Source organism: Burkholderia sp. ZZQ-2, from assembly GCF_050768715.1.
GTDB lineage: Bacteria > Pseudomonadota > Gammaproteobacteria > Burkholderiales > Burkholderiaceae > Burkholderia > Burkholderia cepacia.
Window position 1 is genome coordinate 1 of record NZ_LDVA01000361.1, and the last position, 57104, is coordinate 57104.

Genomic DNA, 57104 nt, shown 5'->3' on the forward strand with positions numbered 1-57104 from the left:
GGTCGAGCCGGCCTTCGCGCCGGCCAGCTGGCCGCGCAGCGACGCGACTTCACGTGTCAGCGTCTCGACGGTGGCTTCGAGCCGCGCGACGCGATCGGCGAGCGGAACCGGCGACTGGGCGGGCGGCGCCTGCATCGCGAACGTGTCGGGTGCCGCGCCTTTGCCCTTGCGCTTGCGCTGTTGCAGCGTGTGATCGAGACAGAACCCGATCGCGGCGCCGAGCACGGCGCCGTTGACGGCGGAGAAATCCCCGATCAGTGCGGCAATCCCGCCCACGACGAAGCCGATTGCGGTAAAAGCCCAGTTCATCTCGCCTTGCTCCCTCTCTCGTATCGTTATCGGCCTGCGATCGGACGTATGCCGGTCGAGGCGGTGTCGGCATGGCCGGCAGGCGAACCGGCATGCACGGCTGAAGGCGGCCGCCGCATGGCGGCCTGCGTCGCAATCAGCCTGTTGGCGGGGAATGTATCACAGCGGCTGTCGGGGATTTTCCGGGTCGGCGCGGTATCGCGGCGTGCGCCTTCCGGTGTCGTCACGCGGCTTTTTGCACGGTCATGCTTTTTATCGGTGAATGCCGCGCGTGCATTTGTCAGGCTAGTTGGCCGCGGGATCGGACGTGGAATTGTCGTAAAGCGACGCGCGTCCGATGCGAATTCGCGCATAAAACGAGGCGATATGCGCCACGCTGCTGCGCACAAGTCCGGCGCGTGATGCCCGCCGTTGCTGGCCGTGCGGGTATTGCGCCGCCGCAATCGCGTGCCGCCGCGCGCCGTGGCCCGCCCGGCGGGGCTGGAGGCCGTGTCGTATTTGCGCAAGCGTTTGTCGTAATTCGTCGGCAGGTCGGGGTTTTTTCTGGCAACTATGTAGGCACGCTATGACACACGTGAGTCCCCGCTACACGAGGAGAAGGTTTCGATGGATGCCCCCAAGGTCGTGGTCGAAGGTCTGTGCAAGGTGTTTGGTAGTAACCCGCAGCAGGCGCTCGACATGCTCGCCGCCGGCGCGACGAAGGATGACGTGCTGAAGCGCACCGGCCAGGTCGTCGGCGTGCACAACGTCTCCTTCGATGTGCAGGAAGGCGAAATTTTCGTGCTGATGGGCCTGTCCGGCTCCGGCAAATCCACGCTGATCCGCCTCGTGAACCGGCTGGTCGATCCGAGCGCCGGCAAGGTGATGATCGACGGGCTCGACGTCGCGTCGGCGCGCCGCTCGGCGCTGACCGCGCTGCGCCGCAAGGACATGAGCATGGTGTTCCAGTCGTTCGCGCTGATGCCGCATCGCTCCGTGGTGTCGAACGCCGCGTTCGGCCTGGAAGTCGCGGGCGTCGGCAAGAAGGAACGCGAGCGCCGCGCGATGGAAGTGCTCGAGCAGGTCGGCCTTGCGCCGTTCTCGCACAAGCTGCCGTCCGAGCTGTCGGGCGGCATGCAGCAGCGCGTGGGCCTCGCCCGTGCGCTGGCCGTGAACCCGTCGCTGATGATCATGGACGAGGCGTTCTCCGCGCTCGATCCGCTCAAGCGCCGCGAAATGCAGGATGTGCTGCTGCAACTGCAGAAGGAACAGCGCCGCACGATCATGTTCGTGTCGCACGATCTGGAAGAAGCGCTGCGCATCGGCAACCGCATCGCGATCATGGAAGGCGGCCGGCTCGTGCAGGTCGGCACGCCGCAGGACATCATCGCGAACCCGGCCGACGACTACGTGCGCGCGTTCTTCGACGGCATCGACACCAGCCGCTACCTCACGGCCGGCGACCTGATGCAGACGGGCGCCGTGCCGATCGTGTCGAAGTGCGATGCCGCGAACGTCGCGGCCACGCTGAACGGCAGTGCCGACTATGCGTTCGTGCTCGACGCGCAACGCAAGATCCGCGGCTTCGTCACGCGCGATGCGATCGGTCAGGACACGCCGTCCGTGAGCCCGATCGAAAGCATCCGGCGCGATGCGTCGCTCGAACATGTCGTCGCGCGCGTGGTCGCGAGCCCGAATGCACTGCCTGTCGTCGACGACGACGGCTGCTACTGCGGTTCGGTCGATCGCGCGCTCATCCTGAAGGCCATCACGCGTTCGCGAGGCTCCCATGTCTGAAATGATTCCGCTCGGTACCTGGGTCGACCAGTCCGTTCACTACCTGCTCGACCATGACGCCAAGACGTTCGACGCGATCGGTCAAGCGATCGAGGGGCTCGCGGCGTTCGTCGAGCATGGCCTGCAGGCGATCCCGATGTGGCTGATGATGGCGATCTTCATCGGCGTCGGGCTGTGGCGGGTGGGCTGGCGCTTCGCGCTGTTCACCACCGCGTCGCTGCTGCTGATCTTCGCGACGGGCTTCTGGGACCAGACCGTCATCACGCTCGGCCTCACGCTGTCGTCGACGATCATCAGCCTCGTGCTCGGCATCCCGCTCGGCATCTGGGCCGCGAAGAGCAAGTGGGTCGCCGCGATCGTGCGCCCGATCCTCGATCTGATGCAGACGATGCCCGCGTTCGTCTACCTGATTCCGGCCGCGATGCTGTTCGGTCTCGGCCGCGTGCCGGGGATCCTGTCGACGGTGATCTTCGCGATGCCGCCGGCGGTGCGCCTGACGAGCCTCGGTATCCGGCACGTGAACCGCGAGATCGTCGAAGCCGGCCAGGCCTTCGGCTGCACGCCGTGGCAGCTGCTGTACAAGGTGCAGTTCCCGAATGCGCTGCCGTCGATCATGCAGGGCGTGAACCAGACGATCATGATGGCGCTGTCGATGGTGATCATCGCGTCGATGGTCGGCGCGGGCGGCCTCGGCAACGACGTGCTCGCCAGTATCCAGCGCCTCGACATCGGTCTCGGTTTCGAAAGCGGCCTGTCGGTCGTGCTGCTCGCGATCATTCTCGACCGCATCACCGAAAGCTTCGGCCGCGCGCCGGGCACCGTGAAGGCGCCGCTGTTCTCGGGCCTCAAGCAGCTGTTTCGCGTGAAGGCCTCACCCGCACAGGCCTGACCTCCGGCGGCCGGAAGCACCGGCCGCTTACCTTGACGATAGAAAACGACTTCCGCGGCCTTGGCCGCGGGGGTGGCCCCCTGCAACCTCCTCGCCAGGAGACCGATGTGACGTCTGCCGTCGCTGTCGCGCCCGCCGCCTGCGTTTCACCGGTTTCGTCCCTCGCCCATTTCGGCTTCCTGACGCTGCCGAACTTCTCGATGATCGCGTTCTCGAGCGCCGTCGAAGTGCTTCGGATGGCGAATTACGTCGGGCGGGCCGATCACTACCAGTGGTCGATCTACTCGCTCGACGGCAGCCCGGTGCATGCCAGCAACGGCATCGCGGTACGGCCGACGCAGGCGCTCGACTACACGAAGCTGCCCGACGTGATGATCGTGTGCGGCGGCATCCGCATCCGCGACGTGGTCGACGAAGAGGCGCGCGATACGCTCGCGGCGCTTGCCGAACGCGGGCTGCCGCTCGGCGGCATCTGCACGGGCGCGTATGCGCTGATGTCGAGCGGGCTGCTCGACGGCTATCGCTGCACCGTGCACTGGGAGAACCTGTCGTCGCTGCATGCCGAGTTCCCGCAGGTCGGGTTCGCCGACGAACTGTTCGTCGTCGACCGCGACCGGCTGACCTGCACTGGCGGCACCGCGCCGCTCGACCTGATGCTGAACCTCGTCGGCATGCGGTTCGGCCAGCAGCTGGCCGCGCAGGTATCCGAGCAGTTCATCCTGGAGCGCATCCGCAGCTCGACCGATACGCAGCCGATTCCGGTCGATGCGCGCGTCGGCTTCTCGCGCGCGGAGCTGATCGAGGTCGTGCGGCTGATGGAGGCGAACATCGAGGAGCCGCTGTCGCTCGAGGAACTCGCTCGGCTCGTGCGGCTGTCGCAGCGGCACCTGCAGCGGATGTTCAAGGTGTATTTGAACGTGTCGCCGACCCACTATTACCTGACGCTGCGCCTGAAGCGCGCGCGCGACCTGCTGCGCACGACCGACGCGTCGATCGCGCGCGTGACGACGGTCTGCGGGTTTCATTCGCCGTGCCATTTCAGCAAGGCCTACCGCGCGCAGTTCGGCCATGCGCCGAGCTACGAGCGCCGGCTGCCGGGGCGCTGACTGTCGAGAATCATCCAGTCCGCGACGTCGCCGGGATCGCGGCGCGCGGCTTCAATAAACGATCCCGCATTCAAGCAAACGACATCACTTTGAGGAGAAGCAAGATGAAGCGCCTATTGATCGCAGCGGTGTGCGGGATCGGGATAACCGCGCCGATGTCGGCCGTTTATGCGGCCGATCCGCCCGTGTGCAAGAACGTGCGCTTCGCGGATGTCGGCTGGTCCGACATCGCGGCGACCACGGGCCTCGCCACGACGATGCTGCAGGGGCTCGGCTACAACCCGACGAAGACGATCGCGTCGGTGCCGATCACGTTCGCGGGGATCAAGAGCAAGCAGATCGACGTGTTCCTCGGCTACTGGTCGCCGACGATGGACCCGATCATCCAGCCGTTCACGAAGGCCGGCACGATCAAGGTGCTCTCCACGCCCAACCTGACCGGCGCGAAATACACGCTCGCGGTGCCCGACTACGTCTATCAGGGCGGCCTGAAGTCGTTCGCGGACATCCAGAAATATGCGGACAAGCTGAACGGCAAGATCTACGGGATCGAGCCGGGCAACGACGGCAACCTGCTGATCAAGAAGATGATCGACGGCAACCAGTTCGGCCTCGGCAAGTTCAAGATGGTCGAGTCGAGCGAGGCCGGGATGCTGGTCGAGGTGAATCGCGCGATCCGCGACAAGCAGTGGATCGTGTTCCTCGGCTGGGAGCCGCATCCGATGAACGTGCAGATGAAGATCGACTACCTGAGCGGCGGCGACGACGTGTTCGGCCCGAACTACGGCGAAGCGAAGGTGCTGACGGCGACGCCGCCCGACTACGCGCAGCGCTGCCCGAACGTCGCGAAGTTCGTGTCGAACCTGCAGTTCACGACGACGATCGAGAACCACGTGATGGTGCCGATCATGAACAAGGTAGAGCCGAACAAGGCGGCCGCCGAGTGGCTGAAGGCGAACCCGCAGGCGCTCGACAAGTGGCTCGCGGGCGTGACGACGCTCGACGGCAAGCCGGGCCTGCCGGCGGTGAAGGCGTATCTCGGCGTGCATTGAGCGACGCGGCCGGGCGTTCGCCCGGCCCGCAAGCGGCTTGACGGATTCGCGCCCCCCGTCCCGGAAAGATTCCGGGAGCCGGGGGGCGTCGGCATGCCTGTCCGGCGTGAGCAGGCATCAGGCCACGACATGCATGAGCCACGCGTTGATGCGTCGAATCACGTCGCTCCAGTCGCCTTCGCGGGTTTGCCGCACGGCGGTCGCATGCGCGATCCAGGGGCTCGCGGTACCCTCGACGCCCCAGCGCCAGTCGCCACAGACGTGGGTCGGTACGCAAGTCCGCATCCCCATCATGGCCGCCAGGTTGGCGACACCCGAATCGACCGCGACCACGGCATCCAGTTGGGCCATGCATGCAGCCGTGTCGCCGAAATCCCGAATCCCGGGCTGGTAGTGACTAACATTGCCGGCCGGCGTGCCCGCCAGTGCCGCGGCAGCGGGGTGATGCAGATTCACGAAATGCATGCTTTCCGCAATGGCGGGGTGTGCCACGATCGCGTCGATCGCATCGAGCGGCAGGCTGCGGCGGCTGGCCCAGCACCTGACGACGGCGCCTTTTTCGGGCCAATGTCGTTGGACGCAATCCCAGAACAGTCCGATCAGCTTCCTGCCCGGATGTTGCTCGCGCACTTGCGCGGCCCATTCGGCAGCGATCCGCTGCTTGTGCGGCGGCGTCTTGATGTAGGGCGCGAACCAACGTTCCGGCAGGCGTGTCCGCCGGGCTTTCAGCATCGGCAAATGAAGCAGCGAGGCATGCAGGTCCGGCGCGAAACTGTCGACGCGTGCCTGCAGTTCATCGGGCAACGGCGCATGAAACTGCACCGGATTGGGGGCGGCGACGACCTCGCACCGCGGCAGTGACGCCTGCATGAGCGCGTGGCTCTGCGGATGGCAGGTGAGCATGACGTGCGCGCCTTCGTCCAGCCAGTCGGCCACGCAGGCCGAGAGGAGAAAGTTGTCGCCGAAACCGTGTTCATGCGTGATCAGGACACGCCTGCCGCGCACATCCGATTCGCCGTCCCATGTCGGGAGGTCGACCGGGCGGTAATTGGCGGACAGTCGCGGAACGTCGTCACGCATTCGCCAATAGGCGAAGCCGCGCGGATCGCCAGCCTTGAGCATCGCTTCTCCCATCGCGAATCCGATCGATGCGCTCATCTCGGCAGGGCCGGTTGCCGCCATCCGGAAGGCTTCGTCGAGCAACGCGATGGCCTGCGCGAGATCGCCGGCCATCATCAGGCTCATGCCCAGTCGCAAGCGGTGGAGTTCGGGCCGGCTGTGCCGCGACGGATCGCGTTTCCACGCTTCGGCGGCTTCGACGTAGCGGCCCAGCAGGTAGAGCGCATCGGCACGCCGTGTCATGGAGACGGCGTCATGCGGGTCGAGCGCCAGCGCCAGGTCGGCCCAGGGGAGCATTTCCTCCTCTCGCCGGAGGGCCGTCAACAGTTCGCAGATCCGATGCAGGATCGCGGGATCATGCGAATCGCCGGCGTATTGCGTCTGCGCGGCATGCAGTTGCTGTTCGAGGTCGACCATGAGTGCGGTTCCGGCCGGCGCGCTCACCGTGCGGGGCGGGCGCAACGGGATCCGGCGCGAGCAGGGGGCCGGAGGCGGGCATCACGATGCCGGCACTTCGTCGGGGCGTCGATGCCGGCCGTGTCGTCGCAGGGGCTACACACGGAATGCGCCGTCGAAGATGACGGTGTCGTCGAACAGGATCTTTCCGGACGAAAACACCAGATCCAGATGATGGCTGCCGCGTTCACCGCCGCCGAGGCCAAGGTGCAACCCGGGATGGCGTTCTTCGAAACTTGCATTGCGTCCATGCAGCCTGACGTTCAGGTTCGTCCCGATCCCGAACTCCTCGACGATCCTGTTTCCCGCGCATTTGTCGAGATACAACCTGAAATCGTCCTCGAGCTGTCGATTGGCCGATTCGACGCTGACCACCTGGCTCCGCTCGATCCCGATCTTCAATATCGGGTCGATGACACCGTACTTGATGGCAAAGGGCACCGTGCTCAGGAAGGTGCCGCCGAACAAGACGCTTCCGGTCAGGTCGAGTACGCGGGTCGCCACTTCGCCGGGCATCAGGTCGTAGTGGTTGCGGCCATCGAGGCTTTTCCATGTCTGATCCAGCGTTCCGTGCAGCGAACCGCCGAAGCCGTCGTGAAATTGCACGCGTCGAGCGCGTTGTGCCGCCGCAATGATGCGTTCGTTGCGGGCGGCAATGTCGTCGATGCTCTCGGAAAAAGCCTCCTTGAAGAATTCGCCGTATTCCCGCAGCAATACCGACTTCTTCCAGTGCTCGGCCATTTTCGGCTTGAGGGGCGGGATGAACGACGGCCCATGCGGGTTGATGTCGGAACGTATGGACGAGTCGTACATGAAGATGAACATGTCACACCGGTCGATTTCCTTTATTACCTGTTCGTGATTTTCCGTGTCAAGCTCGACGTAGGTGAACGAATATTCGAGTTTTTTCGGGCAGTGCCGGATAATCGATTGCGCGGTATTTCTCTGGCTTTGATCCGAGCCGACCAGGATGTTGGCGCCGGCTGAATGTTTCTGCACCATGGCTGGATGACCGCGGACACACGAAAAGAAATTTTCGACACTTTTTTCCATGATTATCTCCGGGGTATCCAGTTTCTGGATCAAAAAAATGGCGGGTCATTGCGATCCGCCATCGTTCGGGCTGCCTGCTTAGGCCCACAGAGCCGTTGCGAATGGAATGACTGCGCTGTCCTTCATCATCTCGACCCAGTCTTCATGCTGATCTTCCTGCATCCATTCGATCAGCGGGAGATCCTGCTTTTCCTGATTTTCGTTCATGATGATTTCCTTGTTTAGGAATTAAACTGCGAACATCGCAAATCGCCCCCGAAAATTCGAGGGCGGATTTAGCGATTGAGTGAGCGCATGGGGTTGCGCCGATTATATGGGGTGGGTGCGAATGATTACTTTCCGTTAATCGTCAGACAACATTAGCATTCGAATTTGCGGAGGGACAATGTAACGTAAACCCTAGGGTTGTTTTGATTTTGTGAATGCTGGTGGCGGTGGTGTTTGAATGTCGAAAAAATGAAACGGGGGTGTGTTTTGAAACGGGAATAAACGCACCGATTGATGTCGATTTCGATTGCTTGATTACCGGGCGCTCGTTTCATTCCCCCTTCGTCGCCGCGGGCACGTCGAATATGCGATCGAACGCCCACTGGAAGGCGAACGCGTAACAGAAGAAGAACGCAAACAGCCCGATGTCGACGACGAATGCGTCGAACCACGAGATGTCGAGCCACCACGACACGACGGGCACCAGGATGAAGATGAGCCCGCCTTCGAATCCGGTGGCATGCAGGATCCGCCGCCCGAGCGTGCGTGCCGGCTGCCGGCGCGACGCTTCCCAGCGCTCGAACAGCGCGTTGAAGATCATGTTCCACAGCATCGCGATCGCCGACATCGTCGCCGACAGCGCGCCCGAATAGACGAGGCCCTGCTTGAAGAGCGCCGCGATCACGGGCGAGATGCAGGAAATCGCGATCGCTTCGTAGAGCACCGCCTGCGTGATCCTGCGCGATAGGCCTTGCACGTTGTTTCTCCGGTTCGACGTCATTCGCCGCGGCACCCTGCCGTGACGTCCCGCAAGGCTATTCGCGTTGCACGCCCGCTTCAATTCACCTAATCTCACCCCGATTCAATCGAATTCAACCCGGCCCGATCCGGCCCGCGAGGCCCCGTGTTCTCGAAACTTCCCCTGACCGCATTGCGTGTATTCGAAGCGTCGGCGCGGCTTGGCGCATTCAAGGCTGCCGCGGACGAGCTGTCCGTGACGCCGGCCGCCGTGTCGCACCAGATCAAGTCGCTCGAAAGCCGGCTCGGCGTGCTGCTGTTCGAGCGCGGCGCGAGCGGCGTGCGGCTCACGGAGGAGGGCGAGCAACTGTTTCGCGCGAGTCACGATGCATTGCTGGCGCTGAGCCGCGGGCTCGATGCGGTGCGGCCGGAAGCGACCGGCGAGCGCACGCTCGTGCTGACGACCACGCCCGCATTCGCCGCGATGTGGCTGATTCCACGTCTCGGGCGGTTTCGTCGCATCGATCCGCAACTGCACATCAAGGTCGAAACCGGCAACACGCTCGCCGATCTCGAACGCGACGCGCGGATCGATCTCGCGATTCGCGCAACGTCGCGCACGTTTCCGGCGCTGCACGAGATTGCGCTGATCGACGAGTATTTCGGCGCCTATGCGGCCGCCGGGTTCGACGCGCACCGCACGGACGAGCGGCTCGACCTGATCGAGACCGTGTGGGATACGCCGTTGCCGGTGTCGGTCGACTGGGCGTCGTGGTGTCGTGCGGCCGGCCGCGACGCGTGGCTCGAACGCGCGGTGTTTCGCCATTACGACGACGAGCATTACGCGTTGCAGGCCGTGCTGCACGGGCAGGGCATCGCGCTGCTCAGCTCGGTGCTGGCTGCCGAGCATGTCGCGCACGGAGCACTGACGCCGATCGAGCCGTCGGTGCGGCTCGACGGCGCGCGTTTCGTCGCGCTGTGCCGGCCCGGGCGGGAGCGCGAGCCGCAGGTCAGGTCGTTTCTCGACTGGCTCGAAGCGGAGATCGCGCAGACGCGGGCGGCAGTGGCGCGGATGGGGGCGGGCGTCGAGCGCTAAAGCGGGGCGGCGCGGGCCGTGTGCGAACGGTGCGCCCGTACACCGTCACCCGAACCTGACGCAATAAACCGGCGGCAAATGCGCGGACACCAACTGCCAGTGTTCCCCACCGTCAACGGACGTCCACAACCCGCCGGTCGTCGACGCCATCGCGAGGCGCGTGCCCGAATCGTCCACCGCGAGCCCGTGCCGATACACGAGGTCGTACGCGGGTGCGGGCGGCAGCCCGTTCGTGAATGACTCGAAACTGCGCCCGCCGTCGCGCGTGCGCGTGACGACGAACCGGCCGTCCACCGGAATCCGGCACGCGTCCTTCACGGCCGGCACGAACCACGCGGTGTCTGGCTCGTGCGGATGCACGGCCACCGCGAAACCGAAGCTCGACGGCTGTGCCTCGATCCTCCGCCAGTGTTCGGCGCCGTCGGTCGAGCGGAAGATCGCGCAGTGATGCTGCGTCCACAGCACGTCCGGGTTGGCCGCGCACTGCACGACGCGGTGCGGGTCCTGCGCGTTGGGTTCGCCGCGCCGCTCGGGCGGCATGTAGTCGGCTTCCATGCCGTCGGCCGTCACACGCCAGGTCGCGCCGCCGTCGGCGGTCTGCCAGACGCCGCCGCACGAGATGCCGATCGTCACGTGCCGGCTGTCGCGCGGATCGACCATCACCGAATGGATGCCCGGCGCATCGTATCCGCCGCCGCCCCATTCGGCGCGCTCCGGGCGATCCCACAATGCCCGGTTGAGCACCCAGGAACCGCCGCCGTCGTCGGAGCGGAACAGCCCGCCGGGAATCGTGCCCGCCCACAGCACGCCCGGCTCGTCGGTGCCGCCGGCTTCGAGCGACCAGATCTGCTGGAGCGTCCACGGCGGCTGCGGCGGGCCGGGCGGCGCGTCGCCCGTGTCGCCCGTGTCACTCGCGGCGCCCGTGCCCGACGGGGCGCTCGCGGGCGGATCGTCGGCAGGCTGCGGCGGATATACGGGCACCGCGCATTCTTCCCAGTCGGCGGCGCCGGCCCGCCTGCGATGCAGTTTCACGCCGAAATGCCCCAGGTTGAGCGCTGCATACAGCGTGCCGTCGCGCGGGTCGGCGAGCGCCATGCTGACCGGCTCGCCGGCGAAATGCGGCTCGCCGAGCGTCCAGCCGCCGTTGCCGCCGGGCTGCAGGACGAACAGGCCCTTGCGAGTGGCGACGAGCAGTCGATCGTTCATGTGCGATGTCTCCTGATGGCCCGACCTGGCGTTCCGGCACGCGGTCGGCGCTTGTGCATGCGTCCCTTTATCCGCCCGTCAGCGCCTGTACGACATAGACCCGGCTCGCGTCGCCGAGCACGTCGGACAGGCGCTGACGGTCGCGTATCGGCTGGCCGTCGATGAATACCGACAGGTGTTTGCGCAGCGCGCCCTGGTCGTCGAGGATGTAGCCGCGCAGTCGCGGCTGCTCGCCGAAAACGGTGTCGAATGCTTCGCCGAGCGTGCGGGCGTCGATTTCGCGCTCGGGCGTTTCGATATGCCGCTGGATCGAGGCGGCGAAGAAGAGGTGCGCCATGGCGGTGGCTGGCAGGAGCCGCGCGGAGGGGACGGTCTTTAGTTTAGGCGATCCGTCGGGGGCGCAAAGACGGCGTCTCGTAGTCGCCGTGCGCCGGCGTGTCGATCCGTCGCGGTCGACACGACCACGCGGATCGGCAACAATCCTGCCCGGGCCGCCGGGCCGCCGGGCCGCCGGGCCGCCGGGCCGCCGGGCCGCTCGACGGTCGCACGCTCTCCACTTGCCGATGAAGGAAATCCCCGCCATGCCGCGATCCGCGCTGTCGATCGTCAACCCGGCCGTCGACGATATCGTCGCGGGCCGCAAACGCGTGGAAATCCGCTCGTGGGCGCCGCCGGCCATCCCGTTGCGCGATCTCGTGCCGGTGCAGAACACGATCTTCCTGCGACAGGACGGGCAGGAGGATCCCGACGGTATCGCGCTCGCGATGGTCGATGTCGTGGGGGTGCACGACTGGACGCCTGACGAAGCCCGCTCGCAAGGCAAGCAATGGTGTGCCGGATACGTGTGCTGGGAACTGGAGAACGTTCGGCAGATCGCGCCGCCTGTTCCGTGCGTCGCGAAGCGCGGCATCTATGCGTTGCCGGATGATTTCGGAAAGGTATCCTGATGATTTCGCCTGCATCAGGGGCGAGCCGAACGCCCTTTCGACACAAGAGAGGGCAGTCGAGACGAAGGATCACCCGGAGCGTGCCCGCCGCCCGCGCTAAACCGGAATCGATCGCCCGCGTATCCTGATCCCGATCCGCACGATGCCGATCACCGCATTCGACAGCCACGTGAGCAGGCGCGGCATTCCGCGTCGGCGGATATCGAGCAGGAGCACGATCCGCACGGCGTCGCTGTCGTTCCACACCTCGTGCATGAACGTATCGTCCCACAGCAGGAAACGGCCTTCGTCGAGCCGGTATTCGTGGCCGTCCACCTTCAGCACGGCGGCCGGCACGCCGTCCGCGCGCTTCGGCATCGACAGCACGAGATAGCCGCGCAGGATGCCGCGAAACGGCCCGCGATGCGGTGGAATGTGCTTGCCGGGTGCGAGGAACGACAGCGATGCGGACAGCACGTCCGGCGACGTCGCGACGATCGACGCGACGGTCGGGCAGCGCGACAGGTTGCGCGGGAACGGCTGGCCGTACGCCTGCATGATGAACATCCGCCAGTCGCGTGCATCGTTGGCCGAGATGTCGTACTGCTCGCGCATGATCTCGTGGAAGCGCGGGATGCGCGCCATGTCGCGCGCCACGGCGAATGCCTCCGCCTGGATGGCGGGCCACGCACGGACGAAACGCTCGGCATCGGGAAACGCGGCCGTATCGAGCACCGCGCCGCCGTCGATATGGCGGTCGTACAGCGTGCGCAGCAGCCCGGCTGCATAGTCGTAAGCGACGGACATGGTCGATCGAGGCGCGATCCGGAAAGGGTGACGTCAGTCTGCCCGAAGCGGGTCGGGCGCTGCGTTACGTCAGGTTACGCCGGCTGACGAAAGAATGACAGGTTCATGAATGTTCGTTCCACGCGCCCCCGGAGCCGGAGAAGCCGCGTGAATCGAGCCGCGACATGCGGGAATAAATGCACACGCTCCGTCGTCATACGGGTGTAGCACGTCGTCTCGTTGACTTCTCGAGGAGTGGAACATGAACAAGCATTGGCTGGTGGCCGCCGCCGTGGCGGCGATTTCTTTCGCGGGTGTCGCGGCGCCCGCATCGGCGCAGGCACTGACGCGCGCGCAGGTCAGGCAGCAACTGATCGATGCCGAGAACCAGGGGCTGCGCTTCGTGACCGATACGTCGTATCCGGACGTGAGCCCGCTGTTCCGGCAGCAGGTCGAACGGATGCCGCAGCGCCAGGCCGGCACGGCAGTCGGCAGCGAGCCGGCCGCCTCGTCCGATGCAGGCAAGCCGGCGACGATGGCGCCGCGCCAGCGTTCCGCCGCATGCGTCGGCCCGGCGAGTTTCTGCACGATCTATTTCGGCAGCTGACGCAGCCGCCCGCGTTCGCAGGGCAGGCATTCACCCAGGTTGATCGATACGGAACATTGAAGGAGCTCATGATGAAAGCATATATCGCAGTACTGATGATGATCGCGGCGATCGTCGGTCAGTCGGCCTTCGCGCAATCGGCCGCGCCGCTGACGCGCGCGCAGGTTCGCGACGAATTGATGCGCCTGGAAGCAGCCGGGTACGACCCGGCGAAAGGGGACGACGGCGAGTATCCGGCGGACCTCCAGGCGGCGCAAGCGAAGCTTGCCGATCAGGACCGGGCCCGGATGGCGGCTGCCGGCGCGCATGCACCGGCGGCCGGTATGCCGGCGCAGGACAGCAACTAGGTGTCGATATGGTCTTGTGCGACTTCAGGCCGTCGTGTTCGCGGCACGGCCGTCCGGCAGCCGTTCGTGCCGCCCGACGCGGTGGAAGGACACCGGCCGCCGTGCCCGTCATCGCGCGCCGCTTCGCTCGGCGCCGCGATCATCTGGCCGGCGGCGCGCGATGGTCAGGCCGGCCGATCGCGCGATGAGCCGGGGCGACGACGGGTGCGGCGCTGGCGGCAGGCCGGTTCATGCGCGCGATGGCATGCCGTGCTGCCGATCGCGCGATCACCAGGGCATCATGCGCTGCAGGATCTGATCGCGCAGCACGAAGCGGTGCGCCAGCGCCGCTGCGACGTGCAGGCAAATGCCGGCGAACAGCACCCAGGCGAGGATGCCGTGCACATCGCCCATCGCATGGCCGAATCCGGAACCGGCCGCTGACAGCGCGGGCAGCGGCACGATCCCGAGCAGCGTCACGCCCCACGCCCGCGACGATGCGTTGATCCAGCCGAGCAGCGGCACGGCGATCAGCAGCGCGTAGAGCGCGAAATGCGTGACGCCCGACAGCGCACGCATTGCGGGAGACAGGTCGTTCGCCGGCGGGCGATGCGTCGCGCGCCACAGCACGCGGCAGGCCATCGCGGCGAGCAGTGCGGTGCCCACGATCAGGTGCGCGGCGATCAGGCCGACGGGTTGCGTATCGCGATGCACGTCGGGCATCGTCCAGCCGATCGCATATTGGGCGACGATCAGCGCGACGATCAGCCAGTGAAGAAAACGCGCAACGGTGTCATAACGGGCGGGTGTGGACATGAAGGCTCCTGCGTACGACGGGGACGGTATTGGACGGGTGGATTCTACGACCGCATGCTTAACGAAACGTTAAGCACGCGGCATCTCATGCGGTGATCGGTCGTCGGGTGAGCCTGCCGGCCGCGCTTCGCCCGCGTCCGCCGACGGCAGTGCAACCGTGACGCCGAGGCCCTGGCCGCCGATGCCGGGCCCGAACTGCACGGTGCCGCCCAGGTATTGCGCGATGCGCGTGACGATCGACAACCCGAGCCCGCTGCCGGGCGACTGCGCGCCGCTGCCGCGATAGAAGCGGTCGCCGAGCCGCTCGTACTCGCCGGGGGCGACGCCGGGCCCGTCGTCGCGAACGACGATGCATTGCAGTGCGCCGTCGTCGCGCACGCCGAGCTCGATGCGGCCGCCCGGGCGGCCGTACTTCACGGCGTTGTCGACGAGGTTGTCGAGCAGGATGCCGATCAGGATCGGATCGGCGTCGATCGCGCGTCCGGAGACGGGGCCGGCCACGAGGTCGATGGCCTTGTCCGACGCCTTCGCGAGATGGCGGTCGAGGGCAGCGTCGACGAGTTCGCGAACGGCGAGCGCGCGTGTCGGAATGCGTTCGTATTCGTCGAGCCGCGCGAGCAGCAGCAACTGCTCGGCGAGACGCGCACTGCGGTCGACGCCTTGAACGACCCGCTGCATCGCGAGCCGCTGGAGTGCCGGATCGTCGGTCGCGATGGCTACTTGGGCCTGGACCTTGATCGCGGCAAGCGGTGTCTTGAGCTCGTGCGCGGCGTCGGACGTGAACGCGCGCTCGCGCACGATCGATTGCCGCAGCCGGGCCAGCAGGCGGTCGATCGCGTCGACCAGCGGGCGCACTTCGTCCGGCACGGCCGCGATGCCGAGCGGTTCGAGCGATCGCGCGTCGCGCGCGCCGATCAGCGTCGACAGCGTCTTCAACGGCGCGAGACCGCGTCCGATCAGGTACCAGAGGAGCAGCGCCAGCACCGGGAGCGCGACGATCAACGGCAGGACGATGCCGCGCGCGGTGCCGGTCGCCAGGTCGCTGCGCGTGTTCGCGATTTCCATCACGCGGATCCAGCGCCCCGACGCGTCGTCGCGCAGCGTGTGCGTACGCCATGACGCGTCGCGGATGACGATCGTTTCAGGAAGACCGCGCGAGTCGTGCGCGTCGGGCAGGCCGGCGGCGCCGGCCGGGAGGCTCGACGCGACGACCTGGCCCCGTGTGTCGCGCACCTCGAACAGCACGTCGCGCGGAAGGCGATCGCCGTCGGTTTCGGGGACGGGTTTCGAGCCGCGGCGATCCAGTTCGACACGCGCGTCCGGCGGCACACGGGCGAGGCGGCCGAGGTCGGCAGGCGAGAGATTGACCAGCAGCGATGCATATTCGACGAGGCGGGCGTCTTCCCATTCGCCGATCTCGCGCGTCGCGTACCGGAAGCTGCCGAACACGGCGGCGAGCCACACGACCGTCACGCAGCCGAGCGCCATCAACGAAACGCGGCGCCGTATCGAGCGGGACGTCATGCGAGATCGACGACGTAGCCGACGCCTCGAACGGTGCGGATCAGTTCCGCGCCGAGCTTCTTGCGCAGGTTCGACACATGCACCTCGATCGCATTGCTTTCGATACCTTCCTGCCAGCCGTACAGGGTGTCCTCGAGGCGCGAGCGCGACTGCGGCGCGCCCGGGTGGCTGACCAGCTGAACCAGGATGGCCCACTCGCGCGACGTGAGCGCGATGCGCGACGCATCGCGTGTCACCGTGTGGGCGGTCAGGTCGATCGTGATGTCGCGCCACACGATCTCGTCGCCGGCGCGGCCCTGCGAGCGGCGCACGAGCGCACGGCAGCGGGCGAGCACTTCGGTCAGTTCGAACGGTTTCGCGAGATAGTCGTCGGCGCCGTCGTCGAGGCCGCGGACGCGGTCGGCCACGGTGCCGCGCGCGGTCAGGACCAGCACGGGGACGGTGTCGCCCGCATCGCGCAACGCGCGCAGCAGCTCGGTGCCCGATTTCCCGGGCAGGCCGAGATCGAGCACGACGAGCGCGAAGCGCGTCGTCGCGAGGGCGGCTGCCGCTGCGTGACCGTCGCGCAACCAGTCGACGTGATAGCCCGCCTGGGTCAGGCTGATCTCGAGACCGCTGCCGATCAGGTCGTCGTCTTCAACAAGGAGGAGTCGCATGGTCGATTCGGGGGCAGGATGCCTGCGATTGTACGAGCGCGACGCGCCTGCCGCGCAACGGAATGTAATTGTGCTGGAGCAAACTTCTCCCGATTCTGAAGAACGCTTAAGGTTCGGCGGCGGCAATCCCGCTACCATCGGCCACACCGTTTCCAGGGGGATTTTCCGCTGCCCCTGATCCCGAACCGGGTCACGCCTGTCCGGCTTGCCCGTCAATCCGCGACCTTGCCGATCGATGTCCGATCGACGCGAGTCGCCCGTACGGGAGATTCATTCCTCATGGCCCCCTCAACGATCGAGCGATGGCGCGCCTACCTGCTGATCGCCGCGCTGGCCGGCATGTTCGTCCAGTGCTTCGTGCTGGTTTCATGGCTGGCGCTGCGCGTACCCGAGGCATTTTTCACGACGATGACGTTTCGCATGTGGACCGTCGTCGCGATCGTCACCGCGATCCTTTCGGTCCGCAAGCTTGCCCGCGCGACGTTCAGAGCGGCGCTGGATTGCGGATTCGTACACGTGACCGGAATCGATCGCCACACGGTAGCCGTGTCATCCGATTGCGCGTACCGTCGGCTGGTCATCCTTCATATCCGGCTCAACGGAAATCGGTTCCGCTACGCACACGGGTGAGCCCGCCTTCGCGCGTGCCCGCCCCGACGCACCACGGTCCCGCCGGGCCACCACTGGGGAATCGCATGGTGTTGCTGCATGTGCTGCACGCGCTGGCCGGCGCGATGTCGATCGTCTGCGGGCTGGGCGTATTGCTGGGTATTGCGTATACGGTCGCGGCCAGCGTGCTGGTCGGGCGGTTCTTTTCGAGGCCGGCGGCGCAGCCGCGCGAGTATCCGGGCGTCACCGTCGCGAAGCCGCTGCACGGCGACGAGTGGCAGCTCGTACAGCATCTCGAAAGCTTCTTCGTGCAGAATTATCCGGGCCCCGTCCAGCACCTGTTCGGCGTGCACGATGCAGGCGACGCGGCACTCGCGGCCGTCGAGACGCTGCGTGCACGCTACCCTGACGCGAACATCAAGGTCGTCGCCGATGCGCGGCTGTACGGGCCGAACCGCAAGATCGGCAATCTCGTGAACATGCTCGAACACGCGGAGTATGCGGTGCTGTGCCTCGCCGACAGCGACGTGCTGGTCGAGCGCGATTATCTGCGCGCGGTCGTCGGCGCGCTGCAGCAGCCGGATGTCGGCATCGTGACGAGCGTGTACCGCGGTGTCGCATCGCCGGGTTTCTGGCCCAGGATCGCCGTCGCGATGACGAACTACCATTTCCTGCCGGGCGTGATCACCGGGCTCTGCATCGGGCGTGCGCGGCCCTGCTTTGGCCAGACGATTGCGATCACGCGCGCGACGCTCGAACGTATCGGCGGCCTCGCGCGATTCGCGCATCACCTGGCCGAGGATCACGCGCTGGGCGAAGCGGTGCGGCAGGCGGGCGCGCAGGTCGTCATTCCGTCGTTCGTCGTCGGGCATGCGTGCGTCGAGGAGACGTTCTCAAGGCTGTACGCCCACGAGTTGCGCTGGAGCTGCACGATTCGCGCAGCGGACCGCCTCGGTCATGCGGGCTCGGTGCTGATGCACCCGGTGCCGCTCGCGCTGCTGGCGCTGCTGTTCTCGGGCGGCACGGCCGCCGCGTGCGCGCTGGCGGTCGCGGCGCTCGCCGCGCGGGTGCTGCTGATGCTGAAAACCAGCCGTGCAACCGGCGCGGGGCTGCGCGGCGCAATCTGGCTGCCGTTCGTCGATCTCCTGCAGTTCTTCGTGTTCGTGTCGAGCTTCTTCTCGTCGCATGTCGTGTGGCGCGGCACGCGCTTTCGCGTGAACCGGGAAGGGCGGTTGTCGGCGGCGAGCGAATCATGACGACGCAGACGAACCCCGGCGGCGACGCCGCCCGGAACGTCACGCGCAGCGACGCGCGGCTTCGGCGCGCGGGGCAGGCAGCGGCGCTGGGCGGGCTGGCGCTCGCCGTGTGGCTGATCTGGCGCGAGCATCCGCTGGACATCCTCCATCGCCTGCAGATTGCCGGCGCCGGGCTGCTGCTCGCGGCGCTGGCCCACCTTCTGCCGATGCTCGCGAATGCGTGGGACTGGCGGATGCTGATCCGCGGCCCGCGCCGGCCGTCGTTCGCGACGATGCTGAAACTCGTGTGGATTCGCGAATCGATCAACGGGCTGCTGCCGGTCGCGCGCATCGGCGGCGAGATCGTGTCGTTCGGCCTGCTGCGGCAGGCGGGCGTGCGGCCGGCGACGATCGTGGCCAGCCTCGTCGCCGACATGCAGCTGACGCTGATCAGCCAGCTGGTGTTCGCGCTGGTCGCGATCGGCTACGTGCTCGGGCACGTCTCGTCCGATGCCGCCCGGGTGGCCGGGAATCTCGCGATCGGCATGGCCGCGCTGGTGCCGGTGCTGCTGCTGTTCGCGCTGGTGCAGCATGCGCGGCCGTTCGAGCGCGCGATGCGCGTGCTGAACCGCGTCACGAGCGGGAAGGTGGTGGCGCTCGTCGGCGAATCGGCGCGTACCGATCAGTCGATCCGGATGATCTGGAGAAAGACCGGCATCGTCGTGCGCTACCTCGCGATCTGGCAGCCCCTGCAGTTCGTGGGCTACGCGCTGGAAATCTGGCTCGCGCTGGTCTTTCTCGGCGCGGAGCCGACCTTCGCGCAGGCGCTCGCGATCGAGGCGCTGATCCAGCTCGTGAGCAGTATCGCGTTCCTGATGCCGGGCGGCCTCGGCGTGCAGGAGGGCGGGTTCGTGCTGATCGGCGGGCTCCTCGGGTTCGATCCGCCGACGTGTCTCGCCCTGGCCGGCGCCCGCCGCGTGCGCGACCTGCTGTTCTATCTGCCGGGCCTGCTCGCGTGGCAGTGGGCGGCCGGTTCGGCGAACCGGCCGGGCGGAACGAAACGCGCGTCGTTGCCCATCGGGGAATCCGCCCGGCCGCATTGATGCGGCCACGCAGGCCGTGCCTGCGCGGCCGGCGGCGCGGGAATCAGCGCCGTTCGTCGGCGAGATGGCTGCGGATCACGTCCGCGAACGACGTGTCGCCCGTCAATCCGAGGGCTTCCGCGCGCGACGTGTCCCAGCGGCCCGGCCAGCTGCCGACGATCTTCTCGACGCGCTCGTCGGGCACATGGCGGATCAGCTTCACGACTTCGTCGCCCGCGACTTCGCGCAGCGCCGCGATCATTTCGTCGACCGATACCGACAGGCCGGGCAAATTGATCACGCGTTTGTTGCCCAGCTTCGCGCTGTCGATTTCGCAGCCCGCGACGAGCGCTTCGATCGCGCCGCGCGGCGACAGCAGCCACAGCCGCGTCGAACCCGGCACCGGGCACACGCTTTCCTCGCCGTTCAGCGGCTCGCGGATGATGCCGCTCGCGAACGACGACGCGGCCGCATTCGGGCGGCCCGGCCGCACGCTGATCGTCGGCAGCCGCAGCACGCGGCCGTCGACGAAGCCGCGCCGCGCGTAGTCGCACAGCAGCAGCTCGGCGATCGCCTTCTCGGCGCCGTACGACGATTGCGGGTTCAGCGCGGTGTCGTCCTGCACGACGTCGGGGAGCGTGCCGCCATACACCGCGACCGAGCTCGTGAACACGACGCGCGGCCGGTGGCCACGGGCGCGACACACTTCGAGCAGCGCGCGCGACGCGTCGAGATTGATCCGCATGCCGAGATCGAAATCGGCCTCGGCCTGCCCGCTGACGATTGCCGCGAGGTGGAAGATCGCGCCGGTTTGCGTGTCGATCGCGCGTTCGAGCACCGCGCGATCGGCGATGTCGCCGACGATCGACGTCACGCGCGCATCGCCGAAATCGCTGCCTTCGACGACGTCGAGCAGCACCAGCTCGTCGATCTTCTCGCTGCGGCCGTCGGGGCCGCTCAGTTCGCCGCGCTCGAGCAGCTTGCGCGCCAGACGCTGGCCGAGAAAGCCGGCGCCGCCGGTGATCAGTACTTTCATGTTCGTTACCTTCCGAGGAATGCGTGAATTAGCGGGAACAGGCCCTGAGCCAGCCGAGCCCTTCCGACGTGCCGGCCTTCGGGCGGTACTCGCAACCGATCCAGCCGTCGTAGCCGAGCGTGTCGATCAGCTCGAACAGATACGGGTAGTTGAGTTCGCCGAGATCCGGCTCGTGGCGGTCGGGCACGCCCGCGATCTGGATATGGCCGATGCCCGCGAAATCGCGCCGGAGCTTGGTCGCGAGATCGCCTTCGACGATCTGGCAGTGGTAGCAGTCGAACTGCACCTTCAGGTTCGGCGCGCCGACTTCCGCGCGGATCGCCTGCGCGTCGTCCTGACGGCTCAGGAAATAGCCGGGCATGTCGCGCTGGTTGATCGGCTCGATCAGGATCGTGATGCCGTGCGCGGCAGCGGCCTGCGCGGCGTGGCGCAGGTTCGACAGGTAGGTGTCGCGATGGCGCGCGCGGTCGGCGCCCGGCGGCACCATCCCGGCCATCACGTGCAGCTTCCGGTTGCCGAGCACGCGTGCATAGTCGAGCGCCTGGTCGATGCCGCGCCGGAACTCGTCCTCGCGGCCCGGCAGCGATGCAGTGCCGCGTTCGCCCGCGGCCCAGTCGCCGGGCGGCGCGTTGAACAGCGCCTGTTCGAGGGTGTGCGCGTCGAGGCGCGCGCGGATGTCCTCGGCGGCGAAGTCGTACGGGAACAGGTACTCGACGGCCTTGAAGCCGTCGTAGGCGGCAGCGGCGAAGCGTTCGAGGAACGCGTGCTCGGTGTACATCATCGAGAGGTTGGCGGCGAAGCGTGGCATGGCAGCGGGTCCTGTGAATGAATGGGGCGGGGCATACGTCGCCCCGCGTCGAATGGCAACTCGGCGGTTCAGCGGTTCACGAGTTTCGCGGGCGTGAGCCACACGGCGATCGCGCCGATCACGAGCATCGCGGCCAGCACGTACATGCCGGACGCCGTGCTGTGCGTGACGTCCTTCAGGTAGCCGATCACGTACGGGCTCGCGAACCCGGCGAGGTTGCCGACCGAGTTGATGATCGCGATCCCGGCGGCGGCCGCGGAGCCCGCGAGGAACGCGGTCGGCAGCGACCAGAACAGCGGTGCGCAGGTCAGCACGCCGCCCGCCGCGAGCGACAGGAACACGATCGACACCGCCGTATTGTGCGAGTACGACGCGGCGACCGCAAACCCGACCGCGCCCATCAGCGCGGGCACGATCAGGTGCCAGCGGCGTTCGCGGCGCTTGTCCGCGCTGTGGCCGAACAGGTTCATCACGACGATCGCGACGAGGAACGGGATCGCGGACAGCAGGCCGATCTGCAGCGTATCGGTGATGCCGGTCGACTTCACGAGCGTCGGCATCCAGAACGTGAGGCCGTACTGGCCCGTGACGAACGCGAAGTAGATCAGCGACATCCACCACATGCGCGGGTCGGCGAACACGGCCTTCAGCGAGTGGCCGTGCTGCTGCTGTTCCTGCGGCTGCGCGGCGATCTCGTCCTCCAGCAGTTGTTTCTCGCGTTCGTCGAGCCACTTCGCGCCGCGGATGCTGTTGTCGAGATACAGGATCGTCGCGATGCCGACGAGCACGGCCGGCACGGCTTCGATCATGAACATCCATTGCCAGCCGTGGAAACCCGAGCCGCCGTGGAAGCGTTCCATGATCCAGCCCGACAGCGGGTTGCCGAAGATGCCCGACACGGGAATCGCGGACATGAACACCGCGATGATCTTCGCGCGGCGATGCGACGGGAACCAGTACGTGAGATACAGGATCACGCCGGGATAGAAGCCGGCTTCCGCGAGGCCGAGCAGGAAGCGCAGCACGTAGAACTGCGTCGGCGTCTGCACGAATGCGAACAGCCCGGACAGCAGGCCCCACGTGATCATGATCCGCGCGATCCAGATGCGTGCGCCGATGCGGTGCATCAGCATGTTGCTTGGCAGTTCGAACAGAAAGTAGCCAAGAAAGAAGATGCCGGCGCCGAGCCCGAACACGGTTTCGCTGAACGCGAGATCCTGCGACATCTGCAGCTTCGCGAAGCCGACGTTCACGCGGTCGAGATACGCGACCACGTAGCAGAGCATCAGGAACGGCACGATGCGCCAGAACACTTTCTTGTAGGTGCGGTCGAGTTCCGCGGCGTGGGCGGGCGCGGCGGGCGAGCGGCCAGCGGCCGCGTCGAGAGCAGTCATCGTCGTCTCCAGGATGTTGTGTGCCGACGGCGTGTACGCCGCCGGATCATTGTGTGTGCTGACGGAAGGGCCCGCGCACACGGCGGGCATGGGAATCGTTGCGGGGTACGTCGCTACCAGCGCGCGCCGAAGCTGGCGCGCAATTCGTCGAGCGCGGCTTCGTCGAGCGATTCGGGTTTCGGGTTCGTCATCAGCCACAGCCGCGCCGTTTCCTCGAGCTCTTCGAGCGCATACGACGCGTGCGACACCGATGGCCCCCACATCACCGGGCCGAGGCGGTCGAGCAGCACGCCGCGCACCTGGTCGGCGAGCGCCGCGACTTCCGCGGCGACGCCCGGATCACCGGGGCGGCGGTAGCGGATCAGCGGAATGTGGCCGACCTTCATCACGTAGTACGGCGTGATCGGCGGCAGCACGTCGGTGTCGCGCCATACGCCCGCGAGCGTCAGCGCGACGAGGTGCGTCGAATGGGTATGGACGACGCCGTTCGCTTCGGCATTGCGTGCGTAGATGCCGCGATGCAGTGCGAGCGTCTTCGACGGCTTGCCGCCCGATACGGGCTGGCCGTCGAGGCCGACTTTCGCGATGTCGTTCGGGTCGAGCCGGCCGAGGCACGCGTCGGTCGGCGTGATCAGCCAGCCGTCGGGCAGCCGCGCGCTGATGTTGCCGGCGCTCCCGACCGCGTGGCCGCGCGCGTACAGGCTGGCGCCGACGACGCAGATCTCCTCGCGCAGTTTCGCTTCGTCGCTCATCGTGCGGCTCCGTCCAGCGCGCGCAGCGCCTTGTCGAAAAAGTCCGTGGTGCCGAAGTTGCCGGACTTCAGCGCGAGGCCGAGCGGCGCCGCGTCGATGGTGGCCGTCGCCGGCACGCCCGGATCGATCTGCGCGCCGATCTGCAGCGACTTCACGTCGAGCGCCTGCACGACCGCGCCGGACGTCTCGCCGCCGGCGACGACGAACTTGCGCACGCCGAGATCGCGCAGCCCGCGCGCGATCGCCGCGAGCGTGGCTTCGACGAGATGGCCGGCCGCGTCGACGCCGAGCGCTTGTTGTACGGCCTTCACTTCGTCAGGCGTCGCGGTCGCGTAGATCAGCACGGGCTGCGGCAGGTGCGTGCGCGCGAACGCGAGTGCCTGGTCGACGACGGGTTCGCCGCGCGATGCCGCGAGCGGATCGATGCGGAAGCTCGGCCGCGTGGCGCGCCATGCGGCGACCTGCGCGTTGGTGGCCTTCGATGCGCTGCCGGCGAGCACCGCCGACAGGCCGTCGATACGCGGCAGCGACGCCGCGTTGTCGCGCTCGGGCAGTTGCTCCGCGCGGCGGAAATTCGCGGGCAGGCCGAGCGCGATGCCCGAGCCGCCGGTGACGAGCGGCAGGCCCGCGCAGGCTTCGCCGAGCACGTAGAGGTCGCGGTCCGACAGCGCGTCGGCGATCGCGAATCGTGCGCCTTCCGCACGCAACTGGTCGATCCGTGTGCGCACGGCGGCCGCGCCCAGCGCGATCGTGTCGTAGCGGATCAGGCCGACGGGCGACTTCGTTTGCCGCTGCAGCACGCGCACGAGGTTCGCGTCCTTCATCGGCGTGAGCGGATGGTTTTCCATGCCCGATTCGTTCAGCAGCACGTCGCCGACGAACAGGTGGCCGCGATAGATCGTGCGGCCGTTCTCGGGGAACGCCGGGCACGCGATCGTGAAGCCGCCGCCGGCCGCATCGAGCAGCGCATCGGCGACGGGCCCGATGTTGCCCGCGTCGGTCGAATCGAACGTCGAGCAGTACTTGAAGAAGAATTGCCGGCAGCCTTGCTCGCGCAGCCATGCGTAGGCGGCGAGCGATTGCGCGACGGCGTCGGCCGCGGGGATCGTGCGCGACTTCAGCGCGACGACGATCGCATCCGCATCAAGCGTGGCGCCGTCGGCGGGCACGCCGATCGTCTGCACGGTGCGCATGCCGCTCTTCACGAGCATGTTCGCGAGATCGGTCGCGCCGGTGAAATCGTCGGCGATGCAGCCGAGCAGGGGACGGGAAACGGGAGCGGTCATGGCGGGTACGTCGTTCGAATCAGCGGGCGGGCGGCAGCGTGATGCCGGGGAAGGTCTTGATCACGGCGGAATCGTCCTCGCCGCCGTGGCCGGCGCTCGACGCGCTCATGAACATCTGGTGCGCGGTGGCCGACAGCGGCAGCGGGAACTTGCTGCGGCGCGCGGTATCGAGCACGAGGCCGAGATCCTTCACGAAGATGTCGACGGCCGACAGCGGCGTGTAGTCGCCGTTCAGGATGTGCGGCACGCGGTTCTCGAACATCCACGAATTGCCGGCGCTGTGCGTGATCACGTCGTACAGCGCGTCGGCATCGACGCCTTCGCGCAAGCCCAGCGCCATCGCCTCGGCTGCTGCTGCGATATGCACGCCGGCCAGCAACTGGTTGATGATCTTCACCTTCGAGCCGATGCCGTGCGCATCGCCGAGTCGATAGACCTTGCCGGCGATCGCGGCGAGCACGTCCTCGCAGCCCGCGTACGCGGCGGCCGGGCCCGACGTCATCATCGTCATCTCGCCGGAGGCCGCGCGTGCGGCGCCGCCGGACACGGGCGCGTCGAGCATCTGCAGGCCGGCGGCCTCGATGCGTTCACCGAGCGCCACCGCGAATTCCGGTGCGACGGTCGCGCTGGCGATCACGACGCCGCCCGGCTTCATCGCCGCGACCGCGCCGTGCTCGCCGAACAGCACCGTTTCGGTCTGTGCGGCATTCACGACGAGCGTGACGACGACGTCGCACTGCGCGCCGAGTTCGGCCGGCGTCGCGCAGGCGACGCCGCCTTCGGCGGCGAATGCCTGCAGCACGGTGTCGCGCACGTCGCATGCGTGCACGCGCAGGCCGGCGCGCAGCAGCGAGCGGGCGACGCCGAGGCCCATCGCGCCGAGGCCGATGACTCCAACATTTCGTGACATGGTCAACCTTGATCGATTCGGGAGAGGTTCGTGACAGCGGCGGCGCCTGTAACGGCCGCGGCCGCCGGCTTCAGCAGATGCCGGCTTCCGCGAGACGGCGGGCGGCGTTGTACATGTGCGTGCGTGCCGCGTTGCGCGCGGCCATCGGGTCGCGCGCGCGGATCGCGTCGGCGATCGCCGCGTGTTCCTCGCGCACCTGGCGCGAAAAGTCCTCGCGCGTCGCTTCGTTGCGCCGCGTGACCTTCACGCCGGCTTCGAGGTACTGGTTCAGGAACTGCAGCGTCTTCAGGAAATACGGGTTGCCGGTGACGGCCGCGATCGTGCGGTGGAACGCGACGTCTTCCGCGACGCCGTCGCGCCCTTCGGCCACGGCATCGTCGATCTTGCGCAGCGCCTCGTCGATGTCGGCCATGTCCTCGTCGGTGTGGTGCAGGGCCGCTTCGGCCGCGACCTCGGCCTCGATCGCGCGGCGCACCGCGAGCAGGTGCGGCAGCGAGGTGGCCTCGACCGCTTCCGCGTAGTCGATCCGCAGCGGCCGGATCGCGCCGTGCTGGTTCACGTACACGCCGCTGCCCTGGCGCGGCTCGACCACGCCTTCGTTCTTCAGCCGCGAGATCGCCTCGCGGATCACGGTGCGGCTCACGCCGAATTCCTGCGCGAGCACGGCCTCCGTCGGCAGCTTGCCGGTGGCCGAGAAGCTGCCGACTTCGATCTGCTTGAGCAGTTGCTGCGCGACATGGTCGCTCATCGCGCGGGCGGGAATTTTCTCGAACATGGTGCTCTGGCTTGTAAGGTTATGTGGTCATCATACAAATTTGAGCGCGATGAAGCATCCGGGATAACCCTCGATCAACGGAGGGCAACGTCGGTCAAATCAACTGAAACCGGTTCCATTTGAAGGGAAATCGGCGCGATCGACTATCGCTTCGCGGTGGGTCAGCCGGGCGGGAAAGAGCAGTGCAGGTGCGTTGGCCGTCAGTCGGCGATGTCCTCGACGGAGTCGTCCGTCGCATCTGCCGTCGCGCCGGCTTCCGCCACTTCGCCGCCGCGCTCCCGATAAGTCGCCGGCGGCACGCCGAACTGCTTGCGGAACTCGCGTCCGAGGTGCGACGCATCGGCGAACCCGCAGCTCGACGCGATATCGGCCACCGTGCGGTCGGAACTCGTCAGCAGCCACGCGGCCGTGCGCAGCCGCACCTGTTTCGCGAACGCCTGCGGGCTCTTGCCCGTTTCCGCCTTGAACAGCCGTTCGAGCTGCCGCGTCGACAGGTCGAGCTTGTTCGCGAGCTCGTCGAGCGACAGCGCCCGCCCGACATGCTGTTCCATCAGGAGAATCGCGCGCTTGACCTTCGGGTGCGTCGCCGGCTCGAGGCCCGGCGGATGCGGCTGCGGCGCATTCCCTTTCTGCATCTCGCCGACCAGCAGGATGCGCAGCGCCTTCTGCACGGTCGCGTGATCGAAATGGCGCAGCAGGATCGCGGCGGCGACGTCGATCGACGCGCGGCCGCCCGAGCAGGTGATGCGGCGCCGGTCGATCACGAACAGCCGGTCGGCGATCAGCAGGTCGGGATCGGCGGCCGGAAAGCGCTCGATGAAATCCCAGTAATGGAACCAGCTCACGCAGGTGCGGTAGCCGTCGAGCACGCCTGCGCGCATCAGCGTGAACACGCCGGTGCAGATCCCGACGACCGTCGCGCCGCCGGCCGCCGTGCGGCGGATGAAGTCGAGCGTCTCGGGGCCCGCCTGCGGCCCCGAATGCAGCAGCCCGCCGACCACCACCACGTAGTCGAACGGCTCGGCCGCGTCGAAGGTTTCCCATGGCGTGATCTGGATCCCGCAGCTCGCGCGCACCGGCGCGAGGGTCTCGCCGATCACGCTCCATGCGCAGCGCACGGGCTTGCTGTAGTCGCCGTCGTCCGCTGACAGCCGGAGCATGTCGACGAAGCCCGAGAAGGCCGTCAGCGTGAAGTTCGGCAGCAGCACGATGCCGAAGCGGATGCGTCGCGGTGCGGGTTCTGCGAGGGGGGAAGCGGGTACGTCGGGTGTCATCGCGGCCAATCTCTTCACGCCGGGCAGGCGGTCTCACTCAGTCTGTCGATACGGGTAACGCGGGTACGGCAGTCGGGCACGGCCGGGCGACGCGGATGCAGCCAGCGTCGCCGATCGGCTCCGGCGCGACTTGTGGTTTTCCGTCGCGAACCATCGCCAAAACGCACTTTCCGGCCCGCCGGCGCGGCGCTTGGCGGCGGTATCCCACGCCGATGCCGTTTTTGTTCTATCGGCCGATTTTACGCTTTGATGTACTGGTGCCCAACGTCACTTGATGTATGTCCCCATCCAGAGGAAGCCAGATGAACGTCAGCGCGTTCGACCTGTTCAAGATCGGCATCGGCCCGTCCAGTTCGCACACGGTCGGCCCGATGATCGCCGCGTGCCGCTTCGCGTCGCACGTGGAGGACGCGAACCTGCTCGGTTTCGTGCGCCGCGTGCGGGTCGAACTATACGGCTCGCTCGGCGCGACCGGCAAGGGCCACGGCACCGACAAGGCCGTGCTGCTCGGCCTCGAGGGCCACCTGCCCGACACGATCGATCCCGACCTGATCGAGCCGCGCCTGGCCGCGATCCGCGCGGAGAAATCGCTGTCGCTGCTCGGCAAGCAGACGGTGCGCTTCGACGAAAAGGAACACATCGGCTTCTATCGCAAGCTGATGAGCGGCACGAGCATCGTGCACCCGAACGGGATGCGCTTCCAGGCCTTCGACGAACACGGCCAGCTGCTCGTCGAGAAAGAGTATTACTCGGTCGGCGGCGGCTTCGTCGTGAACCGCGACGGCGATCGCGTGAACGGCGTGCGCGCGGCGGTCGAGGTGCCGTATCCGTTCCGCACCGGCGACGACCTGATGCGCCAGTGCCGCGAGCACGGGCTGTCGATCGCCGAGCTGATGATGCGCAACGAATGCGCGCTGCGCCCCGCCGACGAAGTGCGCGCCGGGCTGCTCGCGATCTGGCGCACGATGGCCGCCTGCGTCGAACGCGGCTGCAAGGTCGAGGGCGACCTGCCGGGCCCGATGCGCGTGAAGCGCCGCGCGGCCGAGCTGAATGCCCGCCTGCGCGCGCGTTCGGAAGAGTCGCTGCGCGACCCGCTGTCGATGCTCGACTGGGTCAACCTGTATGCGATGGCCGTCAACGAGGAGAACGCGGCGGGCGGCCGTGTCGTCACCGCGCCGACCAACGGCGCGGCCGGCGTGATTCCCGCGGTGCTGCACTACTACGTGAAGTTCGTGCCGGGCTCGAACGAAGCCGGCATCGTCGAATTCCTGATGACGGCCGCGGCGATCGGGATCATCTACAAGGAAACCGCGTCGATCTCCGGCGCGGAAGTCGGCTGCCAGGGCGAAGTGGGCGTCGCGTGCTCGATGGCGGCCGCGGCGCTGGCCGCGGTGATGGGCGGCACGCCCGACCAGGTCGAGAACGCGGCCGAGATCGGCATGGAGCACAACCTCGGGATGACCTGCGACCCCGTCGGCGGGCTCGTGCAGATCCCGTGCATCGAGCGCAACGCGATGGGCGCGATCAAGGCGCTGAACGCGTCGCGCATGGCGCTCAAGGGCAACGGCCAGCACTACGTTTCGCTCGACTCGGTCATCAAGACGATGCGCGAGACGGGCGCCGACATGAAGACGAAATACAAGGAAACGTCGCGCGGCGGTCTGGCCGTGAACGTCATCGAATGCTAACGAAGGACCACAACATGAGCCGCTACTCGATATTCAGCCTGTTCCGCAACGGTCTCTCGTATCACGAGAACTGGGAAAAGCAGTGGAAGAGCCCGGAGCCGAAGAAGGAATACGACGTCGTGATCGTCGGCGGCGGCGGCCACGGCCTCGCGACCGCCTACTACCTCGCGAAGGAACACGGCATCACGAACGTCGCGATCCTCGAGAAGGGCTGGATCGGAGGCGGCAACACCGCGCGCAACACGACGATCGTGCGCTCGAACTATCTGTGGGACGAATCGGCCGCGCTGTACGAGAAGGCGATGAAGCTGTGGGAAGGGCTGTCGCAGGACCTGAACTACAACGTGATGTTCAGCCAGCGCGGCGTGATGAACCTGGCCCACACGCTGCAGGACGTGCGTGACACCGAGCGTCGCGTGAATGCGAACCGCCTGAACGGTGTCGACGCCGAATTCCTGACGCCCGCGCAGATCAAGGAAATCGAGCCGACCATCAACCTGAACAGCCGCTATCCGGTGCTCGGCGCATCGATCCAGCGCCGCGCCGGTGTGGCGCGTCACGACGCGGTGGCCTGGGGTTTCGCGCGCGGCGCGGACCGCGCGGGTGTCGACATCATCCAGAACTGCCAGGTGACGGGCATTCGCCGCGAAGGCGGCGCGGTGGTCGGCGTCGATACGGTGAAGGGCTTCATCAAGGCGAAGAAGGTGGCGGTGGTCGCGGCCGGCAACACGACGACGCTCGCCGACATGGCCGGCGTGCGCCTGCCGATCGAAAGCCACCCGCTGCAGGCGCTGGTGTCCGAGCCGATCAAGCCGGTGGTGAACTCGGTGATCATGTCGAACGCGGTGCACGCGTACATCAGCCAGTCCGACAAGGGCGACCTCGTGATCGGCGCGGGTATCGACCAGTACACGGGCTTCGGCCAGCGCGGCAGCTTCCACATCATCGAAAGCACGCTGCAGGCGATCGTCGAGATGTTCCCGGTGTTCTCGCGCGTGCGGATGAACCGCCAGTGGGGCGGCATCGTCGACGTGTCGCCGGACGCGTGCCCGATCATCACCAAGACCGACGTGAAGGGCCTCTACTTCAACTGCGGCTGGGGCACCGGCGGCTTCAAGGCGACGCCCGGCTCGGGCTGGGTGTTCGCGCACACGATCGCGCGCGACGAACCGCATCCGCTGAACGCGCCGTTCGCGCTCGACCGCTTCTACACGGGCCACCTGATCGACGAGCACGGCGCAGCCGCCGTCGCGCACTGAACGAGGAGAAGAAAACATGTTGCTGATCGAATGTCCGTGGTGCGGGCCGCGCGCCGAATCCGAGTTCTCGTGCGGCGGTGAAGCCGACATCGTGCGCCCCGTCAACAACGAGAACATGACCGACCGTGAATGGGGCGAATACGTGTTCATGCGCGAGAACAAGCGCGGGCTGCACAAGGAGCAATGGCTGCACGCGCAGGGCTGCCGCCGCTGGTTCAAGGCCACGCGCGACACGGTGACCTACGATATCAAGGGCTACGAAAAGTTCGGTGGCGACGCTGCCGGCAACGCACACGAAGAGGGCACGAGCAAATGAGCCAGAAAGACCGCCTCGGCACCGGTGGCCGCATCAATCGCGCGATTCCGTTGACGTTCACGTTCAACGGCCGCACGTATCAGGGCTTCCAGGGCGACACGCTCGCGTCCGCGCTGCTCGCGAACGGCGTGCACTTCGTCGCGCGCAGCTTCAAGTACCACCGCCCGCGCGGGATCGTGACGGCCGACGTCGCGGAACCGAATGCGGTCGTGCAGCTCGAATCGGGCCCGTACACGGTGCCGAATGCGCGCGCGACCGAGATCGAGCTGTACCAGGGGCTCGTCGCGTCGAGCGTGAACGCCGAGCCGACGCTCGAGAACGACAAGTACGCGATCAACCAGAAGCTGTCGCGCTTCCTGCCGGCCGGCTTCTACTACAAGACCTTCATGTGGCCGCGCAACATGTGGCCGAAGTACGAAGAGAAGATCCGCGAAGCCGCCGGCCTCGGCAAGGCGCCGGAAGCGCTCGACGCCGATCGCTACGACAAGTGCTATGCGCACTGCGACGTGCTCGTCGTGGGCGGCGGCCCGTCGGGGCTCGCGGCCGCGCATGCGGCGGCCACGGCCGGCGCGCGCGTGATCCTCGTCGACGACCAGCGCGAACTCGGCGGCAGCCTGCTGTCGTGCCGGGCGGAAATCGACGCAAAGCCCGCGCTGCAGTGGGTCGAGAAGATCGAGGCCGAGCTGCGCAAGCTGCCCGACGTGACGATCCTGTCGCGCAGTACCGCGTTCGGCTACCAGGACCATAACCTCGTGACGGTCACGCAGCGCCTGACCGATCACCTGCCCGTGTCGATGCGCAAGGGCACGCGCGAGCTGCTGTGGAAAGTTCGCGCGAAGCGCGTGATTCTCGCGACCGGCGCGCACGAGCGTCCGATCGTGTTCGGCAACAACGACCTGCCGGGCGTGATGCTCGCCGGCGCGGTGTCCACCTACGTGCATCGCTTCGGCGTGCTGCCGGGCCGCAACGCGGTCGTGTTCACGAACAACGATCGTGCGTACCAGACCGCGCTCGACCTGAAGGCGTGCGGCGCGAAGGTGACGGTCGTCGATTCGCGCGCATCGTCGAACGGCGCGCTGCCGGCCGCGGCGAAGCGGCAGGGCGTGACGGTGTTGAGCGGCGCCGTCGTGACGGCCGCATCGGGCAAGTGGCGCGTATCGTCGGTCGACGTCGCGTCCAGCACGAACGGCCAGGTGGGCGGCAAGCTGCAGACGCTGCCGTGCGACCTCGTCGCGATGTCGGGCGGCTTCAGCCCCGTGCTGCACCTGTTCGCGCAGTCGGGCGGCAAGGCGTGCTGGAGCGACGAGAAGGCGTGCTTCCTGCCGGGCAAGCCCGTGCAGGCGGAAGCGAGCATCGGCGCGGCGGCCGGAGAATTCGGCCTGGCGCGCGCGCTGCGGCTCGCGGTCGATGCGGGCGTGGAAGCGGCGAAGGCCGCGGGCTTCACGGCCGAGCAGCGCCCGGTCGCGCCGCAGGTCGCGGAAACCGTCGAAGGTGCACTGCAGCCGCTGTGGCTCGTCGGCAGCCGCGAGGCCGCGGCGCGCGGGCCGAAGCAGTTCGTCGATTTCCAGAACGACGTGTCGGCCGCCGACATCCTGCTTGCCGCGCGCGAAGGCTTCGAGTCGGTCGAGCACGTGAAGCGCTATACGGCGATGGGCTTCGGCACCGACCAGGGCAAGCTCGGCAACATCAACGGGATGGCGATCCTCGCGGGGGCGCTGGGCAAGTCGATTCCGGAAACGGGCACGACCACGTTCCGCCCGAACTACACGCCCGTTTCGTTCGGTACGTTCGCGGGCCGCGAGCTCGGCGATTTCCTCGACCCGATCCGCAAGACCTGCGTGCACGAGTGGCACGTCGAGCACGGCGCGCTGTTCGAGGACGTCGGCAACTGGAAGCGGCCGTGGTACTTCCCGAAGAACGGCGAGGATCTCCATGCGGCCGTGAAGCGCGAATGCCTGGCGGTGCGCAACAGCGTCGGCATTCTCGACGCATCGACGCTCGGCAAGATCGACATCCAGGGCCCGGATGCCGTGAAGCTGCTGAACTGGATGTACACGAACCCGTGGAACAAGCTCGAGGTCGGCAAGTGCCGCTACGGGCTGATGCTCGACGAAAACGGGATGGTGTTCGACGACGGCGTGACGGTGCGCCTCGCCGACCAGCATTTCATGATGACGACCACGACGGGCGGCGCGGCGCGCGTGCTCACGTGGCTCGAACGCTGGCTGCAGACCGAATGGCCCGACATGAAGGTGCGGCTGTCGTCCGTCACCGATCACTGGGCGACGTTCGCGGTGGTCGGCCCGAAGAGCCGCAAGGTCGTGCAGAAGGTGTGCCAGGACATCGACTTCGGCAACGAGGCGTTCCCGTTCATGAGCTACCGGAACGGCACCGTTGCCGGCGCGAAGGCGCGCGTGATGCGGATCAGCTTCTCGGGCGAGCTGGCCTATGAAGTGAACGTGCCGGCGAATGCGGGCCGCGCGGTGTGGGAAGCGCTGATGGCCGCCGGTGCCGAGTTCGACATCACGCCGTACGGCACCGAAACGATGCACGTGCTGCGTGCGGAGAAGGGCTACATCATCGTCGGCCAGGACACCGACGGCTCGGTCACGCCGTACGACCTCGGGATGGGCGGGCTGGTCGCGAAGTCGAAGGACTTCCTCGGCAAGCGTTCGCTCGCGCGCTCGGACACCGCGAAGGAGGGCCGCAAGCAGTTCGTCGGCCTGCTGACCGAGGACGAACAGTTCGTGCTGCCGGAAGGCGCGCAGATCGTCGCGAAGGACACGCAGGTGTCGGCGGTCGATCCGACGCCGATGATCGGCCACGTGACGTCGAGCTACTACAGCCCCATCCTGAAGCGCTCGATCGCGCTCGCGGTGGTGAAGGGCGGCCTGAACAAGATGGGCGAGAGCGTCGTGATTCCGCTGGCCAACGGCAAGCGCATCACCGCGAAGATCTCGAGCCCGGTTTTCTACGATACCGAAGGGGTGCGCCAGCATGTGGAATGAAACCAGAAACCAGACGCAGGTGGCGGGCGCGGGCGGCGTGACGCTTGAATCGCCGTTCGTCGGCGCGGCCGACGTGCTGAAGCCGCACCAGGCGCGTGCATCGAAGAAATTCACGCTGCGCGAGCGGCCGTTCCTCGATCTCGTGAACGTGCGCGGCGAGTTGAGCGATCCGGCGTTCGTCGCCGCGTTCGAGCGCGTGGTCGGCTGCCGGCCGCCGGCGGCGCCGAACACCGTTGCCCGCGGCGCCGAGTACGACGTGCTGTGGCTCGGCCCCGACGAGTGGCTCGTGCGCTCGCACGGGCCCGTGCAGGCGGGCGTGCTGGAGGCGCGGCTCGCGGAGGCCGTGCAGGGTTCGTATGCGGCGGCCGTCGACGTCGGCAGCGGTTATACCGTCGTCGAGATCAGCGGCGAACGTGTGCGCGACGTGCTCGCACGCGGCTGCCCGCTCGATCTCCACCCGCGCGTGTTCAAGCCTGGCCAGTGCGCGCAGTCGCACTACTTCAAGACGTCGATCGTGCTGGTCCCGACCGGCGACGATGCGTTCGAGATCGTCCTGCGCCGCAGCTTCGCCGACTATTTCGTGCGGATCATGCTCGACGCTGCCGCGCCGCTCGCATCATGAAGCCGTTCGACGAACCGTTCGTGGCGATCGACGCGCCGCGCCTGCGCGGGCACGGCTGGAGCGTGTTCGTCGACGAACTGAAGGTGCCCGCGCGGATCGGCATTCATGCGCACGAGCATGAAGCGCCGCAGCCGATCGTGATCGATGCCCGGCTCGGCTATCGCTGCGAGCCGAGCGAGCAGGGCGAGTGGATCGATTACGACGGTTATTGCGCGCGACTTGCCGCGTTCCTGTCGCACAAGCCGCATACGCGGCTGCTGGAGACGCTCGTCGCCGACATCGCGGTGCTGTCGTTCCGCGAATGGCCGGCGCTGGAGTCGCTGACGCTGTCGGTGTACAAGCCGAAGATCCGGCCGGGTACGAAGCGCGTCGGCGTGTCGCTCGACTGGACGCGCGGGGATTACTTGCGGTGGACGGGGGCGGCGGGGCAGCTTTGAAGGGGGCGGGGCGGAGAGGCAATCCGCCCACGCGATTGCTCATTGTTCCTGGAATATCGGAACAATGGCCCGCTGGTGGTTGCCGCTCGTCTTTATTCCTGAAATATCGGAACAATGAGACGTTCCCCCCGTCACTTGTCACGCGAGCGCTTTTGGGCAACCCGCTGCGGACCCGCTCCAGCAGCTTGCGGTGGCCTTCCCGGTCAATGCATCGTGATGCCGCCCTCTACGAGCCATGCCTGCGACAGTCTCATCAGGATCGCTCCGTTCAACGTGACAGGTGGCGAGCAATGAGACGTTCGGCCTTTGACGGATATCGCGCGGTTCACCGGCGATAGCTGCGAAACAGTTCAGGCGTGTCGCAGCTATCGCCCCGTGTAATCGCGTCAAGCCGCAGCCGCCCCGTCCAACGCCGGATAATCCACATACCCGCGCGCATCGCCGCCGAAGAACGTGTCGCGCTGCGCGTCGTTCATCGGTGCGCCCGTCTTCAGCCGCGTGACGAAATCCGGATTTGCGAGCACCATCTGGCCGTACGCTTCGAGATCGGCAAGACCCGTCGCGACATCCGTGCCGATCGCGTCGCGCGTGCGGCCCGGCCGGTTCACGATCAGCGTGCCGTTCCAGCGTGCGCGCAGGTCCGCGAGCAGCGGCTCGTTGCCCTGGTGCATCACGTGCAGGTACGCGAGGCCGAGCCGGTCGAGCTGCGTCGCCAGGTAGCGATACAGGTCCGGCCCTTCCACGCCTTCGTCGATGCCCCACAACGTGGTGCCCGGCGACAGGCGAATCGCGGTGCGGTCCGCGCCGATCTCGTCGGCGATCGCCTCGGCAACCTCGATCGCGAAGCGCGCACGATTTTCGATTGAACCGCCATAGGCGTCGCTGCGCGTGTTCGCGTTCGGCGCGAAGAACTGCTGGACCAGATACCCGTTTGCGCCGTGGATCTCGACGCCGTCGGCGCCGGCCTCGATCGCGCGGCGCGCGGCGAAGCGGAAGTCGTTCACGGTGCCGCGCACGTCGTCCGCCGTCAGCGCGCGCGGCGCGGGAATCTCCTGCATCCCTTTCATCGTGAACATCGGCACGCCCGGCGCGATCGCGGAAGGCGCGACGCCCTGGCGATGATGCGGCGTATTGTCGGGATGCGACATGCGCCCCACGTGCATCAGCTGGATGAACAGGCGGGCGCCGCGCGCATGCACGCGCTCGCTGACCGCCTTCCAGCCGGCGACGTGTGCATCGGTGTAGATGCCGGGCGTCGTCAGGTAACCCTGGCCGTCGTCCGACGGCTGCGTGCCTTCGCTGACGATCAGGCCGAGATCCGCGCGCTGCGCGTAGTACTCGGCGGCCAGTGCGCCGGGCGTGCCGTCGAACGCGGCGCGGCTGCGCGTCATCGGTGCCATGACCAGGCGGTTCTGCAGCGTGTAGCGGCCGACACGGGCCGGGGTGAACAATGCGTCCATGATGCGTGCTCCTCGAGGGTCGGGTAACGGCACCGGGGCGGTGCCGTCTCGGGCGCGGGCCGCGCACCGTGCGCGCCTCGCCGCCATGGACACATCATCCATTGCTTCTTTTTCGAGATAAATATGGTAGTTTGGATAACATTGATCCATTGATGGAGCAGTGGGCGTGGAACTGCTGAACGACATGGCGCTGTTCGTGGAGGTCGTGAAGGCGAAGGGCTTTCGCAGCGCGGCCGACGCGCTGGGGATGCCGAATTCGACGCTGTCGCGGCGCATCGGCGCGCTCGAAAAGGCGATCGGCTTGCGGCTGCTGCATCGCACGACGCGCCGGATCGAGCTCACGGAAGCCGGGCAACTGTATTTCGAGCGCTGCAAACGCATCGTCGACGAAGCGCGGCTCGCGCACGAGCAGCTCGGCGAGTTGCTGGCCGAACCGTCGGGCGTGCTGCGCGCGTCGTTTCCGGTCGATTTCGCGGTGGTCTACCTGGCGCCGCTGATCGTCGAATTCGCGAACCGCTATCCGAAGCTCACGTTCGATTTCGAACTGACGTCGCGGCGTGTCGACCTGGTGAGCGAACCGTTCGACGTCGCGATCCGCATCGGCGAATCGGCCGATTCGCAACTCGTCGCGCGGCGGCTCGCGACGTTCCGCAATCACCTGTATGCGTCGCCGCGCTATCTCGAGCGCGCGGGCGAGCCGCGCGAACCGGACGACCTGCGGCGGCATCAGTGCCTGAGCGTGCAGCGCGTCGATGCGTGGACGCTGCACGACGCCGCGCGGGAGATCGAGGTGCCGGTGGGCGGGCGTTTCATCGTGAACAGTGTCGGCATGGTCCGGCAACTCGCCGTGCACGAGGCGGGCATCATCCAGATGCCGGCGGAAGTCGTGGCCGACGACGTGGCCGCGGGCCGGTTGCGTCGCGTGCTGCCCGATTGGGAGGGAGCGCCCGTTCCGGTCTACGCGATGACGGAAACGCGCTTGCTGCCGGCGAAGACGCAGGTCTTCATCGAGTATCTGCGCGCGCATTTCGCGCAGGCGTGACGGGCGGCTGCGCGGACGATCGTCCGCCGTTCACTGCTGCGCCGGCTGCGGCGCGTCGCCCTGCGCTTCCCATTTCTTCAGGATGCGCACGCGCGCCTGGCTGAAGTCGACCCAGCAGTTCAGCCACGCGTCGTCCGGAATCATCTGCTGCGGATTGGCGGTTTTGACGTAGTCGCAGGTGTCGCTCGCGAAGCCGTGCCAGCTTGCCTGCGATTTCGCGAGCTGTTTCGCCGCATCGGGGTTGCGTTGCCGGGTCTTGCGTTCGAGCGACCGGTACGCGCGTTCCACTTCCTGGTTGTTGTTGTCGACGATGCATCGGCGTACCGCATCCATCGTCGGCCCCTGCCGTTCGCAATCGACCGCGGCGAACGCGGACGCTGCGCCGCTCGCGAGCGCGGCGACGGCGAGAAGGCGGGTGGCGTACCGGATCGTGTCGCGCATGCGCGGAGAGGGAGTCGTGGGGCGGGACGTGTGCGACGTACTGGCTTATTGCGCGTTGCGCGCCGACGTCGACGTCGACGTCGATTCGCTCACCGGCACCATCCGCGCCTTCGTTTCGTTCGCGGCTTTCGCGTCGTCGTCGGGTTCGAGCACGAACCGGAACGAATCGACCCGCTGCATGACCTTTGCCGCATACGCGCTGGATCCGCCGCTGTAGCTCTTCAGCCCGGCCTGCACGTTGCCGCCGGCCGCTTTCACGTAGCTGGAGAGAATCCGGGAGCCGGCCTCGACGTTCGCATTCGGTTCGGTCAGGTCCTTCACGTTACGCAGCATGCCGCGGTGTGCGGACGGCACGACCTGCATCAGTCCGGTCGCGCCGTGCTGGCCGCGCGCCTTTTCCTGGAAGCGCGATTCGATCGAGATGATGGCGTAAACGAGTGCGGGAGGCAGCGAATATTTCGTCGCAGTGACGCTCACGATATCGGCGAGCTTGGCGGCCCGCTCCTTCGCGACACCGAATTTCTTCGTCAGGTAGGACGTGATGCGGCGGTTTGCTTCGTTCGGCTGATCGTCGGCGTTCGCGAGCGGCGCGGAGGCGACAGCCGGCGCCGATGCCAGCACGTCGGGCGCAGAGGCAGGCACTGCGGGCGTTTGCTGGGCCGATACCTGTTGCGCAATGCCGAGCGAGAGCACGATCAGCCAGAAAAACCGTCGTCGCATGGTCGAGTGCGGGGAAATGGGAGGCGCATAGTATATCGGCCAATCGGGCAAGACGGTCGAGTGCCGGCTCGAATGAAAGCGATGTGTAGGCTTGTGACGTTCGCAACGATCGACGCGGCGATCGTTGCGTGGACACGCATCGGAGTCCGGATGACCGCTAGTTGATGATCTCGCCGATGCCGGTTTCGATGCGGATTCTCAGTTGCTGAATGAACGCCGGATCGTACGGTTCCCAGTGATCGAGTTCGCCAACGATCTTCAAGGGCGATGTGCTTCGATACGAGCGCGTCGGATTGCCCGGGAATTTCTTGTCCGTGACGTTCGGGTCGTTTTCGAAGGCCCCGGTGGGCTCGACGATATAGACCCGCGGCTTGCCGTCGCCTTTGGCCATTTCCGCGGCAAGGCCGGCACCCTTGGGCAGGGCCGTGAAATAAACGTGATTCATCACGACGTCATCCCGGTAATTCGATCTGAAGCCCGCCGTCAGCAAGTCGCCGATCCGCAAATCCGCTTTCGTGCCATGAAAAAACGGGCCGGTGTCCAGGACAGCCATGGCTTCTCCCTTGGAAAATGTCGCGATGACTTCTAGGCGCGCCGCGCGCTCGCCACTCGCGCAATCGACCCGATCGCATCGCTGACGAGCACCGCGAGCAGCCCGACGATCACGCCGCCCTGCAGCACGAACGCGGTATTCGACGTCTGCAGGCCCGCGATGATCACGTCGCCGAGGCCGCGCGCGGCGACCGTCGAGCCGATCGTCGCGGTGCCGAGATTGATCACGACCGCGAGCCGGATGCCGTTGACGATCACCGGGAACGCGAGCGGCAGCTCGACCGATACCAGTTGCTGCCAGCCGCTCATCCCCATCCCGCGCGCGGCGTCGACGACATCGCGCGGCACGTCCTCGAGCCCCGCGATCGTGCTTTCGAAAACCGGCAGCAGGCCATACAGCACGAGCGCGATCAGTACGGGTTTCAGCCCGAAGCCGACGGCCGGCACCGCGAGCGCGAGCACCGCGACCGGCGGGAAGGTCTGGCCGATGTCGACGACGCTGCGCGCGACCGGCAGGAAATCCGCGCCGGCCGGCCGCGTGACGAAGATCCCGGCCGCCACCGCGACGATCGTGCCGATCAGGCTCGACAGCGCGACCGTGCCGAGATGCGCGAGCGTCAGGTCGAGCAGGCTCGCGCGATCGTAGATGACGGGCGCGCCGTTGTCCGCGAACGGTGCGAAAAGGCCCTGCAGCCACATCGGCCGCACCAGCAGCACAAGCAGCAGCGCGAGCGCGGCGGCGCGCGCCGTGAACGCGGCAACGTGGCGGGGCAGGGGCGAACGCAAGGGCCGTGTGCGTTGCGTGGCATCCGGCATCGTCATGCGGGCTGCCTCGCGTGCGCGCGGATCGCGTCGAGCGTGATGCGGCGCGCGCCGCGCGCGTTGCGTGCATCGCCGTCGGCGACGGGCAATGCATCGACACCGCGCCACAGCAGTTCCGACACCGCATCGCGCAGCGTGCGCGTCGCGTCGATCGGCTCGCCCTCCGCGTGGCCGGGTTCGGCCACTGCGTCGATCGGCGTCAGCGCGAGCAGGCGCAGCGGCCGGTCGACGCCCGCGACGAGCTGCTCGACGACACCGGCCGCCGGCTTGCCGAGAATCTCGGCAGGCGGCGCGACCTGCAGCAGCCGGCCGCCGTCCATCACCGCGATCGTGTCGCCGAGCTTCAGCGCTTCCTCGATATCGTGCGTGACGATCACGACCGTGATGCCGAGGCGGCGCTGCAACGCGAACAGGTCGTCCTGCGCCTTGCCGCGGATGATCGGATCGAGCGCGCCGAACGGCTCGTCCATCAGCAGCATCGCGGGCTCGGCCGCGAGCGCGCGCGCGACGCCGACACGCTGCTGCTGGCCGCCCGACAGTTCGTGCGGCAGCTTGTCCGCGAACTCGGCCGGCGCGAGATGGAACAGGTCGAGCAGCTCGTTCACGCGCGCGTCGATGCGCGCGGCCGGCCAGCCGAGCAGGCGCGGCACGGTCGCGATGTTGCGCGCGACGCTCCAGTGCGGAAACAGTCCGTGCCCCTGGATCGCGTAGCCGATGCCGCGCCGAAGCTGTTCGGGCGCGACGGTCGCCGTATCGACGCCGTCGATGCGGATCGTGCCGCTGGTGGGGGCGATCAGCCGGTTGATCATGCGCAGCAGCGTCGACTTGCCGCTGCCTGACGCACCGACGAGCGCGGTGATCGTGCCGCGCTGCATCGTCAGCGAGACGTCGTCGACGGCGACGACATCGCCGAAGCGTTTGCCTGCACGTTCGATCTCGATCATCCTGTACGCCCCTTCGCGAGCGTGGTCGCGGCTTCGAATATGACGGCGGCCATCAGCGCGAGCGCGATCGTCGGGATCGCGCCGAGCAGCACGAGATCGGCGGCCGATTGCCCGATCCCCTGGAAGATGAAGGTGCCGAAGCCGCCGCCGCCGATCAGCGCGGCGACCGCGGTCAGCCCGATGTTCTGCACGAGCACGATGCGCACGCCGCTCAGGATCACCGGCAGCGCGAGCACGAGGTCGACATGCAGCAGCCGCTGCGCGCGCGTCATGCCCATCGCGCGCGCTGCTTCGGTCACGTGCGGCGGCACTTGTCCGAGCCCGACCACGACGCTCGACGCGATCGGCAGCAGCGAATACAGGAACAGCGCGAGCACAGCCGGCGCGACACCGATGCCGCGGATGCCGAGCGCGGCCGCGAGCGGCACGTGTGCGGCCAGCAGCCCGAGCGGGGCCATCATCAGCCCGTACATCGCGATGCTGGGGATCGTCTGCACGACATTGAGCACGGGCATCGCGACGGTCCGCACCGCCGCGATGCGCGCGCAGGCGATGCCGAGCGGCACGCCCGCGACGAGCGCGGCGGCCACCGAGCCACCCGCGAGCGACACGTGACGGATCGCTTCGCGCCAGAAATCGTCGCTGCGCACCGCATATTCGCGCATCACTGAGAGGCCGTCCCACCAGCCGCTCGCGAGCGGCACCGAGATCGCCGCGATCGCGACGACGAGCGCGGCGAGGCGCCGCCACGGGCCGAACGCGAGCCGTGCGAGCGCGTCCGCGACGAGCACGGCCCACGCGAACAGCAGCAGCCAGACGCCCGCGTCGGGCGACACGCGCGCGAGCATGTCGTCGGCGGCGACGACGTGCGTCGCGGCCGCGCCGAGCGCGTACGCGAGCGTCGCGAGCCATGCGCAGCCGGCCGCGAGCCGCCACGCGGGGCGGCTCGCCTTCATCGCCCACAGCGCGCCGACGATCCACAGCGCGGCCAGCGCCGCGCCCTGCATCGCCGGCAGCGCGGCGAACACCGACAGCCCCGTGCCGGCCGCGATCCGGTTCGGCCGCAGCACGACGAACGGCAGGCCGAGCACCGCGACGATCGTGAGGATTCCGATCAGGATGCCGACCTTGTCGGGGATCACGCGCCGCGCGGACGCCGCCGCGCGTTCGGTCATTTCACGAAGCCCTTCGCTTTCAGGTAGCTTTTCGCGACGCCGGCCGCCGGCTCGCCGTTGATCTGGATGCGCGCGTTCAGCGACTGCAGCGTCTTCAGGTCGAGGCTCGCGAACACCGGTTTCAGGTAATCGGCGATCTGCGGGTGCGCTTTCAGCACGGCTTCGCGGATCACGGGCGCAGGCGCGTAGACGGGCTGCACGTGCTTGTCGTCGTCGAGCACCGCGAGGCCGCTCGACGCGATGCCGCCGTCGGTGCCGTACACCATCGCCGCGTTCACGCCGTCGGTCTGGTTCGCGGCGGCCTTGATCGTCGCGGCCGTGTCGCCGCCCGACAGCACGACGAGCTGCTCGGGCTTCAGCTTGAAGCCGTACGCTTTCTCGAACGACGGCAGCGCCGACGCGCTGTTCACGAATTCGGCCGACGCGGCGAGCTTCACCTTGCCGCCGCCCGCGACCCACTTGCCGAAATCGGAGAACGTCTTCAGGTGCTGCGACTGCGCGACGGGGGCGAGCAACGCGACGCCCCACGTGTTGTTCGCGGGCGCCGGGGCGAGCCACACCAGATGGTTCGCCGCGTAGTCGAGCTTCTTCGCGGCGTCGTAACCCTGGCTCGCGTTCTTCCACAGAGGATCGTCGGCCTTGTTGAAGAAGAAGGCGGCGTTGCCCGTGTATTCGGGGTAGATGTCGATCTCGCCGCTCGTGAGCGCCTTGCGCACGATCGGCGTGGTGCCGAGCGCGATCTTTTCGGTGACGGGGATGCCGTGCGCCTTCAGCACTTGCGAAATCAGGTTGCCGAGCAGGTTGCCTTCGGTGTCGATCTTCGACGACACCACGACGGGTGCGTCGGCGTGCGCGCCGGGTGCGACGAGGGCGGCGGCGAACGCGAGGCCCAGAATCCGGGCGGGCAGGGCGAGCTTCATGAGCCAATCTCCAGGACGGGGGCGTAGGCCGCACGTTACTTGACTGGGCGGGCTTTGGCAAACCGCGTGCGGCGGCGTGTCCACAGCCCGCGTGGGGATAACCCGCATCAATCGCGCGGGCTTGTTACACTCGATTTCGTCTCCGCCTGCCGACAATTGCTGACATGAAACCCGAGCTGCTGGTCCTCATCGCATTGCGCGGCGACGCGCACCGCGAGATCGCCGCGTCGTTCGACGTGCGCCATGCCCCGACTGCCGAAGAACGCGAACGCGCGATCGCCGAACACGGCGGCACGATACGCGCGGTGCTGACCAACGGCAGCACGGGGCTCACCGGCGCCGAGATCGACCGGCTTCCGCAACTCACGTTCGTCAGCGCGCTCGGCGCGGGCTACGAGCATATCGACGTCGCGCATGCGAAGGCGCGCGGCGTCACGGTCGTGACGGGCGCCGGCACCAACGACGATTGCGTGGCCGACCACGCGTTCGCGCTGCTGCTCGCGGCGGTGCGCAACGTGGTGCCGCTCGATGCGAAAACCCGTGCCGGCGTGTGGCGCGACGGGCTGCCGATGCCGCCGAACGTGTCGGGCAGGAAGCTCGGCATCGTCGGGCTCGGCAAGATCGGCGAGAAGTGCGCGCGTCGCGCAGCCGGCTTCGACATCGAGATCGGTTATCACAACCGGTCGGAGAAGAACGTTCCCTATCGCTATTTCGACCGCGTCGACACGCTCGCGCAGTGGGCCGATTTCCTGATCGTCGCGACGCCGGGCGGCGCGGGCACGCGGCACCTGATCGACCGCACCGTGCTCGATGCGCTCGGGCCGGGCGGTTTTCTCGTCAACGTATCGCGCGGCAGCGTTGTCGATACCGCTGCTTTGGCAGACGCGTTGCGCGAAGGGCGCATCGCGGGCGCGGGGCTCGACGTGTACGAAGGGGAACCGGAGCCGCCGCGCGCGCTGACGGATCTCGACAGCGTCGTGCTGACGCCGCACATGGGCGGCTGGTCGCCGGAGGCGCTCGATCGCTCGGTGCAGCAGTTTCTCGACAACGCGAAGCGGCATTTCGCGGGGCAGCCGGTGTTGACGCCGGTGTGATGGCCGCAAGGCGGGCGCGGGTCAGCCCGCCTGTCTGCAGAATTCCCAATAGAAATCCGGCAGGTTCGCCGGCTTGCCGCCATCGAGGTCGATCCAGCCGAACTGGTCGTGCTCGTCGCTCAGGACGATTTCGTGCCGATCGACCCGGCACTCGAAGCACACGATGAGCACGCGCTTGCCCGGCACGACCTCGCACGAGCGGATCGCCGAGGCGACGATTCCGCATTCCTCCCGCACTTCGCGCGCGACGGTTTCCTCGAGCGATTCGCCGGCTTCGGGCCAGCCGCCCGGCAACTCCCATTCGTCGCGTGGATTGCGCAGGAACAGAACCGAGCGTCCGTCGCGGACGATGGCTTTCGCGCTGAGGGGGATCATGAGGCGGCACCGTTGGCGTTCGACTTTCGCAGCGTAGCGCAGGTGTGCCGTTCCTGCAGCGATCCCCCGCCTGCGCGACGAGCGCGCAGACGGGGGAGGCGGCGCCGTTGCGCCGGACGCCGGCGTGCGGTTACACGCCTGCCGACGACGAAGCCAGCGGCACCGTCACCGACGTCCCGGCCGGATCGAGCGTGAGGCCCGTGCCCGGCGTCGGCCGCAGCGTTGCCTCGTTGTCGCTGGACAGGACGACGAGCCCCAGCCGGTGGCCGGCTTCCAGCTTGTAGTCACGCGGCATGAACGTCAGCTTCAGGTCGTACGGCATCCCGGGCAGCACGGGCTCCGAGCGCCATTCGGACCACCGGTTGCGCGGATCGGTCCATGCGCGCGTGACGATCGTGGCCGTACCGTCCGGCGCGCGATCGACCAGCAGGGCCGTCACGTTGGCCACCGCCGTGAAGGTCAGCCTGACGCGTGCGGTCGCGGCACCGGACAGGCGTGTCGCGGCCGTGAGCGGCGCGGTTTCGAAACGGCTGCGATTCTCGCCGGTCGGTGCGTTCGCCAGCGTGAGCGCGGTGATGCGCGCGTCGTCCGTGAAGCGCGCGAGCGGGCCGCCGGTCGGCAGCCGCAGCAGCGAGCCGGTGCCTGCGCCGTCGCCGCCGGCAAAGTACGTGACCGGCGTGGCGTGGCGTGCGGCCCAGTCCGCTTCCTTCAGCAGCGTGCCGTCTGCCTGCTCGATCACCGCGCGCGGATCGCGTTCGACGCCGTTGTCATAACCGATCAGGTAACGCGTAAACCAGCGGTTCACCTCCGCGGTCCATGCGTCGGCCATCGCCGGCACGCGGGTCGGGTCGGTGTGCTTCAGGCGGTGCAGCCACAGCTGCGTCGGCACGCCCTGGCGCCGCATCGCGAGATACCACAACGTCGACTGGTCGACGCGCACGTTGTCGTCGGTCAACCCTTGCGCAACGAGCGCCGGCGCGACCGCGAAGCCGGTCGGGATGTCGCGCGCGGCCCAGAACGGCGAATAGTCGCCGGTCTTGCGGTCTTCCTGCTGCAACGCTTCGTCGATCAGGTGCGTGCAACGCTCCGGATGCGCGTTCGTCAGCAGCGCCTTGATGTACACGTCGACGTCTTCGCCCTGATAGCCTTCCGGCGCACGCACGAGCCCGCCCGAGCGGTAGTAGCCGTACATGTTCGTCAACCCGGCGACCGGCACGATCGCATCGAGCCCGCGCGTGCGCAGGCTCGCGACCATCTTCGGCAGCGTGCCGTCGTACGACACGCCGTACATGCCGACGTGGCCCGTCGACCAGTTCGCGACGACCGTCTTGCCGTTCGCGTCCTTCGCGGTCGCGTCGCGGCCGAGCCAGCGGATCACCGATGCCATCGCGACCGATTCGTCGCGCGTGAGGATCGTCGGGCAACCGTCCGAGCCGGCGGTGCCGAGCGAATCCGCGTAGACGATCGTGAAGCCGCGCGGAATGAAGTAGCCCTCGATCCACGAGCGCCCGGCGGCGGCGGCCTCCACCTGCTGCAGCATCCGCACCTGCGGCGCGGCGGCCATGATGCGCGCGGACGTCGAGGCGGCCGCGGCCGCCTGCGCATTGGCGGCGGGGTGCGGCGTGCCGTCGAGTTCGACGTCGACGTTGTGGTCGGGGCTGTCGGCGAGGCCCGCGTAGTACGGGCTCGCGAGCACGATGACGGGCGTGCGCGCGCCGTTCGCGGTTTCGGTCGGGCGCACGATGCGCACGTGGATGCGGTCGCGCGTGCCGTCGCCGTCGGAATCGACCGACGTGTCGACCCACGCGTTCTCCTCGATCGTGCCGCCCGACAGCGACGGCTGCACCTGGCCGTTCGCGATCACGGGGCGGTAGCGGCCGCCGCTGGCCGGATTGGCGTACGGGACGCCGGACGGCGAGATGCGTGATGCGAGCGACTGCTTGTCGGCCGCCGATGCGGCGGCTCCCTCCTGTTGGCCCTGCGCGAGCGCCGAGACGCCCGCCACGCTGCCGTCGTCGTCGCCGCCGCACGCGGCGAGCGTCGTGGCCGCAACGAGCGCGGGAAGCCACGCGCGACGCAATCCGGTTCGATGAATGTCCATTGTCGACCTCTTGTTGTGATTGTCCGGAACCGGCCGGCCCGCGATATGCCCCCCGCGGCCCGGCCGGGTGCTGCATCGGATGAAACGGAACTGCACCTTCGAAAGCGCCGGGCGCGATGCCCGGGTGTCACGGCCGGCGTCGACGCGCGTCACGCGTCGCGCAACCCGGCGGGTGTCGGGGCGACTGCATTGCCCCGACCGGAAAGCGTCAGCACGGCCGCCGGTTCATGGCGCGCGGTCGGCCCGGGGCCGGCGGCGCGAAGTGAATGGAGGAGTGCGAATCAAATGCGGGCATGCCCGATCTTCCTTCAGGTTTCGGATGAAACGGAACGGCACGATGCGATGAGGCGGGGATGGTGCGAACGGCGGTGCTGCAACGGCAGGAAAGCGCGACGCGAGTCGGCGAGGCGAGCCGGATTGCTTTCCGGAAGCTTGCGCAAACTTATCTCAGTGAAATCCCGGTGTCAAACTTTTTTAGTCTCAGTCAAACAAAGTATTGGCGCGTGCTTCGCGATCGATGTGCGATCGGTCTAAATTTCCGCGAAATTTGTCCGTAAACGGTAAAAAACGGATTGAAAGGAGAGAGAGGGCATGACGATTTCAGTCACGGCAGCGAGCGGCCTTACGCTCGCGCAGATGGTGCAGGAAGCCGCGCTCGACGGGCGTCGACAGGCGGACACGGCGGCCGGGAAACCGCAGGACACGCCGCTCGAGATCCGGGCGCTGGACCCGGAAGCGATGCAGGCGGCGCGCACGAAGCAGTTGACGATCCTGGGCGACTTGTCGACGAAGCTGCGCGACGTCACCAGCGAGCTCGCGACGAGCCTGCAGGAGATCATCGCGAAGCGCCCGGACCTGGCCGACGCGAAGTTCGACTTCATGACCGACAACGGCCGGATCAAGGTCGTGTCGAAGACGATGACGGAGAGCGATCGCGCGTGGGTGGAGTCGACGCTGAACGCGAACGCGGGCCTCGTGTTCGCGACGCGCGAGTTTCACCAGCAGGCCGTCGACTTCGCCGAGCAGGGCGCCGCCGCGGTGGGCGACACGTTCTCCGACGACGATCGCAAGGTGGCGAGCCAGCGCGCCGACGCGGACTTCCTCTTCATGAAGGAGATGAATGCGTCCGTCGCGCGCAACCGGAAATTCGAGGAGGTCGGCGGGCATTTCACCACGCAGGACGGCGCGCGGCTGAACTTCGACGAGTCGGCCGGCAGCGCGCGCGGCACGCTCGCGCTGCTGGATACCGATCGTCAGTTGTCGTCGGGCGCGGCGATCTTCGTCAGCGACGTGTCGGGGCAGAAGACGTACGGCAGGCGTGCGGGCCTGATCGACGTCGGCTTCGGGAACGCGTTCGAGGACATCCTGAACGGCACCCATAGCGTCGGTTTTCACGAGACGGCATGACGGCGCACCACGCCGCGCCGAAGCGCCGCGCGCCTATTCGTCGCGCAGTGCTTCGGCCGGCCGTACCCGCGCGGCGCGCCAGCTCGGGTAGAGCGTCGCGACGCACGACATCAGGAACGCGGCCGCGGCGATCTCGATCACGTCGATCGCCGCGAGCTTCGACGGCAGCGAACTGAGGAAATACACGGACGGCGTCAGGAAGTGGATGCCGAGCAACTGCTCGACCGCCGGCAGCACCCACGGGATGCTCACCGCGATCGCGCAGCCGAGCGCGACGCCCGCCAGCGTGCCGGTGAGGCCGATCGTCATCCCCTGGATCGCGAAGATCTTCATGATCGACCCCGGCGGCGCGCCGAGCGTGCGCAGGATCGCGATGTCGCCCTGCTTCTGCGTGACGGTCATCACGAGCGACGACACGAGGTTGAACGCGGCGACCGCGACGATCAGCATCAGGATCAGCGACAGCATGCGCTTTTGCAGCCGCTCGGCCTCGAACCACGTGCGGTTCTGCCGCGTCCAGTCGCGGATGTAGAGATCGCCCGACAGCGAGCGCGACAGTTCCAGCGCGACGTCCGGCGCGCGTTGCAGATCGTCGAGGCGCAGCCGGATGCCGGTCGGCGCGCGCACGTTGAACAGCGTCTGCGCGTCGCGGATATGGATGTATGCGAGCGCGCTGTCGTACTGGTAGTGGCCCGACTCGAACGTGCCGACCACGTTGAACTGCCGGAACTGCGGCAGCGCGTCGCCGATGCGCGCGGTGTTGCCGGGCGCGAAGAACGTGATGCGGTCGCCGATCTTCACGTGCAGCGCGTCGGCCAGCGCCGAGCCGAGCACGATGCCCATCCCGCCCGGCACGAGCGCGTCGAGCCGCCCCGTCTTCGGCTTGCGCGCGATCTCGGACACGCGCGGCTCGAGCACGGGGTCGATGCCGCGCAGCGCGACGCCCGTCACGCTGCCCGCGTTCGTCAGCAGCGCCTGCGCGTCGACGTAAGGCGCGACGGCGCGCACCGCCGGATTCCGCAGCGATTCGTGCGCGGTGAGCCGCCAGTCGGGCATCGCGCCGGTGGGCGAGAAGATTTCCACGTGCGCGAGCACCGACAGCATCCGGTCGCGCACTTCGGTCCGGAAACCGTTCATCACCGACAGCACGACGATCAGTGCCGCGACGCCGAGCGCGATGCCGGCCATCGCCGCGCCGGCAATGAACGACACGAAGCCGTCGCCGGCCGAGCGCCGGCCGCCGCGCGCGTAGCGCAGCCCGATCTGCCATTCGAACGGGAGTTTCAAGCGGATTCCTTTCATTTCGATTCGATTCGTGCCGAGCCGCGCATTCTAGCGAACGCGGCGCGGGTGCGCGCAGCGGTTGGGGCGGCGAGCCGAAATCCCGCCCGACCGGACGGTCGACGGCCGGCGTTGCGCGCCGGCACACCGATATTTCCATCGTTTCGGGTCTGATCGATAATGGCGGCCAGCATCCGGTCGAACACAACATTCCAAGCATTCCGGCGCAACCAGGGCCGCGCCGTCACAGACCAATAAATCTCGGGGAACGCCGCCGAAGCCGGCCGCACGTCCTTGAACAAGGAAATAACAACATGGATTTGCTGCGCTTCCTGCTGCTCCTGCCGATTCGCGCGGCGGGCTTCGTCTGGTGGCTGCTCGGCTGCGCGCTGCGGCCGCTGGTCGGCGACGTGTCGTGGACGGCGCCCGCGTGGATGGGCATCACCGCCGCGGCCGTGCGCCGCCGCCCGTGGCACGCCGGCGGCATCGTGCTGCTCGCGGCCGCGCTCGGCTACGGCGGTTACTGGTTCAAGCATCGGCCGAAGCCGCCGGAGCCCGAGACCGTCACTTTCACCGTGAAGGCGCCGCCGATCACCACCTATGAGGTGGACGACAGCGACAAGCCGAAGATCACCGTGCATCCGCTCGACGTCGTGTTCTCGCAATCGGCCGCGCCGATCGAGCAGGTCGGCAAGCCGGCCGGAGAGGGCATCGAGATGACGCCCGCGCTCAAGGGCGCGTGGGCGTGGGTCGACGACAAGACGCTGCGTTTCACGCCGGCGGCCGACTGGCCGGTCGGCGCGCACGTCGAGGTGCGTTTCGCGGTGCACCGGGTGTTCGCGCCGCAGGTGACGATGCACGATGACCGCTTCGCGTTCGATGTGCCCGCGTTTGCCGCCACGTTCGGCAACAACGAGTTCTACCGGAATCCCGACAATCCGGCGGAGAAACAGGCGCTGCTGCAGCTGCGCTTCAACTATCCGGTCGATCCGGCCGAATTCGAGAAGCGCATCGGCCTCGTGCTGGTCGGCCGCGACGGCAAGAATGCGACGCCGCTGCGCTACACGGTCAACTACGACAAGATGAAGACGAGCGCATGGGTGTATTCGCAGCCGCTCGAGATTCCGCGCGATCCGCTGGTCGCACGGCTCGACGTCGACAAGGGCGTGAAGAGCGCGCGCGGCGGCAACGGCACGCCCGACGTGCTGCACGCGGCAGTCGACGTGCCGGGGCTCTACAGCCTGTCGATCGACAACATCGCGCCGACGCTCGTCGACAACGAGCGCTACGAGCCCGAGCAGGTGCTCGTCGCGGAAGCGTCCGACGGCGTGCGCAGCGCCGACCTCGCGGCGCGCGCGAAGGCGTGGGTGCTGCCGAAGCGCAAGCCGGGCGTCGATCAGGCGGACGACGATCCGCCGTACGAATGGAACGTGGCCGACATCAGCGATGCGGTGCTGAAGCAGTCGAAGCCGCTGCCGCTCGAGGCGGTGCCCACCGAGAACGATTTCGCGACGCTGCAGAGCTTCAAGTACCACGCGACGCCGGGCGAGCGCGTCGTCGTGCGGTTCGAGGGCGACTTGAAGTCGGCCGGCGGCTACCTGCTCGGCAAGCCCGTGACGACCGCGTTCACGGTGCCCGACTATCCGAAGCTGCTGCGCTTCATGGCCGACGGTTCGCTGCTGTCGATGAGCGGCAGCAAGCGGTTGTCGGTCGTGTCGCGCAACCTGCCGGGAATGAAGGTCGAGATCGGCCGCGTGCTGCCCGACCAGCTCCAGCATCTCGTGAGCTTCAACAACGGCACGTACGCGCGGCCCGAGCTGTCGTATTCGTTCAGCGAGGATCACATCGTCGAGCGCTTCGTGCAGACGCGCGCATTCCCGGCCGGTGAACCCGGCAAGGCGCATTACGAAGGCATCGATCTCGGCCAGTACCTGAAGGGCGGCAAGCGCGGCGTGTTCCTGCTGCACCTGACGAAGTACGATCCGGCCGCCGAGAAAAAGAAAGCCGACGATGCGAAGGATGGCGACGCATCGTCCGGCGACGGCAGCCAGGATCAGTCCGACAACGCCGACTCGGGCGACAGCAGCGGAAACGACAACGACAGCGACAGCGCGCTCGGCGATACGCGCCTGATCGTCGTGACCGATCTCGGGATGCTGGTCAAGAAGGCGCTCGACGGCAGCCAGGACGTGTTCGTCCAGTCGATCCGCAATGGCCGTCCGGTTGCGGGCGCAACGGTATCGGTGCTCGCGGTGAACGGCCAGGCGCTGTTCACGCAGACGACGGGCGCCGACGGCATCGTGCATTTCCCGGCGTTCAAGGGGCTCGACCGCGAGAAGCGGCCGCAGCTGTACGTCGTGAAGAAGGACACCGACCTGTCGTTCCTGCCGGTGGCCGGCCGCGATCGCCAGCTCGACTTCTCGCGTTTCGACGTCGACGGCGAGCGCAATGCGACGGGCCAGGGGCAACTGTCCGCCTACCTGTTCTCGGATCGCGGCCTGTACCGGCCCGGCGATCCGTTCCACATCGGCCTGATCGTGCGTGCCGCGAGCTGGGCGCGCAGCCCGGCCGGCGTGCCGCTGCAGGCGGAGATCGTCGACCCGCGCGGGATCACGGTCGAGCGCAAGCCGGTGACGGTCGATGCGACGGGCTTCACCGAGCTCGGCTATACGACGGCCGAAACGGCGCCGACCGGCACGTGGACGGTCAACCTGTACATCGTCAAGGACGGCCAGCCCGGCGCGGAGCCGATCGGCAGCACGACGGTGCAGGTGAAGGAGTTCCTGCCGGACCGCATGAAGGTCGACGCGAAGCTGTCGCAGCAGGTCGTCGAAGGGTGGGTGAAGCCGAAGGGGCTGAAGGGCGTCGTCGACGTGCAGAACCTGTTCGGCACGCCGGCGGAGAAGCGTCGCGTCGCGGCGACGCTGACGCTGCGCCCGGTGTGGCCGTCGTTCCGCAGCTGGCAGGGTTATCACTTCTTCGACGCGCGCCGCGCGAAGGAGGGCTACACGACGACGCTGCAGGACGGCACGACCGACGAGCACGGCCATGCCGAATTCGACCTCGATCTCGACAAGTACGCGGATTCGACCTACCAGCTCTACTTCCAGGCGAAGGCCTATGAAGCGGAAGGCGGGCGCAACGTCGCCGCGAACGCGCAGACGCTCGTGTCGAACAACAACTGGCTCGTCGGCTACAAGTCCGTCGACGATCTCGGCTACGTGAAGCGTGGCAGCCCGCGCACGGTGCGGCTCGTCGCGATCGATCCGAACGCGAAGGCGATCGACGTGAAGGGCCTGCGCGCGCAGCTGGTCGAGGAGCGCTACGTGTCGGTGCTGACCAAGCAGGATTCCGGCGCATACAAATACGATTCGCGGCTGAAGGAGGTGCCCGTCGACGAGAAGCCGCTGACGATTCCGGCGGCCGGGCTCGACTTCACGCTGCGCACCGACAAGCCGGGCAGCTATGCGCTCGTGATCCGCGACGCGGACGGCGCCGCGGTGAACCGGATCGAGTATTCGGTCACGGGCGACGCGAACGTCACGCGTTCGCTCGACCGCAACGCGGAGCTGCAGGTGAGCCTCGCGAAGCACGACTACAAGCCGGGCGAGCAGGTCGAGATCGCGATCCGCGCGCCTTACGCGGGCAGCGGCCTGATCACGATCGAGCGCGACAAGGTGTATGCGCACGCATGGTTCCATGCGGACACGACGAGCTCGATCCAGCACATCACGGTGCCGGCCGGTTTCGAGGGCAACGGTTACATCAACGTGCAGTACATCCGCGATCCGTCGTCCGATGAAATCTTCATGAGCCCGCTGAGCTACGGCGTCGTGCCGTTCTCGGTGAACCTCGATGCGCGCCGCAACGCGCTGTCGGTCGATGCGCCGGCGCTCGTGAAACCCGGCGACACGGTGAATTTCACCGTGCATTCGGCGAAGCCCGCGAAGGTCGTCGTGTTCGCCGTCGACGAGGGCATCCTGCAAGTTGCGCGCTACAAGCTCGGCGATCCGCTGAAGTTCTTCTTCCGCAAGCGGATGCTCGAAGTCGGCACGTCGCAGATCCTCGACCTGATCCTGCCGGACTTCGAGAAGCTGATGGCGATGGCCGCGCCGGGCGGCGACGCCGACGACGCGATCGGCCGTCAGTTGAACCCGTTCAAGCGCAAGCGCGACAAGCCGGTCGTCTACTGGTCGGGGATCGTCGACGTGAACGGCGACACGCGCCTGAGCTACACCGTGCCCGACTACTTCAACGGCAAGCTGCGCGTGATGGCCGTGTCGGTGTCGCCGGACCTGGTCGGCACGTTCGAGGGCGCGACGACGGTGCGCGGCGACTTCGTGCTGTCGCCGAACGTGCCGACGACGCTCGCGCCGGGCGACGAGGCCGACGTCAGCGTCGGTGTCTCGAACAACCTGACGGGCGCCGGCAACCAGCCGGTGCCGGTCGCGGTCACGCTGAAGACGGGGCCGCAGTTGCAGGTGATCGGGCCGGCCACGCAGAACGTTGCGCTCGCGCCGCAGCACGAGGGCGTCGCGATGTTCCGCGTGAAGGCGACCGATACGCTCGGCTCGGGCGCGCTGTCGTTCGGTGCGCGCTACGGCGCGAAGGGCGCGCAGCAGCGCGTCGACGTGTCGGTGCGGCCGGCCGCCGCGTTCCGCACGCAGCTCGACATCGCGCGGCTCGACCCGGGCAAGAAGGCGAGCGTGCCGAACCTGCGGTCGATGTACGACGCGTATGCATCGCGCGACGCGAGCATCTCGACCGCGCCGCTCGTGCTGTCCGAAGGGGTGGCGTCGTATCTCGTCAACTTCGAGCACTACTGCAGCGAGCAGATGGTGAGCGCGGCCGTGCCGCGCGTGTTCGCGGCGAAGTGGCTGTCGGTGCGCGCGCTGACGAGCGCGATGCATGCGACCGACGCCGGCGCCGACACGACGAACGCGGCGGCGATCGCGCAGTTCCTCGGCGTGCTGCGCGGCCGGCAGAACGCGCAGGGCGGGTTCGGCCTGTGGAGCGCGACGCCCGACGCCGATCCGTTCGTGTCCGCGTACGCGATGCACGTGCTGCTCGACGCGCGCGAGCGCGGCATCGCCGTGCCGAAGGACATGCTCGACGCGGGCAACCAGTATCTGCAGAAGCTCGCGGCGAACGATTCGCTCGGCTCGCTCGACCTGCTGCGCCAGCGCGCTTATGCGGTGTACTTGCTGACGCGCCAGGGCAACGTGACGACCAACAGCCTCGCGGCCGTGCAGAAGCGGCTGCAGGACGCGTATCCGAACGACTGGAAGAACGACCTCGCGGCCGCATGGCTTGCCGCGTCGTACCAGCTGCTGAAGCAGGACAAGGAGGCCGCGGCGCTGATCGCGGGCCCGCAGGCGCTGCTCGAGCGCAAGCGCGCGTCCGACGGCGGTTACGTGACCGGCTACTACCTCGATCCGCTGACGCGCGACGCGAGCGTGCTGTACCTGATCGCGAAGCACTTCCCGGAGCGCGTGCGCAAGCTGTCGCCGCGCGCGATGGACAACCTCGCCGCGCCGCTCGTCGACAACCGCTACAACACGCTGTCGTCGGCGATGACGATCCTCGCGCTCGATGCGTATGCGGCGTCGAGCGCGGGCCAGCTCGACCAGCTCGCGATCGACGAGGTGCGCGCGGGCGCCGCGCCGAAGGACGTGTCGTCGATCCAGGCGAACCTCGTGCGCTCGGGCACGTGGGCGGCCGGTGCGTCGCGCGTCGACTTCGTGAACGGCAGCACGCTGCCCGCGTGGTGGATCGCGAGCCAGTCGGGCTACGACCGCGGCACGTCGACGAAGGCGATCAGGAATGGCCTGGAGATCGTGCGCGACTACACCGACACGGACGGCAAGCCGCTCGGGAAGATCACGCTCGGCCAGGAGATCGACGTGCACCTGAAGATCCGCGCGACGGGCCCGGCGAACGTCGGCAATATCGCGATCGTCGACCTGCTGCCCGGCGGCTTCGATCCGGTGATCGCGCCGCCGCCCGTCGCCGACACGCAGGACGGCGACAGCGACGGCGGCGCGTCGGCGCCGGTGGCCGATGCGCCGTGGCGTTCGCCGATCGGCGTCAAGGGCTCCACGTGGCAGCCGCAGTTCGCGGACGTGCGCGAGGACCGCGTGGTGATCTACGGCACCGCGACGACGGACGTGCGCGAGTTCGTCTACCGGATCAAGGCGAGCAACGCGGGCCGCTTCGTCGCGCCGCCGGCTTACGGCGAGTCGATGTACGACCGCCGCGTGCAGGCACAGGCACCCGGCGGCATGGCGCTGACCGTGGAGCGGGTGCGATGACGACGCGGCTGCAACGGCCGTGCCGGGTGCGCGGAGCGCCCGCGCGTGGCTGACGCCCCGGTGCTGCGGCGCGCGCTGCGCGGCGCCGGCCGCTGGCTGCATCGCTGGCAGAACTGGATCGCCGGCGCGCTGCTCGTATTCGGTGCGCTGGCCGCGTGCCGGCTGTGGCCGCATCCGCCGCTGCGCGACTGGAAGCCGTCGTCGGTCGCGGTGGTCGACGCACAGGGCCGCTTGTTGCGGCTCACGCTGGCGAAGGACGACCGCTACCGCCTGTGGGTGCCGCTCGACCGGATGTCGCCGCAGCTCGTCGAGGCCGTGATGCTGCACGAGGACCGCTGGTTCCGCTGGCATCCCGGCTTCAACCCGTACGGCCTCGCGCGCGGTGCGTGGATCACGTATGTGCGCGGCGGCAATCCGCAGGGCGGCTCGACGCTGACGATGCAGCTCGCGCGCTCGCTGTGGCGGCTGAACACGCGCACGCCGGCGGGCAAGCTCGAGCAGGTTGCGCGCGCGGTGCAGCTCGAACTCTTCTATTCGAAACGGCAGATCCTCGAAGCCTATCTGAACGATGCGCCGTACGGCCGCAACGTCGAAGGCGCGGGCACCGCGAGCGTCGTGTATTTCGACCGGATGCCCGATGCGCTGACGCTGCCCGAGGCGCTCGCGCTCGCGGTGATTCCGCAGGACCCGGCGCGGCGCGTGCGCGGCGGGCAGGACGAGATCAACCGTGCGCTGGCCGCGTCACGCAATCGGCTGTATGCGCGCTGGCTGACGAAGCATCCTGGCGATGCGTCGCTCAAGCCGCTGTTCGCGTTGCCGCTGGCGATGCGGCCCTTGTCGGCCCTGCCTTTCGACGCGCCGCACGCGGTCGACCAGGCGCTCGCCGCACGCAGCGCGTGGCGCACGGCCTCGGGTGGTGCGCCGGACGACGGCGACGGCGGTGCGCGGCTCGTGACGACGCTCGATCTCGACCTGCAGCGCACGCTCGAACGGCAGATCGCGCGTTATGTCGCGCGCAACGACACGCGCGGCGTGCGCAATGCGGCGGCCATCCTCGTCGATACGCGCGACATGGGCGTGAAGGCGCTGGTCGGTTCCGCGAACTTCTTCGACCGCACGATCGACGGGCAGGTGAACGGCACGCTCGCGCGGCGCTCGCCGGGCTCGACCCTCAAGCCGTTCATCTACGCGCTCGGTTTCGACCAGGGCGTGCTGCATCCGCAAACGGTGCTGCGCGACGTGCCGACCGCGTTCGGCCCGTATGCGCCGGAGAATTTCGACGGGCATTTTCTCGGGCCGATCACCGCGACCGACGCGCTG

At 67.7% G+C, this 57104-nt stretch carries 50 protein-coding genes and 3 pseudogenes (1 of these 53 running past the window's edge); 22 read left to right on the top strand and 31 right to left on the bottom strand.

Features of this window, described 5'->3' with window-relative positions; all coding sequences use genetic code 11:
- Positions 1–309 (bottom strand): annotated as a pseudogene (locus tag ABY44_RS35625) (DUF2339 domain-containing protein); the annotation flags it as partial.
- Positions 310–434: 125 nt separating this feature from the next.
- Here ABY44_RS35625 and ABY44_RS35630 point away from each other — a divergent pair.
- The 4 genes and pseudogenes from ABY44_RS35630 to ABY44_RS35645 all read left to right on the top strand — a co-directional run bounded on the left by ABY44_RS35630 (position 435) and on the right by ABY44_RS35645 (position 5132).
- Positions 435–2085 (top strand): annotated as a pseudogene (locus tag ABY44_RS35630) (quaternary amine ABC transporter ATP-binding protein).
- Positions 2078–2974, top strand: a complete 897-nt coding sequence (gene choW, locus ABY44_RS35635) for a choline ABC transporter permease subunit (RefSeq protein WP_021163994.1) — start codon at positions 2078–2080, stop codon at positions 2972–2974. The pseudogene ABY44_RS35630 and the gene choW overlap by 8 nt, the downstream one beginning before the upstream one ends.
- 107 nt (positions 2975–3081) lie before the next feature.
- Entirely contained in the window at positions 3082–4080 is a 999-nt protein-coding gene (locus ABY44_RS35640; protein WP_027790601.1) for a GlxA family transcriptional regulator, read from the top strand.
- 104 nt (positions 4081–4184) lie between these two features.
- Positions 4185–5132, top strand: a complete 948-nt coding sequence (locus tag ABY44_RS35645; protein WP_021163993.1) for a choline ABC transporter substrate-binding protein — start codon at positions 4185–4187, stop codon at positions 5130–5132.
- Positions 5133–5249: 117 nt separating this feature from the next.
- Here the strand turns inward: ABY44_RS35645 and ABY44_RS35650 are convergent, their stop codons facing one another.
- From ABY44_RS35650 to ABY44_RS35665, 4 genes are all read right to left on the bottom strand, one after another.
- Positions 5250–6668, bottom strand: coding sequence for a tetratricopeptide repeat protein (locus ABY44_RS35650; RefSeq protein WP_060174285.1), 1419 nt, complete (start codon positions 6666–6668; stop codon positions 5250–5252).
- Positions 6669–6803: 135 nt separating this feature from the next.
- Positions 6804–7760, bottom strand: a complete 957-nt coding sequence (locus ABY44_RS35655; RefSeq protein WP_059697134.1) for a hypothetical protein — start codon at positions 7758–7760, stop codon at positions 6804–6806.
- 78 nt (positions 7761–7838) lie between these two features.
- The gene (locus ABY44_RS35660; RefSeq protein ID WP_021163990.1) at positions 7839–7967 is read right to left on the bottom strand and encodes a hypothetical protein; all 129 of its coding nucleotides are present in this window, start codon (positions 7965–7967) and stop codon (positions 7839–7841) included.
- A gap of 331 nt (positions 7968–8298) precedes the next feature.
- Entirely contained in the window at positions 8299–8724 is a 426-nt protein-coding gene (locus tag ABY44_RS35665) for a PACE efflux transporter (RefSeq protein ID WP_060174295.1), read from the bottom strand.
- A 147-nt stretch (positions 8725–8871) separates the two neighbouring features.
- Between ABY44_RS35665 and ABY44_RS35670 the strand changes: the two genes are divergently transcribed.
- Positions 8872–9801 carry a LysR substrate-binding domain-containing protein gene (locus ABY44_RS35670; protein WP_060174284.1) on the top strand — a complete coding sequence of 310 codons (930 nt, stop codon included), beginning with the start codon at positions 8872–8874 and terminating at the stop codon, positions 9799–9801.
- A 45-nt stretch (positions 9802–9846) separates the two neighbouring features.
- Here the strand turns inward: ABY44_RS35670 and ABY44_RS35675 are convergent, their stop codons facing one another.
- Positions 9847–11007 (bottom strand): WD40/YVTN/BNR-like repeat-containing protein, encoded by a 1161-nt coding sequence (locus ABY44_RS35675; RefSeq protein ID WP_060174283.1) that lies wholly within the window; start codon positions 11005–11007, stop codon positions 9847–9849.
- A gap of 67 nt (positions 11008–11074) precedes the next feature.
- Positions 11075–11344: a MoaD/ThiS family protein gene (locus ABY44_RS35680; protein ID WP_059682289.1), complete on the bottom strand. Its 270-nt coding sequence runs from the start codon at positions 11342–11344 to the stop codon at positions 11075–11077.
- 244 nt (positions 11345–11588) lie between these two features.
- Here ABY44_RS35680 and ABY44_RS35685 point away from each other — a divergent pair, with 244 nt between their 5' ends.
- Entirely contained in the window at positions 11589–11954 is a 366-nt protein-coding gene (locus ABY44_RS35685; protein WP_060174282.1) for an ASCH domain-containing protein, read from the top strand.
- 96 nt (positions 11955–12050) lie between these two features.
- On the opposite strand, the gene ABY44_RS35690 is transcribed toward ABY44_RS35685, so the two are convergent.
- Complete coding sequence (locus tag ABY44_RS35690) at positions 12051–12740, bottom strand: aspartyl/asparaginyl beta-hydroxylase domain-containing protein (RefSeq protein ID WP_060174281.1); 690 nt, start codon at positions 12738–12740, stop codon at positions 12051–12053.
- A gap of 241 nt (positions 12741–12981) precedes the next feature.
- On the opposite strand from ABY44_RS35690, the gene ABY44_RS35695 reads away from it, so the two are divergent.
- Complete coding sequence (locus tag ABY44_RS35695; protein ID WP_060174280.1) at positions 12982–13326, top strand: DUF4148 domain-containing protein; 345 nt, start codon at positions 12982–12984, stop codon at positions 13324–13326.
- A 71-nt stretch (positions 13327–13397) separates the two neighbouring features.
- Positions 13398–13673 (top strand): DUF4148 domain-containing protein, encoded by a 276-nt coding sequence (locus tag ABY44_RS35700; protein WP_060174294.1) that lies wholly within the window; start codon positions 13398–13400, stop codon positions 13671–13673.
- Between the two features lie 267 nt (positions 13674–13940).
- On the opposite strand, the gene ABY44_RS35705 is transcribed toward ABY44_RS35700, so the two are convergent.
- The 3 genes from ABY44_RS35705 to ABY44_RS35715 all read right to left on the bottom strand — a co-directional run bounded on the left by ABY44_RS35705 (position 13941) and on the right by ABY44_RS35715 (position 16648).
- On the bottom strand, positions 13941–14468 hold the full coding sequence (locus tag ABY44_RS35705; RefSeq protein WP_060174279.1) for a cytochrome b: 528 nt from the start codon (positions 14466–14468) through the stop codon (positions 13941–13943).
- Positions 14469–14537: 69 nt separating this feature from the next.
- A complete protein-coding gene (locus tag ABY44_RS35710) occupies positions 14538–15992 on the bottom strand; it encodes an ATP-binding protein (RefSeq protein WP_060174278.1) in 1455 nt (484 codons plus the stop codon).
- Positions 15989–16648 carry a response regulator gene (locus ABY44_RS35715; protein WP_021156343.1) on the bottom strand — a complete coding sequence of 220 codons (660 nt, stop codon included), beginning with the start codon at positions 16646–16648 and terminating at the stop codon, positions 15989–15991. Before ABY44_RS35715 ends, ABY44_RS35710 begins: the two co-directional genes overlap by 4 nt.
- Positions 16649–16873: 225 nt before the next feature.
- Between ABY44_RS35715 and ABY44_RS35720 the strand changes: the two genes are divergently transcribed.
- The 3 genes from ABY44_RS35720 to ABY44_RS35730 all read left to right on the top strand — a co-directional run bounded on the left by ABY44_RS35720 (position 16874) and on the right by ABY44_RS35730 (position 19595).
- A complete protein-coding gene (locus ABY44_RS35720; protein ID WP_155637994.1) occupies positions 16874–17278 on the top strand; it encodes a hypothetical protein in 405 nt (134 codons plus the stop codon).
- 65 nt (positions 17279–17343) lie between these two features.
- Entirely contained in the window at positions 17344–18513 is a 1170-nt protein-coding gene (gene hpnI / locus ABY44_RS35725) for a bacteriohopanetetrol glucosamine biosynthesis glycosyltransferase HpnI (RefSeq protein ID WP_081072705.1), read from the top strand.
- Positions 18510–19595: a lysylphosphatidylglycerol synthase domain-containing protein gene (locus tag ABY44_RS35730; protein WP_060067841.1), complete on the top strand. Its 1086-nt coding sequence runs from the start codon at positions 18510–18512 to the stop codon at positions 19593–19595. The genes hpnI and ABY44_RS35730 overlap by 4 nt, the downstream gene beginning before the upstream one ends.
- A 43-nt stretch (positions 19596–19638) precedes the next feature.
- Here ABY44_RS35730 and denD read toward each other — a convergent pair whose 3' ends face one another.
- The 8 genes and pseudogenes from denD to ABY44_RS35770 form a co-directional block, all read right to left on the bottom strand.
- Positions 19639–20610: a D-erythronate dehydrogenase gene (denD, locus tag ABY44_RS35735; RefSeq protein ID WP_060082558.1), complete on the bottom strand. Its 972-nt coding sequence runs from the start codon at positions 20608–20610 to the stop codon at positions 19639–19641.
- A 28-nt stretch (positions 20611–20638) separates the two neighbouring features.
- A complete protein-coding gene (gene otnI, locus ABY44_RS35740) occupies positions 20639–21418 on the bottom strand; it encodes a 2-oxo-tetronate isomerase (protein WP_027790622.1) in 780 nt (259 codons plus the stop codon).
- 68 nt (positions 21419–21486) lie between these two features.
- Positions 21487–22812 (bottom strand): MFS transporter, encoded by a 1326-nt coding sequence (locus tag ABY44_RS35745; RefSeq protein ID WP_042972687.1) that lies wholly within the window; start codon positions 22810–22812, stop codon positions 21487–21489.
- A gap of 113 nt (positions 22813–22925) precedes the next feature.
- Positions 22926–23564, bottom strand: coding sequence for an aldolase (locus tag ABY44_RS35750; RefSeq protein WP_060174276.1), 639 nt, complete (start codon positions 23562–23564; stop codon positions 22926–22928).
- Entirely contained in the window at positions 23561–24850 is a 1290-nt protein-coding gene (otnK, locus tag ABY44_RS35755; RefSeq protein WP_059682301.1) for a 3-oxo-tetronate kinase, read from the bottom strand. Before otnK ends, ABY44_RS35750 begins: the two co-directional genes overlap by 4 nt.
- Before the next feature lie 19 nt (positions 24851–24869).
- Positions 24870–25772 (bottom strand): annotated as a pseudogene (ltnD, locus tag ABY44_RS35760) (L-threonate dehydrogenase); the annotation flags it as partial.
- A 58-nt stretch (positions 25773–25830) separates the two neighbouring features.
- The gene (locus tag ABY44_RS35765; RefSeq protein WP_027790626.1) at positions 25831–26535 is read right to left on the bottom strand and encodes a FadR/GntR family transcriptional regulator; all 705 of its coding nucleotides are present in this window, start codon (positions 26533–26535) and stop codon (positions 25831–25833) included.
- Positions 26536–26735: 200 nt separating this feature from the next.
- Positions 26736–27809 (bottom strand): GlxA family transcriptional regulator, encoded by a 1074-nt coding sequence (locus ABY44_RS35770; protein ID WP_060174292.1) that lies wholly within the window; start codon positions 27807–27809, stop codon positions 26736–26738.
- A 302-nt stretch (positions 27810–28111) separates the two neighbouring features.
- On the opposite strand from ABY44_RS35770, the gene ABY44_RS35775 reads away from it, so the two are divergent.
- From ABY44_RS35775 to ABY44_RS35800, 6 genes are read left to right on the top strand one after another with little or no spacing between them, the layout of a single operon-like run.
- Positions 28112–29497, top strand: coding sequence for an L-serine ammonia-lyase (locus tag ABY44_RS35775; protein ID WP_027790628.1), 1386 nt, complete (start codon positions 28112–28114; stop codon positions 29495–29497).
- 14 nt (positions 29498–29511) lie between these two features.
- Positions 29512–30756 (top strand): sarcosine oxidase subunit beta family protein, encoded by a 1245-nt coding sequence (locus ABY44_RS35780; protein ID WP_006480591.1) that lies wholly within the window; start codon positions 29512–29514, stop codon positions 30754–30756.
- A 16-nt stretch (positions 30757–30772) separates the two neighbouring features.
- Positions 30773–31072 (top strand): sarcosine oxidase subunit delta, encoded by a 300-nt coding sequence (locus ABY44_RS35785; RefSeq protein ID WP_027790629.1) that lies wholly within the window; start codon positions 30773–30775, stop codon positions 31070–31072.
- Positions 31069–34080, top strand: coding sequence for a sarcosine oxidase subunit alpha family protein (locus ABY44_RS35790; RefSeq protein WP_027790630.1), 3012 nt, complete (start codon positions 31069–31071; stop codon positions 34078–34080). Before ABY44_RS35785 ends, ABY44_RS35790 begins: the two co-directional genes overlap by 4 nt.
- The gene (locus tag ABY44_RS35795; RefSeq protein WP_059622413.1) at positions 34070–34702 is read left to right on the top strand and encodes a sarcosine oxidase subunit gamma; all 633 of its coding nucleotides are present in this window, start codon (positions 34070–34072) and stop codon (positions 34700–34702) included. The genes ABY44_RS35790 and ABY44_RS35795 overlap by 11 nt, the downstream gene beginning before the upstream one ends.
- On the top strand, positions 34699–35139 hold the full coding sequence (locus tag ABY44_RS35800) for a dihydroneopterin aldolase (protein ID WP_027790632.1): 441 nt from the start codon (positions 34699–34701) through the stop codon (positions 35137–35139). The genes ABY44_RS35795 and ABY44_RS35800 overlap by 4 nt, the downstream gene beginning before the upstream one ends.
- Positions 35140–35525: 386 nt before the next feature.
- On the opposite strand, the gene ABY44_RS35805 is transcribed toward ABY44_RS35800, so the two are convergent.
- Positions 35526–36599, bottom strand: a complete 1074-nt coding sequence (locus tag ABY44_RS35805; protein WP_060174275.1) for an alkene reductase — start codon at positions 36597–36599, stop codon at positions 35526–35528.
- Positions 36600–36765: 166 nt separating this feature from the next.
- Here ABY44_RS35805 and ABY44_RS35810 point away from each other — a divergent pair, with 166 nt between their 5' ends.
- The gene (locus ABY44_RS35810) at positions 36766–37641 is read left to right on the top strand and encodes a LysR family transcriptional regulator (RefSeq protein ID WP_021156325.1); all 876 of its coding nucleotides are present in this window, start codon (positions 36766–36768) and stop codon (positions 37639–37641) included.
- 30 nt (positions 37642–37671) lie between these two features.
- On the opposite strand, the gene ABY44_RS35815 is transcribed toward ABY44_RS35810, so the two are convergent.
- The 7 genes from ABY44_RS35815 to osmF form a co-directional block, all read right to left on the bottom strand.
- A complete protein-coding gene (locus tag ABY44_RS35815; RefSeq protein WP_081072704.1) occupies positions 37672–38082 on the bottom strand; it encodes a lysozyme inhibitor LprI family protein in 411 nt (136 codons plus the stop codon).
- A gap of 45 nt (positions 38083–38127) precedes the next feature.
- Positions 38128–38802, bottom strand: a complete 675-nt coding sequence (locus ABY44_RS35820) for a lytic transglycosylase domain-containing protein (protein WP_027790636.1) — start codon at positions 38800–38802, stop codon at positions 38128–38130.
- Positions 38803–38959: 157 nt separating this feature from the next.
- Positions 38960–39355, bottom strand: a complete 396-nt coding sequence (gene arr / locus ABY44_RS35825; protein WP_021156322.1) for an NAD(+)--rifampin ADP-ribosyltransferase — start codon at positions 39353–39355, stop codon at positions 38960–38962.
- A gap of 32 nt (positions 39356–39387) precedes the next feature.
- Positions 39388–40170: an ABC transporter permease gene (locus tag ABY44_RS35830; RefSeq protein WP_155637997.1), complete on the bottom strand. Its 783-nt coding sequence runs from the start codon at positions 40168–40170 to the stop codon at positions 39388–39390.
- Between the two features lie 2 nt (positions 40171–40172).
- Complete coding sequence (locus tag ABY44_RS35835) at positions 40173–41120, bottom strand: ABC transporter ATP-binding protein (protein ID WP_060174273.1); 948 nt, start codon at positions 41118–41120, stop codon at positions 40173–40175.
- Positions 41117–42295, bottom strand: coding sequence for an ABC transporter permease (locus ABY44_RS35840; RefSeq protein WP_060174272.1), 1179 nt, complete (start codon positions 42293–42295; stop codon positions 41117–41119). Before ABY44_RS35840 ends, ABY44_RS35835 begins: the two co-directional genes overlap by 4 nt.
- Positions 42292–43215: a glycine betaine ABC transporter substrate-binding protein OsmF gene (osmF, locus tag ABY44_RS35845; protein ID WP_027790640.1), complete on the bottom strand. Its 924-nt coding sequence runs from the start codon at positions 43213–43215 to the stop codon at positions 42292–42294. Before osmF ends, ABY44_RS35840 begins: the two co-directional genes overlap by 4 nt.
- Before the next feature lie 164 nt (positions 43216–43379).
- On the opposite strand from osmF, the gene ABY44_RS35850 reads away from it, so the two are divergent.
- Positions 43380–44309 (top strand): 2-hydroxyacid dehydrogenase, encoded by a 930-nt coding sequence (locus ABY44_RS35850; RefSeq protein ID WP_060174271.1) that lies wholly within the window; start codon positions 43380–43382, stop codon positions 44307–44309.
- Positions 44310–44330: 21 nt separating this feature from the next.
- Here ABY44_RS35850 and ABY44_RS35855 read toward each other — a convergent pair whose 3' ends face one another.
- Positions 44331–44684 carry an NUDIX domain-containing protein gene (locus tag ABY44_RS35855; RefSeq protein ID WP_060174270.1) on the bottom strand — a complete coding sequence of 118 codons (354 nt, stop codon included), beginning with the start codon at positions 44682–44684 and terminating at the stop codon, positions 44331–44333.
- 130 nt (positions 44685–44814) lie between these two features.
- Positions 44815–46785: a Xaa-Pro dipeptidyl-peptidase gene (locus ABY44_RS35860; protein WP_060174269.1), complete on the bottom strand. Its 1971-nt coding sequence runs from the start codon at positions 46783–46785 to the stop codon at positions 44815–44817.
- Between the two features lie 591 nt (positions 46786–47376).
- On the opposite strand from ABY44_RS35860, the gene ABY44_RS35865 reads away from it, so the two are divergent.
- Positions 47377–48192 carry a hypothetical protein gene (locus ABY44_RS35865; protein ID WP_060174268.1) on the top strand — a complete coding sequence of 272 codons (816 nt, stop codon included), beginning with the start codon at positions 47377–47379 and terminating at the stop codon, positions 48190–48192.
- Positions 48193–48225: 33 nt separating this feature from the next.
- Here the strand turns inward: ABY44_RS35865 and ABY44_RS35870 are convergent, their stop codons facing one another.
- The gene (locus ABY44_RS35870; protein WP_060174290.1) at positions 48226–49479 is read right to left on the bottom strand and encodes a lipoprotein-releasing ABC transporter permease subunit; all 1254 of its coding nucleotides are present in this window, start codon (positions 49477–49479) and stop codon (positions 48226–48228) included.
- Positions 49480–49490: 11 nt separating this feature from the next.
- Positions 49491–49775, bottom strand: a complete 285-nt coding sequence (locus tag ABY44_RS35875; protein ID WP_124536427.1) for a hypothetical protein — start codon at positions 49773–49775, stop codon at positions 49491–49493.
- A gap of 12 nt (positions 49776–49787) precedes the next feature.
- Here ABY44_RS35875 and ABY44_RS35880 point away from each other — a divergent pair, with 12 nt between their 5' ends.
- Both ABY44_RS35880 and pbpC read left to right on the top strand, forming a co-directional pair.
- Positions 49788–55784, top strand: a complete 5997-nt coding sequence (locus tag ABY44_RS35880; protein ID WP_060174267.1) for an MG2 domain-containing protein — start codon at positions 49788–49790, stop codon at positions 55782–55784.
- A 45-nt stretch (positions 55785–55829) separates the two neighbouring features.
- Positions 55830–57104: the 5' portion of a penicillin-binding protein 1C gene (pbpC, locus tag ABY44_RS35885; protein WP_060174266.1), read on the top strand. The gene runs 1137 nt beyond the window's last position; 1275 of the gene's 2412 nt are visible here — the first part of the coding sequence; it begins with the start codon at positions 55830–55832; the stop codon falls past the right edge of the window.

Coding starts and splice junctions, on each gene's coding strand:
- choW (WP_021163994.1), top strand. CDS start 2,078: ATGTCTGAAATGATTCCGCTCGGTACCTGGGTCGACCAGTCCGTTCAC.
- ABY44_RS35645 (WP_021163993.1), top strand. CDS start 4,185: ATGAAGCGCCTATTGATCGCAGCGGTGTGCGGGATCGGGATAACCGCG.
- ABY44_RS35650 (WP_060174285.1), bottom strand. CDS start 6,668: ATGGTCGACCTCGAACAGCAACTGCATGCCGCGCAGACGCAATACGCC.
- ABY44_RS35655 (WP_059697134.1), bottom strand. CDS start 7,760: ATGGAAAAAAGTGTCGAAAATTTCTTTTCGTGTGTCCGCGGTCATCCA.
- ABY44_RS35660 (WP_021163990.1), bottom strand. CDS start 7,967: ATGAACGAAAATCAGGAAAAGCAGGATCTCCCGCTGATCGAATGGATG.
- ABY44_RS35675 (WP_060174283.1), bottom strand. CDS start 11,007: ATGAACGATCGACTGCTCGTCGCCACTCGCAAGGGCCTGTTCGTCCTG.
- ABY44_RS35680 (WP_059682289.1), bottom strand. CDS start 11,344: ATGGCGCACCTCTTCTTCGCCGCCTCGATCCAGCGGCATATCGAAACG.
- ABY44_RS35685 (WP_060174282.1), top strand. CDS start 11,589: ATGCCGCGATCCGCGCTGTCGATCGTCAACCCGGCCGTCGACGATATC.
- ABY44_RS35690 (WP_060174281.1), bottom strand. CDS start 12,740: ATGTCCGTCGCTTACGACTATGCAGCCGGGCTGCTGCGCACGCTGTAC.
- ABY44_RS35695 (WP_060174280.1), top strand. CDS start 12,982: ATGAACAAGCATTGGCTGGTGGCCGCCGCCGTGGCGGCGATTTCTTTC.
- ABY44_RS35700 (WP_060174294.1), top strand. CDS start 13,398: ATGAAAGCATATATCGCAGTACTGATGATGATCGCGGCGATCGTCGGT.
- ABY44_RS35705 (WP_060174279.1), bottom strand. CDS start 14,468: ATGTCCACACCCGCCCGTTATGACACCGTTGCGCGTTTTCTTCACTGG.
- ABY44_RS35710 (WP_060174278.1), bottom strand. CDS start 15,992: ATGACGTCCCGCTCGATACGGCGCCGCGTTTCGTTGATGGCGCTCGGC.
- ABY44_RS35715 (WP_021156343.1), bottom strand. CDS start 16,648: ATGCGACTCCTCCTTGTTGAAGACGACGACCTGATCGGCAGCGGTCTC.
- hpnI (WP_081072705.1), top strand. CDS start 17,344: ATGGTGTTGCTGCATGTGCTGCACGCGCTGGCCGGCGCGATGTCGATC.
- ABY44_RS35730 (WP_060067841.1), top strand. CDS start 18,510: ATGACGACGCAGACGAACCCCGGCGGCGACGCCGCCCGGAACGTCACG.
- denD (WP_060082558.1), bottom strand. CDS start 20,610: ATGAAAGTACTGATCACCGGCGGCGCCGGCTTTCTCGGCCAGCGTCTG.
- otnI (WP_027790622.1), bottom strand. CDS start 21,418: ATGCCACGCTTCGCCGCCAACCTCTCGATGATGTACACCGAGCACGCG.
- ABY44_RS35745 (WP_042972687.1), bottom strand. CDS start 22,812: ATGACTGCTCTCGACGCGGCCGCTGGCCGCTCGCCCGCCGCGCCCGCC.
- ABY44_RS35750 (WP_060174276.1), bottom strand. CDS start 23,564: ATGAGCGACGAAGCGAAACTGCGCGAGGAGATCTGCGTCGTCGGCGCC.
- otnK (WP_059682301.1), bottom strand. CDS start 24,850: ATGACCGCTCCCGTTTCCCGTCCCCTGCTCGGCTGCATCGCCGACGAT.
- ABY44_RS35765 (WP_027790626.1), bottom strand. CDS start 26,535: ATGTTCGAGAAAATTCCCGCCCGCGCGATGAGCGACCATGTCGCGCAG.
- ABY44_RS35770 (WP_060174292.1), bottom strand. CDS start 27,809: ATGACACCCGACGTACCCGCTTCCCCCCTCGCAGAACCCGCACCGCGA.
- ABY44_RS35775 (WP_027790628.1), top strand. CDS start 28,112: ATGAACGTCAGCGCGTTCGACCTGTTCAAGATCGGCATCGGCCCGTCC.
- ABY44_RS35780 (WP_006480591.1), top strand. CDS start 29,512: ATGAGCCGCTACTCGATATTCAGCCTGTTCCGCAACGGTCTCTCGTAT.
- ABY44_RS35785 (WP_027790629.1), top strand. CDS start 30,773: ATGTTGCTGATCGAATGTCCGTGGTGCGGGCCGCGCGCCGAATCCGAG.
- ABY44_RS35790 (WP_027790630.1), top strand. CDS start 31,069: ATGAGCCAGAAAGACCGCCTCGGCACCGGTGGCCGCATCAATCGCGCG.
- ABY44_RS35795 (WP_059622413.1), top strand. CDS start 34,070: ATGTGGAATGAAACCAGAAACCAGACGCAGGTGGCGGGCGCGGGCGGC.
- ABY44_RS35800 (WP_027790632.1), top strand. CDS start 34,699: ATGAAGCCGTTCGACGAACCGTTCGTGGCGATCGACGCGCCGCGCCTG.
- ABY44_RS35805 (WP_060174275.1), bottom strand. CDS start 36,599: ATGGACGCATTGTTCACCCCGGCCCGTGTCGGCCGCTACACGCTGCAG.
- ABY44_RS35815 (WP_081072704.1), bottom strand. CDS start 38,082: ATGCGCGACACGATCCGGTACGCCACCCGCCTTCTCGCCGTCGCCGCG.
- ABY44_RS35820 (WP_027790636.1), bottom strand. CDS start 38,802: ATGCGACGACGGTTTTTCTGGCTGATCGTGCTCTCGCTCGGCATTGCG.
- arr (WP_021156322.1), bottom strand. CDS start 39,355: ATGGCTGTCCTGGACACCGGCCCGTTTTTTCATGGCACGAAAGCGGAT.
- ABY44_RS35830 (WP_155637997.1), bottom strand. CDS start 40,170: ATGCCGGATGCCACGCAACGCACACGGCCCTTGCGTTCGCCCCTGCCC.
- ABY44_RS35835 (WP_060174273.1), bottom strand. CDS start 41,120: ATGATCGAGATCGAACGTGCAGGCAAACGCTTCGGCGATGTCGTCGCC.
- ABY44_RS35840 (WP_060174272.1), bottom strand. CDS start 42,295: ATGACCGAACGCGCGGCGGCGTCCGCGCGGCGCGTGATCCCCGACAAG.
- osmF (WP_027790640.1), bottom strand. CDS start 43,215: ATGAAGCTCGCCCTGCCCGCCCGGATTCTGGGCCTCGCGTTCGCCGCC.
- ABY44_RS35850 (WP_060174271.1), top strand. CDS start 43,380: ATGAAACCCGAGCTGCTGGTCCTCATCGCATTGCGCGGCGACGCGCAC.
- ABY44_RS35855 (WP_060174270.1), bottom strand. CDS start 44,684: ATGATCCCCCTCAGCGCGAAAGCCATCGTCCGCGACGGACGCTCGGTT.
- ABY44_RS35860 (WP_060174269.1), bottom strand. CDS start 46,785: ATGGACATTCATCGAACCGGATTGCGTCGCGCGTGGCTTCCCGCGCTC.
- ABY44_RS35865 (WP_060174268.1), top strand. CDS start 47,377: ATGACGATTTCAGTCACGGCAGCGAGCGGCCTTACGCTCGCGCAGATG.
- ABY44_RS35880 (WP_060174267.1), top strand. CDS start 49,788: ATGGATTTGCTGCGCTTCCTGCTGCTCCTGCCGATTCGCGCGGCGGGC.